Origin of the sequence: Kitasatospora sp. NPDC127121 (genome assembly GCF_042677305.1) — a bacterium.
In the GTDB taxonomy this organism is placed as follows: Bacteria; Actinomycetota; Actinomycetes; order Streptomycetales; family Streptomycetaceae; genus Kitasatospora.
In genome coordinates this window covers 1-49016 of sequence record NZ_JBHXTQ010000068.1, presented here as the reverse complement: position 1 = coordinate 49016, position 49016 = coordinate 1, and the positions used below count along the sequence as shown (strand labels likewise).

Genomic DNA, 49016 nt, shown 5'->3' with positions numbered 1-49016 from the left:
CGCCGTCACAAGGACGGCGCCCCCTTCGGCGGCGCTCCAGGTCAGTCCTGGGCGGCCGCGGCCTCGGCGAACGAGGCGGCCATCACCGGCGCCACCAGGTCGACCTGCCACTGCCGGGCGCCGAGCCGGCGCAGTGCGGCGGCCACGCCCGTGGCGGCCGGATCGGCCGGCGGCTCCCAGGAGACCCGGCGCACCAGGTCCGGGGTGATCAGGTTCTCGGCCGGCAGGTTGTGCCGCTCGGCGAGGTCCGCGACCGCGGCGCGCGCCCCGGACAGCCGGGCGGCGGCCACCGGGTCCTTCTCGGCCCAGGCCCGCGGCGGCGGCGGCCCGTCGTGCGGCGCGGAGGCCGGCGGCAGCTGGTTCTCCGGGACTTCCCGGCCCCGCTGGACGGCCGCCAGCCACTGCTCCAGCTGGCGCCGGTGGACCCGCGGCCCGAAGCCCTGGACGCCCTGCAGCGCGGCGATGTTCAGCGGCATGGCCAGCGCGGCGTTGACGATCGCGGCGTCCGAGAGCACCCGGCCCGGCGAGACGTCGCGCTCCTGCGCCAGCCGGTCCCGGGCCAGCCACAGCTCGCGCACCACGGCCAGCTGGCGGCGCCGGCGGACCTTGTGCAGCTGCGAGGTGCGGCGCCACGGGTCGGTGCGCGGTGCCGGGCGCGGTGCGGCGGCGATCGCCGCGAACTCCTCCAGCGCCCAGCCGAGCTTGCCCTGGGCGTCCAGCTCCTGTTCGAGTGCGTCGCGCAGCTCGACCAGCACCTCGACGTCCAGAGCGGCGTAGCGCAGCCACGGCTCGGGCAGCGGGCGGGTGGACCAGTCGACCGCGGAGTGCTCCTTGGCCAGGCTCAGCCCGAGCACGCTCTCGGTCATCGGCCCGAGGCCGACCCGGGCGAAGCCGGCGATCCGCCCGGCCAGCTCGGTGTCGAACAGCTGCCGGGGTCTCATACCGACCTCGGCCAGGCAGGGCAGGTCCTGGGTGGCCGCGTGCACCACCCATTCGGTGTCGGCGAGGGCATCGCCCAGGCCGCTGAGGTCGGGGCAGGCGATCGGGTCGATCAGCGCACTGCCGGCGCCCGCGCGGCGCAGCTGGATGAGGTACGCGCGCTGGCCGTAGCGGTAGCCGGAGGCCCGCTCGGCGTCGACGGCGACCGGTCCGGTGCCCCCGGCGAAGGCGGCGACGGTGGCGGCCAGCGCCTGCTCGTCCGCCACGACGGGCGGGATCCCCTCCTTCGGTTCGAGGAGCGGGACCGGGGCTGCTTCTTCTGGGATGGCTGCTACGGCGTCGGTCACCCACCAAGGGTACGACGGTCCTCGCGGCCGGGAGTGTTGTCGGACTGGTCAGACCGGGTCCGTGACTATGCCACGGGGCCCGGGCGGTGGCCGAGGGGCACGGCTACGGCGGCCGAGGAGGAAACGTTCCTCCTCGGCCGCCGTGGCGGGGCCGTCCGAGGACTCAGTGGATGATGCCGGTGCGCAGCGCGACCGCGACCATCCCGGCGCGGTCGCCGGTGCCCAGCTTGCGGGCGATCCGGGCGAGGTGGCTCTTGACGGTGAGTGCCGACAGGCCCATCGCCACCCCGATCGCCTTGTTCGACTGTCCTTCGGCGACCAGCCGCAGCACCTCGACCTCACGGCCCGACAGCTCGCGGTAGGCGGACTGCTGCGTGCCCGGCGCACCGGGCGCACCGGGGGCTCCGTGGGTTCCGTGGGCGCCCGGCGCACCCACGGCGCCCGGCATGCCCGGCATGCCGGGGCGGCGCATCCGCCCGGCCAGCCCGGCGGCGCCGAGCGGCAGGCCCGGGCGGCCGGGCATCGCCACGTTGGTGCGGGTGCCCGTGACGACGTATCCCTTGACGCCGCCGGCCAGCGCGCTGCGCACGGCGCCGATGTCGTCGGCGGCGGACAGGGCTAGGCCGTTGGGCCAGCCCGCGGCGCGGGTCTCGGCGAGGATGGTCAGGCCGGAGCCGTCCGGCAGGTGTACGTCGGCGACGCAGATGTCGCGCGGGGTGGAGACCCGGGGGCGGGCCTCGGCGATCGAGGACACTTCGATCACGTCTCGGACGCCGAGCGCCCACAGATGGCGGGTGACGGTGTTTCGGACACGGGGATCGGCGATGACCACCATGGCGGTGGGCTTGGTCGGCCGGTAGGCGACCACGTTTGCGGGGTGCTCAAGAAGGACCGACACCAGGCCTCCTGCGGGGAGTGGCGGACGGAACCCCGAGGGGGCGGTCGGAGTGTTCCGCGTTCGGAAAGGGTCACAGTCTGCTTCGGCAGCTACCGTGCCCGGCTTTAGCGAAAGATCACGATCTAGTGAGTAACAATACGGACAAATCGCGCATATGAGTGATGCGACCCGTCCTGAATTCGCACAAAATCGATCAGATCTGGTGCTGATCGGTCGGTTTCAACCGGTTAATTGACCCAGAGCGGGATCGAAGTCACACTCCGTCAGCCCTGGGGGTGGCATCGGGGCCGCCGGGGCCGCCCGGCCCGGGGCGCCACTCCTCAGTGCGAACGAGGACGCCGCCGCGCGGGCATCGGGACCACCCCACCGAGTGACGGCACATCGGCCGGCGCCTGCGGGGCCGGCGCGGCCGGCGGCAGGCCGGCGCTGATGCACAGCAGGTCCCCCCAGGCCGCCAGGTGCCGCTCGAACCGGCCGTCGGCCGGCGTCCAGGAGGCCCGGATCTCGATCTCGGTCGAGGACGGGCGGTCCGCCAGCCCGCCGAAGTACTGCGAGGCGCAGTGGCTCACCGTGCCGGACGGCTCCGCGTACCCGGCCCCGTGCGCCTGCAGCGAGTCCAGCAGCCAGGCCCAGCCGACCTCCGAGAGCATCGGGTCGCCGGCCATCTCCGGCTCCAGCTCCGCCCGGGTCATCGTCACCACCCGGAACTCCCCGTTCCAGGCCTCCTGCCCGGCCGGGTCGTACAGCAGCACCAGCCGGCCGTCCGCCAGCTCCTCGCCGTCCACCTCCACCGAGGCGGTCACCGCGAACGCGTACGGGGCCAGCCGGCGCGGGGCCGGCGCGGGGGAGAGCTGGATCTCGGGCCGCAGCCGGGCGCCGTCGAGGGCCTCCACGGCGGCCCGGAACTCGCTCGGAGCCCCCTCCCGACCTGTTCCGCCACCTGCTCCGCCACCCTGCGCGGGGTGCCCGCCGACCGCTGCCATGACCCGAAGACTAGGTCGAAAACCGCGGTTAAGGCCGCAACTTCCGTCCGAGCGGCGTGCCGGAACGGCAAACCCGGCCAGATCTTGGAGGAACCGACGAGACCGGCCGGGAAGAGCGCCCCGAGGCGCATGCGAAGATTTGGACCGTGAGCGAGACTACGGCAGACACCACGGCGGCCACCCCCGACGGCCGGCCCACCCCCGCGCGCCGCGGCGCCGCGCACGACTCCGCGTTCCTGCGCGCCTGCCGGCACGAGCCCGTGCCGCACACCCCGGTGTGGTTCATGCGCCAGGCCGGCCGCTCGCTGCCGGAGTACCTGAAGGTCCGCGAGGGCATCCCCATGCTGGAGTCCTGCATGCGGCCCGAGCTGGTCAAGGAGATCACCCTCCAGCCGGTCCGCCGGCACAAGGTGGACGCGGCGATCTTCTTCAGCGACATCGTGGTGCCGCTCAAGGCCGTCGGCATCGACGTCGAGATCAAGCCCAACGTCGGCCCGGTCATCGCCGACCCGATCCGCACCGCCGAGGACCTCAAGCGGCTGCGCCCGCTGGAGCCCGACGACGTCCCCTACATCACCGAGGCCGTCGGCCTGCTGGTGGACGAACTCGGCGAGACCCCGCTGATCGGCTTCGCCGGCGCCCCCTACACGCTGGCCAGCTACCTGGTCGAGGGCGGCCCGTCCAAGAACCACGAGCACACCAAGGCCATGATGTACGGGCAGCCCGAGCTGTGGGCCGCCCTGGTCGACCGGCTCGCCGACATCACCTCCACCTTCCTGAAGGTGCAGATCGAGGCCGGCGCCTCGGCCGTCCAGCTCTTCGACTCCTGGGTCGGCTCGCTCGCCCCCGACGACTACCGCCGCTCGGTCATGCCGTCCAGCACCAAGGTCTTCGACGCCGTCGCCTCCTACGGCGTGCCGCGGATCCACTTCGGCGTCGGCACCGGCGAACTCCTCGGCCTGATGGGCCAGGCCGGCGCGGACATCGTCGGCGTCGACTGGCGGGTGCCGCTGAACGTCGCGGCCGAGCGGGTCGGCCCCGGCAAGGGCCTCCAGGGCAACCTCGACCCGGCCGTGCTGTTCGCCCCCACCAAGGTCGTCGAGACCAAGGCCCGCGAGGTGCTGCACGCCGCCCAGGCCCTCGGCGCCAGCGGCCACATCTTCAACCTCGGCCACGGTGTCCTGCCGTCCATGGACCCGGACGCCCTCTCCCGTCTCGTCGCCTTCGTCCACGAGGCCAGCGCCCGCTGACCCCGGCGGCGGGCTCCCTCCCGACCGGGAGGGAGCCCGCCGTGCCCAGTCCTCGCTCAGTCCTCGTTCAGTCCTCCGCGGGCTCTTCCTGCGGGCCGGACTCCGGGGGCGGCGCGGCCGCCGGGCGGCGCCGGCGCCACAGCCGGTACAGCAGCGCCCCCGGGGCGCCCAGCACCAGCAGGAACGGCGCCACCGCCGCGAGCCCCACCGCCAGGGCGCGCACGATCGCCACCAGTACGTGCCAGCCGCCGCCCAGCGCGGAGCCGACCGACGCTCCGAAGCCCTCGCCGCCACCCTTCGGCGGTGCCGGGGTGGGCGTCGGCGAGGCGGCCGTACGGCGCACGTCCAGCGTGACGGTCGAGAGCGAGGTCTTGCCGGCCAGCTCCTTCTGCTGCTTCTGCAGCGACTCCAGATCGGCCTCCCGGCGGCTCAACTCGGCCTCCAGCGTGGTCACCTCGCTCAGCGACTTCGCCTGCCCCATCAGGGCCCGCACCCGCTCCACGCTCGCCTGCTGGGTCTGCACCCGGCTCGCCACGTCCGCGACCTGCTGGGTCAGGTCGTCCGCCTGGCTCCTACGGGACACCACCTGGCCCAGCGCGGCCAGCTGGTCCAGCGTCTGCTGGTACGCGGCGGAGGGGATCCTCAGCGTCAGCTGGCCGCCCGCCTCGCCCCCCGCCGTGCTCCCCGGCCCGCCCTCCACCGCGCCGGAGACCGACTCGGCGGCGACGTAGCCGCCCGCGGCCGCCGTCAACTCCCGGGCCTTCGCCAGCACCTGGGCGACGTCCCCGGTCCGCAGCGTCAACTGCGCGGTGTACGCGATCAGCCGGTTGTCCGCGACCGGCTGGGCACTCGCCCCCGCCGCCGGCGCCGTCCCGGCGGCGCTCGGTGCGGCCGCCGGTGCCGCAGGTGCCGCCGGGGCGACGGCGTCCGCCTTCGCCGCCTCCCCCGCCCGGCCCGCACCGCCTGCGCTGCACGCCCCGACCAGCAGCACGCCCGCGGTCGCTACCGCCAGCGCCCCCGCCCCTGCCCGTCTCCCCATTCCGAAGCCCTCCCCAAGTCCGTTGTGAGATCTCCCCATTGGACGAAGGAACGCCCCGGGCGGACCCCGCCGGAAGGTCGCGACTCGATCACAGCTCGGCAGCGGACCGGACAACCTCGATGCCCGCCCGTCGCAGCAGCGCCGCCGTCACCCCGTCCCCGGGGCGCAGCTCCCCGGTGAACGTCCCGTCGTACACCCGCCCGCAGCCGCACGACGGGCTGCGCGCCATCAGCACCGCCCGCCGCGCCCCCGCGGCCTCGGCCGCCGCCAGCGCCGCCCGGGCCCCGGCCACGAACTCCGCCGTACAGTCCGCGCCCGTCGCGTCCACCACCCGGGCCCGCCCGTCCAGCACGTCCGCCCCGTCCCCGCCCAGGATCTCCGCCGGCGGGCGCGGGGTCGGCAGCCCGCCCGCCCCCTCCGGGCACACCACCACCGCCCGCCCCGCCTCGACCAGCCCCACCACGTCCGGCGAGGTCTTCGCCCGCCCGTCGTACCGACACGGCACCCCGGCCAGACACGCACTCACCACGATCGGTTCCATGGACCGACCTTACGGGGTGTGCCCGATCCGCTACGTTGGGGCCATGGATGAGCTGCCGGAGTGGATGTACGCACCCCGAGTCGAAGGCTGGTTCGCCGAGGACCTCGACCACCTGCCCGATGCGCCCAAGCACACCGAACTCATCGACGGCGCCCTGGTGTTCCGCAGCAGGCCCCAGTCGTTCTGGCACAGCCATGTCGGGTCGCAGCTGACCGCAGCACTGGACGGGCTGGTGCCGGCCGGGCAGCGGGCGACCGGGGGCATGACGATCACGCTGGACCGGCGCAGCCGCCTGGATTCGGATGTGCTGGTCACCGACGCGGACTTCGACCCCGATCGGACCTGGTTCGCGCCCGGCGAGGTCCCGCTCGTGGTCGAGGTCGTCTCCCCGGAGTCCGCGCACCGCGACCGTACGGTCAAGGTCCGCAAGTACGCCGAGGCCGGGATCCCGCACTACTGGATCGTCGAGGAGGAGGACGGCCTGCCGGTCGTGCACGTCTTCGAGCTGGAGCCGGCGACGTCCTCCTACGTCCCGGCCGGGACCTTCCGCGGCAAACTCGAACGCCCGGTGCCGTTCCCGATCACGATCGATCTGGACGGGCTGGTGCCGAGCGGGCGGCGTGCAGCGGATTGAGGGCCCGGTGTAAAGACCTGCGAGAATGCGAGGCATGTCGGATGCACAGGTCGTCGTCGTCGGTGGTGGGATCGCGGGGCTGGCTGCGGCCGCTTTTCTGAGCGGGGCCGCCGGGGGGCCGGTGCGTGCGCGGGTGACGCTGCTGGAGGCGTCGGAGCGGGTCGGCGGGAAGCTGCGGGGCGGCGAGGTCGGCGGGGTCCGGGTGGACCTGGGGGCCGAGTCGATGCTCGCGCGGCGGCCGGAGGCGGTGGAGCTGGCCCGGGCGGTCGGGCTGGGCGAGGAGTTGGAGCCGCCGACCACCGCGAAGGCCTCGATCTGGACGCGGGGCGCGCTGCGCCCGCTGCCGGGCGGGCAGGTGATGGGCGTCCCGGGCGATCTGGACGCGCTGGCGGCCTCCGGGGTGCTCACCGCCGAGGGGCTGGAGCGGGCCCGGCACGAGGGCGCCACCGAGGTCGGGGACGACGTGGCGATCGGCCGCTACGTCGCCGACCGGCTGGGCCAGGAGGTGGTGGACCGGCTGGTCGAGCCGCTGCTGGGCGGCGTCTACGCCGGGCGGGCCGAGGAGATCTCGCTGCGCGCCGCCGTGCCGCAGCTGCTGGCGATCGCGCGGGGCGGCGGCTCGCTGGTCGACGGGGTGCACGAGCTGGCCTCGCGGCCGAAGGTGGTCGGCACGCCGGTGTTCCAGGGCCTGCGCGGCGGGCTCGGCACCCTGCCGGAGGCCGTCGCCGCCGCCTGCCGGAAGGCGGGCGTGGACCTGCGCACCGGCACGTCGGTGGACGGGCTGCACCGCACCCCCGGGGGCTGGCGGGTGGTGACCGGCGGCGGCGAGGTGTTGCACGCGGACGCCGTGGTGCTGGCCGTCCCGGCGCCGGCCGCGGCCCGGCTGCTGCGCGCGGACGCGCCGGCGGCGGCCGCCGAGCTGGACGCCGTCGAGTACGCGGGCATGGCGCTGGTGACCCTGGCGTTCCGCCGGGCCGACCTGGCGGAGCCGCCGGCCGGCAGCGGGTTCCTGGTGCCGCCGGTGGACGGGCGGCGGATCAAGGCGTCGACCTTCTCCTCCAACAAGTGGGGCTGGCTGGAGCGTTCCGCCCCGGACGCGTTCCTGCTGCGCACCTCGCTGGGCCGCTACCGGGAGGAGGAGGCGCTGGAGCTGCCGGACGAGGAGTTGGTGGCCCGCTCGCTGGCGGACCTCGGGGAGGCGATCGGCCTGACCGCCCGGCCGTACGACACCGCCGTCTCGCGCTTCCGGGCGGGTCTGCCGCAGTACCCGGTGGGCCACCTGGACCGGGTGGCCCGGATTCGGGCGGCGGCCGCCGGGGTGGGGGGACTGGCGCTGTGCGGCGCCGCGTACGACGGGGTCGGCATTCCGGCCTGCATCGGCTCGGCGGCCGCCGCGGTGGCGGCCCTCGACAAACTGTTGACCCCTGCAACCGGGGAAGGTTCCACGGAGAGGACAATGGGCGCATGACTGAGACCGTTGAGCGGCAGCCGGAGCAGCAGCCCGAGAAGAAGAAGGCGCGCGACCTGAACCAGGTCATCCGCTACACCATGTGGTCGGTGTTCAAGCTCAAGGGCACGCTGCCCGAGGACCGCACGGCGCTGGCCGCCGAGGTGGACGAGCTGTTCGCCCAGCTGGCCGCGAAGGACGTCACGGTGCGCGGCACGTACGACGTGTCCGGTCTGCGCGCGGACGCCGACCTCATGGTCTGGTGGCACGCCGAGGACTCGGACGATTTGCAGGAGGCGTACAACCGCTTCCGCCGCACGGGCCTCGGCCGCCAGCTGGAGCCGGTCTGGTCCAACATGGCGCTGCACCGCCCCGCCGAGTTCAACAAGTCGCACATCCCGGCGTTCCTCGCCGACGAGCGCGCGCGCGACTACGTCTGCGTGTACCCGTTCGTCCGCTCCTACGAGTGGTACCTGCTGCCGGACGCCGAGCGGCGCGCGATGCTCTCCGAGCACGGCCAGATGGCCCGCGGCTACCCGGACGTGCGGGCCAACACGGTGGCCTCGTTCGCGCTCGGCGACTACGAGTGGCTGCTCGCCTTCGAGGCGGACGAGCTGCACCGCATCGTCGACCTGATGCGCGACCTGCGCCCCTCCCGGGCCCGGCTGCACGTCCGCGAGGAGGTGCCGTTCTTCACCGGCCGCCGCAAGCCGGTCAGCGAGCTGCTCAACGGCCTGGCCTGAGTTCCGCGGGATCGGTGAACGGGGTCCGCTTCGGCGGGCCCCGTTTCGCGTGTCACGTCCGGTGGGGGCGGAGGGCGGCGCGCAGGCGGGGGTCGGGGAGGACGGCGGGGCCGTTCATGGCGACGGCGGTGAGCAGTTCGCGCTCCTCGTCGTCGGCGAGGCCGTGCTGGCGGGCCGGGCGGACCTCGCGCAGCACCTCCTGGCCGACCGGGGACGCCCAGCGGGTGTAGGGGTAGACGTCGACCCGGGCCATCAGCAGGGTGCCCGAGGTGAGCACCAGCGGCAGCGAGAACCAGGCGAGCGGGGCGACGGTGTCACCGCCGGTGAAGCCGGTGAGGGCCAGCGCGGCGGCCAGCAGGAGGAGCGTCAGCAGCAGCGCGTGCCGTACCTGCCGGACCACCAGGACGGTGCTGCGCTGGACCAGGGCCGGGGTGGCCAGGCCGGCCAGCGAGAGCCGGGCGCCGATCTCCAGGACGGTCGGGTGCTCGGCCATCGCCCGGCGCAGCCCGTCGGTGCGGCACTGGCCGTCGGGGCCGACGGCGACGATGACCGCGCGTTCCAGGCGGCTGCGGCCCCGGGGGTCGACCACCGTCGTCCAGCCGGTGTGCGCCAGGTGCAGCCGGCCCCGGCCGGCCATCAGGACGAGGGCGAGTTCGACCACCCGGTCCGGGCCGCCGGCCAGGTAGGCCGTCTCGTACAGCCCGATCCCGACGGCCTCGGGCGGGCGCAGGCCGTCCGCCTCGGCCAGGGCGTCGGCGGTGGCGGTCGTCCGGACCAGCCGGAGACACGAGAGGACCGCCGCGACGCACGCCGGTATCAGGAACAGCAACCACATGGGCTTGTTGTATGCCTGGGCCGACGGCGCGGGGAACGGCTTCCCGGACCGCGATACCGAACTGTGACGTCAGGAGCCGCAGCCACCGCCGCCACCGCAGCTCGACGAGGACGACCCGCAACTGGACGAGGACGACCCGCAGCTCGACGAGGAGGAGCCGCAACTGCTGGAGCCGGAGCCGCAGCTGGAGGACGAGGATCCGCAGCTGCTGCTGCTTCCCCCACAGCCGGAGGAGCCGGAGTGGGAGGAGCCGCACCAGGCCGTGGAGCCCCCGCAGGAGGACCCGGACGAGCTGCACGAGCTGGGGGGAAAGCTGCTGGAGGAGCCCGTCGAGGAGGAGGCGGCGTAGGAGCTCGCGGCGGCCGACTTCATCGCCTCGTCCTGGGCGGCCGCGGCCAGCATCGCGGACTGCAGCTCGTCGTCCTCCAGCCCGGCGGCGGCCAGCCCGCCGAGTGCGAGGGCGCCCAGCAGCACGCCGCCGGTCGTCTTCGGCGACAGGCCGGCGCTCGGCGTCCACGGCGTGCCGACCTTCATCAGGGAGAGCTGGCGCCGCCCGGCCGGGGTGATCCGGCCCTTGACCGGCCAGGTGACGAGCAGGCTCATCCCGCCGAAGACCAGGAGCACCACCGGGACCCACGGTGCGGGGCGGTCGGAGCCGGCGCCGCCGTCGTCCAGCACGTGGGCGAGGACGGTCGAGACGGCGACGCCGAGCAGCGCGAGCCAGAGCAGCCGCCGGGCGGTGCGGGCCCGCCGCAGCCGCTCGGGGCGGCGCATCAGGCCGCGGTCGGCGAGCCGGTTGCCGATCTCCTGCACGGCGGCGGAGCGCATCACGGCCCGGCGCAGCGGGGCGAGTTCACGGCTGCCGCCCGGGCCGACGGCGTCCAGGACGGCCTGGTCGACGGCGTCGTACGGCTTGTGCCCGGTGAGGGTGACCAGGCCGGCGCGGCTGATCACGGCCCGCTCGGAGAGGTGCATCCGGATCAGGGCGGTGTCGAAGACCCGGCCGGGGCCGCCGGACAGGAAGGCGGTGTCCATCAGCGGCAGGCCGCGGCCCGGCAGGCCCCGGACGTGTGCGACGTGGCCGACCCGATGCTTGGTCCGGGACGCGTACAGCGAGGCCGCCACCAGCAGGACGGCGGGGATGACGAAGTAGGTGTTGTGCCACATGGGCGGGTTCCCCCCGAAGGTGTGCGGTGAAGACGGGTGCTCAGCGCCTGCTCAGCGCCTGCTCAGCGCCTGCTCAGTGCCTGCTCAGTGCCGCAGGGCTCGGCGCAGGCGGGCGAACGCGCCGGGCGGCCGCTCGGCGGCCGGGTGGAGCCACTGCTCCAGGGCCCGGCGGTGGTCGGCGGCGAGCGGGCCGCCGTCGGCGAGTGCCCAGGCGGCGAAGGCCCGGGCGTCGGTGCGGTAGCCGCCGGTCTGCGGGTGCCGGCGGGCGTAGTCGAGGAACAGCGGCCCGTACGGCCGGCCGAGCAGGCGGGGCAGTTCGGGGGCCACCTTGGCGACGGTGTCCCGCCGTTTGGTGGCCAGGCCGGTGGACTGGGCGCGGACCTGGTCCGGGTCGAAGCCGGGCGGGACGGGCCCGCCGGCCACCAGGGCGGCGAGCAGGTCCTCCTGGCGCCGCGCCAGCCGGGCGCGGGTGCCGCTCGGGCACGCGCCCGCCGCGGTCTCCCGGGGCTCGGTGCGGGGGGCCGGTGGGGCCGTCCGCGGGGTGCTCCCCTCCAGCACCCGGCGGATGGCGTCCAGTTCGCCGGCCAGCTCGCTGGGCGGCGGGAAGGCGGCGTCCCGTTCCAGCAGGACGCCGGGTGGTGCGACCCGTGCGCAGAGTTCGGCCAGGACCTCCAGCACCGGTTCGGTGACGGGGTGGGCGTGGGTGTCGTGCCAGACGCCGTCGACCAGGGTGCCGCCGGCGATGTGGACGTAGGCGAGCGCCTCCAGCGGCAGGCGGTCCAGTTCGGCGGCCGGGTCGATGCCGAGGTTGACCCGGTTGGTGTGCAGGTTGGCGACGTCGATCAGCAGCCGGACGCCGGTCCGCTCGACCAGTTCGGCGAGGAACTGCCCCTCGGTCAGCTCGTCGTCGGGCCAGGCCAGCTGGGCGGCGATGTTCTCCAGCGCGAGCGGCACCGGGAGTTGGTCCTGGGCGATCCGGACGTTCTCGGCGATCACCCGCAGCGAGTCCCGGGTGCGGGGGACGGGCAGCAGGTGGCCGGCCTCCAGGCCGCCGGCCCGGACGAACGCCAGGTGCTCGGTGACCAGCGGGGAGCCGAGGGCGAGCGCCGCCCCGGCGAGCTTGGCGAGCCGGGCGGGGTCGGGCAGGTCGGCGCCGCCGAGGCCGAGCGCCACGCCGTGCGGGATGACGGTGACGCCGCGGGCGAGCAGGACCGTCAGGGACTCGGGCAGGTGGTCGGCGCAGATGTTCTCGGCGACCACCTCGACCCAGTCCAGGCCGGGTTGGCGTTCGACGACGGTGTCGATCTCGCTGCGCCAGCCGAGGCCGACGCCGAGGCGGGGTGCGCCGCCCCGCGCCGGGGTGGCGGAGCCGGGCAGGTCCAGGGCAGGGGAGGTCATCGGTTCGCCCCCTTTCGGAGGGCCGGGTGGGGAGGCCGTCGGGTGGTGCGGGCTTCGTCGCCAGGACCGCGCGGCCGTGTTGCTGAGGATGTCCCCGGGTGGGGCGGCTGCCAAGCCCCGCCCGGTCTTCTCAGAGCATTATTTGAGCTTGCCGCCGCGGGGGTGAGGGACTTTGGTCCCGAGCCGGGGCCGTTGCCGCAGGTGAGGCGCACCGGCGAGGGAAAATTCGCAGGCGCCGGACGGGCAGGCGGGGCTAGCGTGGGAACCCATGACTTCTTTGACGATCCGTGACTTCCGCCCCGACGACGCCGAGGCCGTGGCCGCCGCCCACCGGGCCGGGCGCGAGCACCTGGTGATGACCTCCGAGGCCCTGCTCTGGATGAACGGCCGGCAGAGCCCGGGCGAGCACTTCCGCACCTTCGTCGCCGAGCTGGACGGCCGGGTGGTCGGCGCGGTGCGCTGTGCGGCGGTGCTCGGGACGACGACCGCCGGCGTCGGATACGCCAACGGCAGCGTGCTGCCGCGGTTCCGGCGGCGCGGCGCGGCCACCGCGCTGCTGGCCGCGGCCGAACGGCACCTGGCCGGGCACGGGGTGAGCGAGCTGCACACCTGGCTGGACGACGAGCCCGCCTCGCTGGCCTTCGCCGCCGCCCGGGGCTACGAGCTCGGGCGCGCGGCGCAGTTCGGCGGACGGGACTTGGCGCTGCCGCTGCCGCAGGCGCCCGTACGGCCGGCCGGCGTCGAGCTGCGCCCGGCCGCCGACTGGGCGGCCGATCCGCGCCCGCTGTTCCTGGTCGAGGCGGACGCCGTCCGGGACGAGCCCGGCGAGGTGCCGATGGACGCCCTGGAGTACGAGGACTGGCTGCGGGGCGACTGGGCCCGGCCGGACCTGGACCGGGCACTGACCGTCGTCGCCGTGGTGGACGGCGAACCGGCCGCGTTCAGCATGGCGCAGACCGACGGGGTGGACCGCTACTGGTCCGCGTTCACCGCCTGCCGCCGGGAGTTCCGCGGGCGCGGGCTGAGCAAGCTGGCCAAGCTGGAGTCGCTGCGCCTGGCGGCCGGGGCGGGCTACCGGCGCGCGTACACCTCCAACGACGAGACCAATGCGCCGATGCTCGCGATCAACGCGTGGCTGGGGTACGAGCGGTGCGCCGGGGAGCGCAAGGGGATCAAGCGCTTGAAGTGACGCCGGGTGTGGCAATCCTGATGGTCGGAATTGCCGCGAGGGGGGTATTTCCGGCCACGGAGGGGACTTAACCAGGGCACACAGTTCGTGGTCGAGTCTTTCTCCGTGGGGATGATATGGAGATCCTGCTCCAGGTGTTCATCGCATCGGTTCCGGCCGTGATCGGCTTCCTCGCGGCCCGCTCCCTCGCCCGGACCAGACTGTTCCTGCGCTACGGCTTCCTGCGGGCGCTGCTGGCGCCGTACAGCCGGGTGCAGATCATCACGCCGAGCATCGAGGTCGCGGAGTTCGCCTTCACCACGGACGGCTGCCAGCTGACCAGCCGCGGGCCGAAGAACGTGCTGTTCATGCCGATGGCCGAGGCCAGGGCGATAGCGGGGCTCACCGACCTGCTGCGGAAGGTCAACCGGAAGGCGACGATCGAACTGGTGGTGGCCGGTGCGCAGGATCCGCGGATGCCGACGTTCTCGATCGGGGGCCCGAGCGTCAACTCCTATTCCGGCGGCGTGCTGGACGCGGTGTTCCCGGATTTCGCCATCGAGTACCCGGACGAGGCCCGTGCCCGGTGGGGCGCAATGACCTTCGAGGCGCTGTACAACCCGGCCGGGGAACTGATCCGCGACCACGGTTTCATCTTCGTGACCCGCACGCCCCGGCAGGCGCCCTGCGTTGTGCTCTGCGGGGTGTTCGCCTTCGGCTCCGCGATGGCGGTGGAGGCGTTGACCGCGGCGAGCCGCAACTCCCCGCTGGCGGCGCTCTTCCGCTCGGGGGAGAAAGGATTCGTCGCGGTGGAGGGGCGGGTGATAGGCCTGGACACCGTCGACGTCACGGTCGAGGTCTGCCGCACCCTGCCCGCGCCCCGGTCCGACGTCCCGTCGGGATTCCGGGGCGAGGTGTCCACGGGTCGTCCCGACGGTTGAGACGATTGGTCTCGACCACAGGGGGCGAAACCGGACAGCTCGGGAGAGTCTGGGGCAGTAACTCCTGGCGGCCGTACAGGTTTTGCCCCGCCCCTGACACGCTTTGGGCATAATCGCGCACATGACGATCAACCGTGCGAACGTGAGCGCGATTGCCGAGGACCTGTACGTGTGGCTCCCCCCGAAGCGGGGCTGGGGCCTGGCCAACTGCGGGCTGCTGGCCTCGGCGAAGACCGCGCTCTGGATCGACACCCCCTACGACCCCACCCTGGCCGGGGAGTTCCTCGCCGCCAGCCGCCGCCTGCTGCCGGCCGGGGTCGAGGTCGACCGGGTGATCGTCACCCACGCCAACGGCGACCACCTGTGGGGCGCCGGAGTCGTCCCGGACGCCGAGGTGATCTCCACCCGCGAGGCGCTGGAGCACATCCACTACGAGCCCACCCCGCAGCAGCAGCACGCCCTCGTCGTCGGCGGCGACCCGGACTCCCCGCTCGGCGGCTACCTCAGAGAGCACTTCGGACGGTTCGACTGGTCCGCCACCGACCCCGTGCACCCGGACACCGTCTTCACCGGCGAGCTGGAACTGCGGGTGGGGGAGTACCCGGTGCAGGTGACCGGCCTGCCCGCCGCCCACACCAGCGGCGACCTGATCGTCCACCTCCCGTACCAGCGCGCCGTCTTCACCGGCGACGTGATCTTCGGCTCGACCCCCGAGTACCCCGGCGACCACCCGGTGCACTGGGCCGGCCCGCTGGAGAACGTGATCACCGCCTGCGAGCGGATCCTGGCCACCGGCGCCGAGATCTTCGTCCCCGGCCACGGCCCCGTGCTCGACCGCGACGGCGTCCGCCACCACATCGCCTACCTGACGTACGTCCGGGAGCGCGCGCACGCCCTGCACACCGCCGGGATCCCCGCGCTGGACGCCGCCCGACGGGTGATCGCCGAGCAGCGCCACCCCGAACTCGGCCTGCCCGAGCGGCTGGTGCTCACCGTCGCCGCCGAGTACCGGCACCTGGACGGCACCGAGGTGCCGAACGTCCTGGAGGCCATGGGCCAGGTCGCCCAGGTGGCCCGCGAACTCTCCGAGGACGCCGCCCGCAGCCCGCGCCCGCGCGCCGCCGCCCGGGACTGACCGCCCGCCGCGCCCCGGCCGGACCACCACCGGCCCCCGGCCCGGCAGCAGCCGACCAGCCAGGACCCCCAGAGGACTCCCGAGGACTTCGATGACGCAGATCGCGCAGATTGCGCTGATCGCCCTGGCGCTGGTCGCCGCCGCGATGGCGGGCGTGCTCGCCCGCGGCCGGGCCCGGGCCCTCACCCGGGCGGTCGCCGCCGAGACCGCCCGCGGCCACGGCGAGGAACGCGCCCGCGCCGCCGAAGGCCGGCTGGCCCGCGCCGAGCAGCAACTGCGCGAGGCGCAGGAGGCCGCCCGGCGCGCCACCGAGGAGACCCACCACGCCGAGAGCCGCTACCGGGCCGCCGAGGAGCGCACCCGGGAGGCCGAGAGCCGAGCCCGCACCGCCGAGGACACCACCCGGGAGACCGACCAGCGGGCCGCCGCCGCGAGCACCCGGGCCGGGGAGGCCGAACGGCGGCTCACCGTCGCCGAGGAGCACACCGCCGCCCTGCTCGCCGAGATCGGCCACCTCGCCCAGGAACGGGTGGCCGCCACCGCCGTCCGGCTCAGCCACGCCAACGCCCCGCTGGTCGGCCCGCTGGACTCGCAGGCCGTCGGCCCCGAGGCCGTCCGGGCGCTGCAGTCCGTCCTGGACGCCGCCTCCGCCGCCCTCACCGACGAGCGCGAACGCGTCGACGCCGCCGCCCGCGCCGCCATGCGCGGCGCCACCTCCCGGATCCAGACGCTGCTCTACCAGATCCAGAGCCTGGTCCAGCAGCTCCAGCACGACAACGACGACCCCCGGCTGCTGGAGGTCGACTTCCGCAACGAGGTCGCGCTGCGCCGGATCCAGACCGTCGCCGTGCTCTGCGAAGCCTGGCCCGGCCTGGCCCGCACCGACTCGCCGCTCGCCGAAGTGGTGGTCGGCGCGCTCTCCCGGGTGCCCGGCTACGCCCGGATCAAGGTCGCCAACCACCTGCGCGAGCAGCGGCTCGCCGTGGTCGCCCGGGCCGCCGAGCCGCTGGCCATCACCGTCGCCGAACTCCTCGCCAACGCCTCCGCCTACTCGCACCCGGAGACCGACATCCCGGTCACCGTCCAGCAGGGCGGCCGCGGCGCGCTGGTGATCATCGACGACAGCGGCATCGGCATGGACGACGACCAGCTGCGCCGGGCCCGCCGACTGCTGGCCGGCCCGCCCGACGTCCTGCTCACCGAACTCGGCAACCCGCCCAAGACCGGCTTCGCGGTGATCGGCAAACTGGCCCGCCAGTACGGCTTCTCCTGCCACATCGAGCCCTCGCCGTACGGCGGGATGCGCACCATCCTGCGCATCCCGGCCGCGCTGGTGACCGTCGTCGACGACGAGCAGCCGCTGTCGGTGCTCACCCCGCTGCCGCTGCGGGCCGGCGCCGGCCCGGCCCCCGCGCCCACCGTCCAGGCCGTCCCGCCGATGCGCGACGCCGACGAGGGCGACGGGCCGCCCCCGCTCGCCGACCGGCACAACCAGCCGGGCCCGCACCCCGCGCCCGCCATCCACGCGGTGCCCGACGCGCCGGCCGGCCCCGCCGACCCGGTCGACGACGGCACCAGCCTGCCCAGCCGGCGGCGCCGCCGACCGGTCACCGCCGACGGCCCCGGCGCCCCCGAGCCCGCCGCCAGGCCGTCCGCCGTACCGGCCGAGCCGCCCGCCCGGGCCCCCGAGCGGACGCCCGAGCGCGCCGCCGCCCACTGGCAGGCGCTCCAGGAGGGCACCGACTCCGGCCGCGCCGCCGTGGCACAGGCCGCCCGCGGGACCAGCACGACCGGCGAGTCCAGCACGACCGGCGAGTCCAGCACGACCGGCGAGTCCAGCACGACCGCCGGGACCAGCCCGGCCGCCGGGACCAACACGACCGGCGAATCCAGCCCGACCGGCGGGAGCGGCCCGACCGCGGCCGCCCGCGACACCGGTGCCCGCACCACCGTCCGTCCGCCCGCCCCGACCCCCGAAGGAGCCGAGCAGTGACCAGCACGCCCAGCCCGACCACCACCGACGAGATCTCGTGGGTGCTGACCCCGCTGCTGGAGCTGCCGGGGGTGCTGCACGCGGTCATCGCCACCGGTGACGGCCTCGTCGAGGGAGCCTCCGACGGGCTCGACCGCGCCTCCGCCGAGCGGGTCGCCGCGATGACCGCCACCGTGCACGCCGCCGCCCGCGCGTTCACCAGCGCCTTCACCGACACCGAACGGCCCCGGCTGGCCCAGACCGTCGTCGAGTCCGACCTCGGCTACGCCGTCGTCGTCCCGGCCGGGGAGAACACCTCGCTCGCCGTGTTCACCTCCCCGGAGGCCCAACTCGGCAACGTGGCCTACCAGATGCAGGTGCAGGTCGCCGCCCTGGGCCGTGCCCTCGCGAGTCCGAGCCGGCAGCAGGACACCACCGTCCGATCATGACCGCCGTACCCCGCAGGCGGATGGTGCCCGCCTACCTGGCCACCGGCGGCCGCAGCCGCCCCGGCACCGCCGGCTTCGACCGGCTCACCGTGCTGTTCGCGGACCGCACCGAACCGCCCCGCGAGCTGGAACCCGAACACCAGCGGCTCTGGGAACTGCTGCGCCCCGGCGCGCTGACCGTGGTGGAGGCCGCCGCGCACCTGTGCCTGCCGGTCAGCGCCACCGTCTTCCTCGCGGCCGATCTGGTCGAGGCGGGCTGCCTGCGCGCCCGCGCGCCGATCCCGCGCGCCCAGCAGACCGACCGCTCCATCGTCGAGAGGCTCCTCGTTGGACTCCGTGCGCTCCGGTAGCCCGGCCGACCGGCCGAGCCGGGTGGGCTACCTGCCCGACCGGGACCAGACGCTGATGAAGCTGGTGGTGGCCGGCCCGTTCGGGGTCGGCAAGACGACGCTCATCCGCACCCTCTCCGAGATCGCCACCCTGCACACCGAGGAGGCGATGACCGAGACCGGACGGCCGGTGGACGACCTGGCCGGCCTGCCCGAGAAGGCCACCACCACGGTCGCCGTCGACTTCGGCCGGCTGACCCTGCCCGGCAACCTCGTGCTCTACATGTTCGGTACCCCCGGCCAGCGCCGCTTCTTCCCGCTCTGGCAGGACATCGCCCGCGGCGCCCTCGGCGCGCTGGTGCTCGCCGACACCCGCCGGCTCGCCGACTCCTTCGAGATCATGGACATGGTCGAGGAGCAGGGCCTGCCCTACGCCGTCGCCGTCAACTGCTTCCCGGACGCGCCGGTCCACTCGATCGAGGTGCTGCGCGCCCACCTGGACCTGCACCCCACCACCCCGCTGCTGCTCTGCGACGCCCGCGAGCGCGGCGCCAGCCTGGACGCGCTGATCGCGCTGGCCGAGCACGTCCTCGACGGCCTGCCCGCCGCCCCCGCGGACGCCCCCGACCCCGCAGACCAGGTAGCGACCGTCCCTGCCGCCTCCGCCGCCGAGGAGCGCCCGTGACCACCGACACCCGCCCCACCCCGATCTACGGCCCGGTCTTCGCCGCCGACCCGCAGCTGGTCTACGACCGGCTGCGCCGCTACGGGGCCGTCGCCCCGGTGGAGATCGCGCCCGGCGTCGAGGCCCTGCTGGTCACCGACTACCAGGCCGCCCTGGACCTGCTGCGCGACACCGACACCTTCTCCAAGGACTCCCGCGCCTGGCAGCGCACCGTCGCCCCCGACAACCCGCTGCTGCCGGTGCTCGGCTACCGCCCGACCGCCCTGTTCAGCGACGGCGAGGTGCACGCGCGCTACCGCGCGGTGATCACCGACGGCCTCGCCCTGCTCGAACCGCACCGGCTCCAGCGCCGGGTCGCCGAGGTCGCCCACCAACTGGTCGACCGCTTCGAGGCGGCCGGCACCGCCGACCTGATCGCCGAGTACGCCCGCCAGCTGCCGGCCTTCGTCCTCACCACCTGGTTCGGTGTGCCCGAGGAGCACAGCGCCCGGCTGGTCGCCGGGATCGCCGGGATGATCGAGTCCACCGAGAAGGCCGTCGTCGCGTACGGGGACCTCGTCGCGGTGGTCACCGCCATGGTCGCCGAGCGGCGCGAGCGGCCCCGGCACGACCTCACCTCCTGGTTCGTCACCCACCCGGCCGGGCTGGAGGACGACGAGGTGATCCGGCAGATCACCCTCACCATGATCGCCGGGCACGAGCCGACCACCAACCTGATCGGCAACGCCCTGCTGCGCCTGCTCACCGACGCCCGCTACGCCGGCTCCCTCATCGGCGGCGCGATGACCGCCTACCAGGCGATCGACGAGGTGCTCTGGCACGAGCCGCCGCTGGCCAACCTCTCCGCCCACTACCCGCGCTACGACATCACCTTCCACGGCCGGGAGATCCCAGCCGGCACCCTGGTGCTGGTCTCCTACGCGGCCGCCAACTCGCAGGCCGCGCCGCCCACCGACGGCACCGAGCTGCGCAGCGGCGAGAGCGCCCACCTGGCCTGGGCGGCCGGCCCGCACGGCTGCCCGGCCCGTGACCCGGCGCTGCTGATCGCGATCACCGCGATCGAGCAGCTGACCAGCCGGCTCAGCGACCTGGAACTGGCCACCCCGGCCGAGGACCTGCTCTGGCGCCCCGGCCCGTTCCACCGGGCCCTGGTCCACCTCCCGGTCCGCTTCGCCCCGACGGCCTGAGCCCCGGCGGTCCGAACCCTGCTGGTCCGAGTCCCGGCGGCCCGGGACGGACGAGGGCCCGGGTGTCCGTCCGTACGGAAACCCGGGCCCTCGCGGCGCGACCGGCCGGCGCTACTCGGCCGGCTTCAGCGTCAGCGAGACGCTGTTGATGCAGTACCGCTGGTCGGTCGGCGTGCCGTAGCCCTCGCCCTCGAAGACGTGGCCCAGGTGCCCGCCGCAGCGGGCGCAGCGCACCTCGACCCGGCGCATGCCGAGCGTGGTGTCCTCGATGTACTGGACCCGGTCCCCGGCCAGCGGCGCGTAGTACGACGGCCAGCCGCAGTGGCTGTCGAACTTGGTCTCGGAGCTGAACAGCTCCGCGCCGCAGGCCCGGCAGCCGTAGATGCCGACGGTCTTGGTGTCGGTGTACTCACCGGTGAACGGGCGCTCGGTGCCCGCCTCGCGGAGCACGTGGTACTCCTCGGGGCTCAGCTCGTCCCGCCACTCGGCCTCGGTCTTCTCGATCTCGTAGCTCATCACGGCTCCCGGTCGGGGTACGTCAGACGTTGGAGGCAACGTTCGAGAGGTGCTGCACGCTTCCCCGGATCTCCTCCAGGATGGCGGGGCCCAGGTTGGTGACGTCGCCGGCGCCCATGGTGAGCAGCAGGTCGCCGGGGCGGGCCAGGCCGGCCAGCACGGCGGGGGCGGCGGCGAAGGAGTGCTCGGCGGTGACGTCGGCGCCGGCCCGGTGGGCGGCGTCGATGATCAGCTCGCTGGTCACGCCGGGGATCGGGTCCTCGCGGGCCGGGTAGATGTCCAGCACCACCGAGGCGTCGGCCAGCGCCAGGGCCTGGCCCATCTCCTCGGCGAGCTGCTGGGTGCGGCTGAACAGGTGCGGCTGGAAGACCACCAGTACCCGGCCCTCGCCCTCCAGGCCCTCCCGGATCGCCTCCAGGTCGGCGGTCATCTCGGTGGGGTGGTGGGCGTAGGAGTCGATCACCTGGACGCCGCCGGCTGCGCCCTTGAGCTGGAGGCGGCGCCGCACGCCGGTGTAGGCGCCGAGGGCCTTGGCCAGGTCGGCGGCCGGGACGCCCAGCGCGACGCCGGCGGCCAGCGCGGAGACCGCGTTGTGCGCGTAGTGCCGGCCGGGCACCGAGACGGTGAAGGACAGCTCGGCGCCGTCCAGCTCGACGGTGACCTCGCTGGTCATGCCGCGGGCGACCACCGAGCGGACCCGGACGTCGGCGTCCTCGGCGGCGCCGACGGTCACCACGGTGAGGCCCTCGCGGCCGGCCACCCGGGCGGTCAGCTCGCGGGCGCCGTCGTGGTCGGCGGAGACCACCAGGGTGCCGCCGGGGGTGATCCGGCCGACGAAGGTCTCGAAGGACTCGTAGATCTCCTCGATCGAGGCGTAGTTGGCGTGGTGGTCCAGCTCCACGTTGAGCACGATCGCCACCTCGGGCGCGTACTTGTGGAAGCTGCGGTCGCTCTCGTCGGCCTCGGCGACGAAGATCTCGCCGGCGCCGTGGTGGGCGTTGGAGCCGGGCGCGTCGAGGTCGCCGCCGATCGCGTAGGACGGGTCCAGGCCCAGCTCGCCGAGGGCGACGGCGAGCATGCTGGTGGTGGTGGTCTTGCCGTGGGTGCCGGCCACCGCCAGCGCCCGGCGGCCGCCCATCAGGGCGGCCAGCGCGTCGGAGCGGTGCACCACCGGGATGCCGCGCTCGTGGGCGGCGGCCAGCTCCGGGTTGTCGGCGCGGATCGCGCTGGAGACCACCACGCTGCTGGTGCCGTCCGGCACGTGCTCGGCGGCGTGGCCGACGTGCACGGTCGCGCCGAGGGCGCGCAGCGCGAGGACGGTCTCGGACTCCTTGGAGTCGCTGCCGGAGACGCTGGCGCCGCGCACCGCGAGGATCTTCGCCAGGCCGGACATCCCGGCGCCGCCGATGCCGATGAAGTGCGGGGCGTGCAGGTCGTGCGCGGCGTCGTTCAAGGCGGGGCTCCGTAGGGCGGGGGCGGAATGGTCGGGCGGACGGGATGGGGAATCGTCCTCGCGGGCGGACCGCAAGGACGATTCTGCACCACCGGCCGGGATCCCTAGGAGTCGCTGGCGAACAGCCGCAGCACCGGGACCCCCACCTTGTGCCGGGCCTGGGAGGCCCAGTCGCGGTGGAAGAACTCCTCCACGAAGTGCGGTGAGGTGAGCACCACCACCTCGTCCGCGCGGTGCTCCTCGACCGCCGTCCGCAGCCGGTCCAGCGGCTTCTCCTCGACCAGCTCGCCGACCGCCTCGGCCCCGGCCGCGCGCAGGTGGCGCAGGCTGTGTTCGAGCGACTCGGTGGCCACGGTCGGCCCGGACTCGGACTCGTCGTGCTCGTGCACCACCTTGTCGAGGTGGCCGAGCGCCACGTCGTCCAGCGCCCGCAGCAGCTCGTCCTGCTTGCCGCGCGGCTGCATCAGGACGACGAAGGAGACCTTCTCGTCGCTGTGGAGCGTGGTGACGAGTTCCACGTCCGCGTCGGAGAGAGCCTTTTCGATCATCAGTACCGTCTTGAACACGTGAGTCCCTTCCAGTGGCCGGCCCCCGGGCCCCGGCATCGCATTAACGGGATCACGACCCGTCGGTCACGGGGTCGGCGGACGCAGGTAGCGGGTGAAGAGGAATCCTTTCTGCTCGATCAATGAGACCAGCCGCATCCGCTGCACGTCAGGCATTTGCGCATCGCGGATGATGCGCGGCGCGTCGCCGCCCGTGATCAGCGGAGCCAGCGACAGGCACAACTCGTCCAGCAGACCCGCCGCCGCCAGCTGTCCCAGCAGCCGCGGGCCGCCCTCGCTCAGCAACCGCGTCCAGCCCCGCTCCGCCAGCGCCGACACGCCCGCCTGCAGGTCCACCGACCCCTCCCCGGCGAGCACCAGGTCGGCCACCTCGGCGACCGCCCGGCGGCGCTCCTCGGGCGCGTCCGCGGTGGTGATCACCACCGTCCTGACCAGCGGGGCGGTGAACAGCGGCGCGGTCAGGTCCAGGGTCAGCGAGCGGCTCACGATCGCGATCGCCGGAGCCGGGGCCTGCCCGGCCGCCGCCCGCGCCGCCGCGAACTCGGCCCGGGCCCGGGCCGGCCGGTAGCCCTCCGCGCGGACCGTCTCCGCGCCCACCAGCACCACGTCCGACAGCGCGCGCAGCACACCGAAGATCCGCTTGTCGGCGTCCCCGGACAGGCCCTCCGAGAGGCCCTCCAGCCTCGCCCCGCCGTCCAGACCGGCCACCATGTTGGCGCGCAGCCAGGGCCGCCCCCGATTCACCTGGTCGGGGTACGCGTAGACGGCGGCGAGCGACTCCAGCGAGGCCGGGTCGGCGACCGGCTCGCCCAGCGGGCTGATCAACTGTTGCATGCCCTCAGTCTTCCACCGGCCGCCGTCCCGAGGCGCTCTGCACCAGGCGTACCCTCTACTAACGTGCCAGCAGCCCCCCGCCCCGACACCGCGACCGAGTCCATAGCCGCCGCGAGCGCGGCCGGCTCCCCGATCGCGCTCGCCGACCGCCGCCCCGTCGTGCCCGCCGAGCGGCTGGTCGCCGAGATGGTCCCGCCGCCCCGGTTCTCCGACGTGAGCTTCGGGACGTACATTCCGGACCCGAACCAGCCCAGCCAGTACGAGGCCGTCCAGGTCCTGGAGCAGTTCGCCACCACCCTCGGCGGGGGAAACGGTTCCGCGCCCAAGCGCAGCTGGTTCCGCCGCTCAGCCCCGGCGCCCACCGGCCCGGCCGGCGTGTACCTCGACGGCGGCTACGGCGTCGGCAAGACCCACCTGCTCGCCTCGCTCTGGCACGCCGCCCCCGGCCCCAAGGCCTTCGGCACCTTCGTCGAGCTGACCAACCTGGTCGGTGCGCTCGGCTTCCAGCAGGCCGTCCGGACCCTCTCCGAGCACACGCTGCTGTGCATCGACGAGTTCGAGCTCGACGACCCGGGCGACACCGTCCTGGTCTCCACGCTGCTCACCCGCCTCGTCGACAACGGCGTCAAGCTCTGCGCCACCTCGAACACCCTGCCGGAGAAGCTCGGCGAGGGCCGCTTCGCCGCCGCCGACTTCCTGCGCGAGATCCAGGGCCTGTCCGCGCACTTCCGCCCGATGCGGATCGACGGCCAGGACTACCGCCACCGCGGCCTCCCGGACGCCCCGCCGCCCTACCCCGACGCGGCCGTCGACGCCGTCGCCGCCCGCACCCCCGGCGCCTCCCTGGACGACTTCGACACCCTCCTCGCCCACCTCTCCGCCGTCCACCCCAGCCGCTACGGCGCGCTGCTCGACGACGTCACCGCCGTCTGCCTGCGCGGCGTCCGCCAGGTCGACGACCAGTCCACCGCCCTGCGCCTGGTCGTCCTCGCCGACCGCATGTACGACCGCGAGCTCCCCATCACCGCCTCCGGCCTCCCCTTCGACCAGGTCTTCCCCGACGACATGCTCCGCGGCGGCTACCGCAAGAAGTACCTCCGCGCCATCTCCCGCCTGGTCGCCCTCGCCCGCGACAGCGCGAAGACCTGACCCCGTAACCCCCGCCCCGGCCGGGCGTTGCTCCCTAGCGGAGCAGAGGGGGGACGCATGGCCGGTGGCGGGTGAGGCCGAGCATCTGCCCGCCGCCGACCACGACGTCTACGACCGGGAGGAGCAGCGGTGAGCAGCGGTTATCACACGCGGTGGGTCGTGCCGCCGGAGCATCGGGAGAGCGAGCAGTACCGGGCGGCCGGGCGGCGGATGGCGTTGGCCGAGGCCGTGTACGCCCGCCGATCCGCTCTCGGCTGGACGCTCGCCGAACTCGCGGAGCGGGCCGGGCTGGACGAGGCGACGGTCGAGAGCATCGAGGAGAGCGGTGTCGATCCGACCCTGCCGCTGATCGAACGCCTCGCCGCCGCGTTCGACTCGGTCGTCCGCATCGACCCGGCCCGCGAGCCCGCCATGAGGTTCGAGGGGCACGCGGCCTGAGGAAGCCGCACCGCTTGTCGGTGGTGGGTCGTACGGTGGACTCGTGCGACCCATCACGAGTATTGAGCGGTCAGTGACGCCCTTCGAGGTCGTCAGTCCCTTCCAGCCGAACGGGGACCAGCCGGCGGCGATCGCCGAGTTGGAGCGGCGGATCAAGGGCGGGGAGAAGGACGTCGTCCTGCTCGGTGCCACCGGTACCGGGAAGTCGGCCACCACGGCCTGGATGATCGAGCGGCTGCAGCGGCCCACCCTGGTGATGGCGCCGAACAAGACGCTGGCCGCCCAGCTGGCGAACGAGTTCCGCGAGCTGCTGCCGAACAACGCGGTCGAGTACTTCGTCTCGTACTACGACTACTACCAGCCCGAGGCGTACGTCCCGCAGACGGACACCTACATCGAGAAGGACTCCTCGATCAACGAGGAGGTCGAGCGGCTGCGGCACTCGGCGACCAACTCGCTGCTGACCAGGCGGGACGTGATCGTGGTCGCCTCCGTCTCCTGCATCTACGGCCTCGGCACCCCGCAGGAGTACGTGGACCGGATGGTCCCGCTCAAGGTCGGCGAGGAGATCGACCGGGACGTCCTGCTGCGCCGTTTCGTGGACATCCAGTACGCCCGCAACGACGTGGCGTTCACCCGTGGCACCTTCCGGGTCCGCGGCGACACCATCGAGATCTTCCCGGTCTACGAGGAGCTGGCCGTCCGGATCGAGATGTTCGGCGACGAGATCGAGGCGCTGTACACCCTGCACCCGCTCACCGGCGAGATCATCAGCCAGGACGAGTCGGTGTACGTCTTCCCCGCCTCGCACTACGTGGCCGGTCCGGAGCGCATGGAGCGGGCGATCACCGGCATCGAGAAGGAGCTGGAGGAGACGCTCGCCCGGCAGGAGAAGCAGGGCAAGCTACTGGAGGCCCAGCGGCTGCGCATGCGCACCACCTACGACATCGAGATGCTGCGCCAGATCGGCACCTGCTCGGGCGTCGAGAACTACTCGATGCACTTCGACGGCCGCGAGCCCGGCTCCCCGCCGAACACCCTGCTCGACTACTTCCCGGAGGACTTCCTCCTGGTCATCGACGAGTCGCACGTCACCGTCCCGCAGATCGGCGCGATGTACGAGGGTGACGCCTCGCGCAAGCGCACCCTGGTGGAGCACGGCTTCCGGCTGCCCTCCGCGATGGACAACCGCCCGCTGAAGTGGGAGGAGTTCCTGGGGCGGATCGACCAGACGGTGTACCTGTCGGCGACGCCCGGCCCGTACGAGCTGTCCCGCGGCGACGGCCAGGTCGAGCAGATCATCCGCCCGACCGGTCTGATCGACCCGGAGGTGATCGTCAAGCCGACCGAGGGCCAGATCGACGACCTGGTGCACGAGGTCCGCACGCGGGTGGAGCGGGACGAGCGCGTCCTGGTGACCACGCTGACCAAGAAGATGGCCGAGGACCTCACCGACTACATGCTCGGCCTGGACATCCGGGTCCGGTACCTGCACAGCGACGTGGACACCCTGCGCCGGGTGGAGCTGCTGCGCGAGCTGCGCGCGGGCAGGTACGACGTGCTGGTCGGCATCAACCTGCTGCGCGAGGGCCTGGACCTGCCCGAGGTGTCGCTGGTGGCGATCCTGGACGCGGACAAGGAGGGCTTCCTGCGCTCCGGCACCTCGCTGATCCAGACGATCGGGCGGGCCGCCCGAAACGTCTCGGGCCAGGTGCACATGTACGCGGACCGGATCACCCCGTCGATGGAGAAGGCGATCGACGAGACCAACCGCCGCCGGGTCGTGCAGCAGGCGTACAACAAGAAGCACGGGATCGACCCGCAGCCGCTGCGGAAGAAGATCGGCGACATCCTGGACACCCTCGCCCGCGAGGACGTGGACACCGACGAGCTGCTCTCCACCGGCTACCGCGGGGCCGCCGGGAAGGGCAAGGCCCCGGTGCCGGCCCTGGGCATGGAGCGCAAGCAGGGCGAGAGCCTGCCGGCCGCCGAGCTGGCGGAGCTGATCCAGTCGATGACGGACCGGATGCACGCGGCCGCCGCCGACCTCCAGTTCGAGGTCGCGGCCCGGCTGCGCGACGAGGTGAAGGAGCTGAAGCGGGAGCTGCGCCAGATGCGGGAGGCCGGCGTGGCCTGAGCGGGGGCCGAGGGGGCCGAGGGGGCTGAGGGGGGCTGAGGGGGCCGACGGGGGTCTGAGGCGGGTCGAGGCGGCCGCCGGGCCGGGCCGGTGTGACACCGGTCAAGCCCGGCGGTGTCTCAGCCTTGCCACAATGCGGCGACCGCCGGGAGGTGCGGGGTGCCGCAGGCCCTAGGCTGGCCTGCGGCATCGACCTCGGGACGGGGTGGTGCGACAGCAACAGGGGGCCTCAGCCGGGGGACGGCACGGGGTGTTCCACCGTGGCGCCGCGCGGGGAGCGACCGCGTGGCCGGGTAGAGAGGACAACGCCGTGTCGGTGAACCTTGCCAAGGGACAGCGGGTCAGTCTCCAGAAGGGGCCGGGCGGCGCGTTGACCGTGGTCCGGATGGGCCTCGGCTGGCAGGCCGCGCCGAAGCGGGGCCTGTTCGGCAGCCGCACCAGGACGATCGACCTGGACGCGTCGGCGCTCCTGTACGCCGAGAAGACCCCGTCCGACGTGGTGTTCTTCCAGCACCTGGAGAGCACGGACGGTTCCGTCCGGCACACCGGGGACAACCTGGAGGGCGGCTCCGGCACGGAGGACGACGAGGCGATCCTGGTGGACCTGCTGCACGTGCCGGCGCACATCACCCAGGTGGTGTTCACGGTGAGCTCGTACACCGGGCAGACCTTCGCGGAGGTGCAGGGCGCCCACTGCCGGCTGGTGGACGAGACCACGGGCGAGGAGCTGGCCCGGTACGAGCTGGCCGGGGGAGGGCCGCACACCGGGCAGATCATGGCGAAGGTGTTCCGTGACGGGGCCGGCGGCTGGGAGATGCAGGCGATCGGCGCGCCGGCCAAGGGGCGGACCTTCCGGGACCTGCTGCCGGCGATCGAGCCGTACCTCTGACGGCATCCCGGACGGCATCCCGGACGGGCGCCCCGGACGTCATCTCTGACGGTTCTTTACCTTCTTTACCTTTACTTGGGCTTCCTGTTACTCTCGATGGCAGCGGAGGGGAGTATTCCCCCGCAGTTGTCCCCGTCATCACGGGCGCCCACGAGTGGCGCCCCGGGGCGCTGGTCCGTGCGGATGCCCCGAGAGCGGGCCCGACGGGCGGAAGAGACCTCCGGCAGTGACGATGACTGTCTCGCCTACCTGCCGGAGGAGCAGTAGTGGACGTTTCCGTAACCATGTGGGTCACCACGATCGGTGTGCTGATCGCACTGATCGTGGCGGACTTCTTCATCGGAGGGCGCAAGCCGCACGAGGTCTCGATCAAGGAGGCCGGGATCTGGACCGCGGTCTGGATCGTGCTGGCGCTGATCTTCGGCGGGTTCCTCTGGTGGCACTCCGGCGCGCAGCCGGCCGGTGAGTTCTTCGCCGGTTACATCACCGAGAAGTCGCTCAGTGTCGACAACCTGTTCGTCTTCATCCTGATCATGGGCAAGTTCGCGGTGCCGAGGATCTACCAGCAGCGCGTGCTGATGTTCGGTGTGATCATCGCGCTGGTGCTGCGGGCGGTCTTCATCGCCGGCGGCGCGGCGCTGGTCACCCAGTTCTCCTGGGTGTTCTTCATCTTCGGCGCCTTCCTGATCTGGACCGCCTGGAAGCTGATCAAGGAGGCCCGGGCCGGCGAGGAGGAGGACGAGTTCGAGGAGAACCGCCTGCTCAAGTCGATCGAGCGGCGCTTCCCGTCCACCGACACGTACCACGGTACGAAGTTGTTCATCCGGGAGAACGGCCGCCGGCTGATGACCCCGATGCTGATCGTGATGCTGGCGATCGGCACCACGGACGTGCTGTTCGCGCTGGACTCCATCCCGGCGATCTTCGGCCTGACCCAGGACCCGTACATCGTCTTCACCGCCAACGCCTTCGCCCTGATGGGCCTGCGTCAGCTGTACTTCCTGATCGGCGGCCTGCTGAAGAAGCTGGTCCACCTGTCGTACGGCCTGTCGGTGATCCTCGGCTTCATCGGCGTGAAGCTGGTGCTGCACGCGGCGCACGAGGCGGGCGCGAACGTGCCGGAGATCGGCATCCCGCTCTCGCTGGGCGTCATCGTGGTCGTGCTGGCCGTCACCACGGTGACCAGCCTGATCGCCTCGAAGAAGCAGGAACGGGCCGAGCGCGAGGCCCAGAAGCTGGACGCCTGATCCCCGCGTGACGGCCGAGGCCCCCGCGACCCGGAAGGGGTCGCGGGGGCCTCGTCGTGCCCGGTGCCCGGTGCCCGGTGCCCGGTGCCCGAAGGCCGAGGTCACCAGCCGCGCTCGCGCCACTCGTCGAGGTGCGGGCGCTCGGCGCCGAGGGTGGTGTCGCTGCCGTGGCCGGGGTAGACCCAGGCCTCGTCCGGCAGGACGTCGAAGATCTTCGCGTTGACGTCCCGGAAGAGGCTCGTGAAGGCCTCCGCATCGCCCCAGGTGTTGCCGACGCCGCCGGGGAAGAGGCAGTCGCCGGTGAAGACGTGCGGGTGGCCCTGCGGGTCGTCGTAGATCAGCACGATCGCGCCCGGGGTGTGCCCGACCAGGTGCCGGACGGTGAGTTCCACGTCGCCGACCCGCAGCTTGTCGCCGTCCGCGAGCAGCAGCTCGGTGGGCACGTCGACGCCCTCGGCGTCGTGCGCGCCGGCGGCGGTGCGAGCCCCCGTCACGGCGACCACCTCGGCGAGCGCGGCCCAGTGGTCGTGGTGCCGGTGGGTGGTGACGACGGTGGCGAGCTCGTCACCGACGGTCTCCAGCAGCACCGGGGCGTCGGCGGCCGCGTCGATCAGCAGCTGCTCGTCGGTGGCCCGGCAGCGCAGCAGGTAGGCGTTGTTGTCGTACGGGCCGACGGCCACCTTGGTGATGATCAGGTGCGCCAGCTCCCGCACGTCAGGCGGCCCGCCGACCTTGACCGCTCCGTGGTACGTCATGCGTCCGCTCCTCGTCCGGTGAAGGGGTTCAGGATCATCTTCGCGCCGTCAGCCCAGCGGGGGAAGCTGGGGGAGGGCGGTGTCGGGGGTGGTCCGCAGGCCGGCGCCGTCGGAGCGGCCGGAGAGCCAGGCGAGCAGGGAGCGGAGGGGGCCCTGGACGGTGAGGACGGGCTCGCCGGTGCCGATCAGGCCGATGTCCCCGGTGTCCTCGGCGACCAGCTCGACGCCGGGCAGGGCGGTGCCGTGCAGCTTGTTGGCGATCTTGTGGAACTCGGTGACGGCGAAGACCTCCGGCCAGTGCGCGGGGGTGTGGCCGGCGTCCAGGTCGACGTGGTGGTACTCGACCTCGGCGAGGCGCTTCCACGGGAGGTCGTGGGCGGGGAAGACGTAGCCGGTGCGGTGGCGGACCTCGACCGTCCAGGCTTCGGCGGGCAGCAGAGCGGCGGCCGCGGCGAAGCGCTCGCGGGAGTCGCGCAGGTCGGCGAGCTGGACGTCCACCGGGCGGGGCGCGCCCTCCTCGATCTGCCGGTCGCGGGCCTCGGTGCTGGCGTACTGCGGGATGTCGGTGCCGGTGCGGGCGCCGTCCAGCAGGTTGACCAGGGAGTCGGCGTTGCGGGCGAGGTGGGCCAGCACGTGACCGCGGGTCCAGCCGGGCAGGGCGGAGGGCTCGGCGACGGCCTCGGGCTTCAGCTCGGCGACGGTGTGCAGCAGGTGCCGGGTGCTCTCCTCGACCAGGGCCAGGTACTGCGCGGCGGCCTCGGCGGCGGTCTGCGGGTCGGTCATCGGATCGGCCTTCTGTGGGAGACGGCGCGTTGCCCGCGGGGGGCTCCGCTCGTTGACCAGCTGACGCTATCGCCGAATCCGACCGCTGAGCAGGGCCTTTTTCGGTCCGGGTACGGAGGGTTCGAGGGGCGCTCTCACTCGTTCGGGTGGACTCCGCTGGACACGGTCGATATTCGAACGTCTGAGCTAGTAGGCTGGCTGCCGCATCCTGGAAGAAGCACACATCTCCCCGCAAGTCCTCTCGCCCCGGAGAAAGGCGCCAGAAGCAGTGGCCGACCGCCTCATCGTCCGCGGTGCTCGCGAGCACAACCTCAAGAACGTCTCGCTCGACCTGCCCCGCGACTCCCTCATCGTCTTCACGGGCCTCTCCGGCTCCGGCAAGTCCTCGCTCGCCTTCGACACGATCTTCGCCGAGGGCCAGCGCCGCTACGTCGAGTCGCTGTCCTCCTACGCCCGCCAGTTCCTCGGGCAGATGGACAAGCCCGATGTGGACTTCATCGAAGGCCTCTCCCCGGCCGTCTCGATCGATCAGAAGTCCACCAACCGCAACCCCCGTTCGACCGTCGGCACGATCACCGAGGTCTACGACTACCTGCGCCTGCTGTTCGCCCGGATCGGCAAGCCGCACTGCCCGCACTGCGGCCGCCCGATCGCCAAGCAGTCGCCGCAGGCGATCGTCGACAAGGTGCTGGAGCTCGCCGAGGGCACCCGGTTCCAGGTGCTCAGCCCGGTGGTGCGCGAGCGCAAGGGCGAGTTCGTCGACCTCTTCGCCGACCTCCAGTCCAAGGGCTACTCGCGCGCCCGGGTGGACGGCGGGACGATCCAGCTCGCCGAGCCGCCGAAGCTCAAGAAGCAGGAGAAGCACACCGTCGAGGTGGTCATCGACCGCCTGACCGTCAAGGAGAGCGCCAAGCGGCGGCTCACCGACTCGGTGGAGACGGCCCTGCGGCTGTCCGGCGGCATGGTCGTGCTCGACTTCGTCGACCTCGCGGAGGACGACCCGGAGCGCGAGCGGATGTACTCCGAGCACCTCTACTGCCTGTACGACGACGTGTCGTTCGAGGAGCTGGAGCCGCGCTCGTTCTCCTTCAACTCGCCGTTCGGCGCCTGCCCGGACTGCTCGGGCCTGGGCAACCGGATGGAGGTCGACCCGGAGCTGGTCATCCCGGACCCGGAGCGCTCGCTGGAGGAGGGCGCGATCCACCCGTGGTCGGCGGGCCACGCCAAGGAGTACTTCCAGCGCCTGATCGACGCGCTCGCCGGGGAGCTGGGCTTCCGCACCGACATCCCGTGGGCCGGGTTGCCGGCCCGCGCCAAGAAGGCGCTGCTGTACGGGCACAAGCACCAGGTGCAGGTCAGCTACCGCAACCGCTTCGGGCGCGAGCGCTCGTACAGCACCGGCTTCGAGGGCGCCGTCCCGTTCATCCAGCGCCGGCACACCGAGGCGGAGAGCGACAGTAGCCGCGAGCGCTTCGAGGGCTACATGCGCGAGGTGCCCTGCCCGACGTGCGAGGGCACCCGGCTCAAGCCGGTGGTGCTCGCGGTCACCGTCGAGGAGAAGTCGATCGCCGACGTCTCGGCGATGTCGATCAGCGACTGCGCCGAGTTCCTGGGCGCGATGAAGCTGAACGACCGGGACAAGCAGATCGCCGAGCGCGTCCTCAAGGAGGTCAACGAGCGGCTGCGCTTCCTGGTCGACGTCGGCCTGGACTACCTCTCGCTGAACCGCGCGGCCGGCACCCTGTCCGGCGGCGAGGCCCAGCGCATCCGGCTGGCCACCCAGATCGGCTCCGGCCTGGTCGGCGTGCTGTACGTGCTGGACGAGCCGTCCATCGGCCTGCACCAGCGGGACAACCACCGGCTGATCGAGACGCTGGTGCGGCTGCGCGACATCGGCAACACGCTGATCGTGGTCGAGCACGACGAGGACACCATCAAGACGGCGGACTGGGTGGTCGACATCGGCCCGGGCGCCGGCGAGCACGGCGGCAAGGTGGTGCACTCCGGCTCGTTGAAGGGGCTGCTGTCCAACAAGGAGTCGCTGACCGGCCAGTACCTCTCCGGCAAGCGGTCCATCCCGATCCCGGCGGGCCGCCGCGACCGGGACAAGAAGCGCCAGCTGACCGTCCACGGTGCCCGCGAGCACAACCTCAAGGACGTCACGGTCGGCTTCCCGCTCGGCACCTTCACCGCGATCACCGGCGTCTCCGGCTCCGGCAAGTCGACGCTGGTCAACGACATCCTCTACACCCACCTCGCCCGGGAGCTGAACGGCGCCCGCAGCGTGCCCGGCCGGCACACCCGGATCACCGGCACCGACCTGGTGGACAAGGTGGTGCACGTCGACCAGTCGCCGATCGGGCGCACCCCGCGCTCCAACCCGGCGACCTACACCGGGGTGTTCGACCACGTGCGCCGGCTCTTCGCGGAGACGCAGGAGGCGAAGGTCCGCGGCTACCTGCCCGGCCGGTTCTCCTTCAACGTCAAGGGCGGCCGCTGCGAGAACTGCTCGGGCGACGGCACCATCAAGATCGAGATGAACTTCCTGCCGGACGTCTACGTGCCGTGCGAGGTCTGCCACGGCGCCCGGTACAACCGGGAGACGCTGGAGGTCCACTACAAGGGCAAGTCCATCTCCGAGGTGCTGGACATGCCGATCGAGGAGGCGCTGGCCTTCTTCGAGGCCGTCCCGGCGATCGCCCGGCACCTCAGGACGCTCAACGACGTCGGCCTCGGCTACGTCCGGCTCGGCCAGTCCGCGCCGACGCTGTCCGGCGGCGAGGCGCAGCGCGTCAAGCTCGCCTCCGAGCTGCAGAAGCGCTCCACCGGGCGGACGGTCTACGTGCTGGACGAGCCCACCACCGGCCTGCACTTCGAGGACATCAGCAAGCTGATCAAGGTGCTCAGCGGGCTGGTGGAGAAGGGCAACACGGTGATCGTCATCGAGCACAACCTCGATGTGATCAAGACCGCCGACTGGGTCGTCGACATGGGCCCCGAAGGCGGTTCCGGCGGCGGCATGGTGGTCGCCGAGGGCACCCCGGAGCAGATCGCCGCCGTCCCGGAGAGCCACACCGGCAAGTTCCTCCGGGACATCCTTCCGGGCGAGTTCGCGGACGCCCCGGTCGCCCCGGTGAAGAAGGCGCCGCGCAAGCGCGCCGCCGCGGCGAAGAAGTAGCGAAGAGGGAGCAGCGCCCCGCTCCGCCGCCCCACCCACGGGGGCGGCGGAGCGGGCGCCGCATAGACTTCCGAGGTCCCTCGTAGGAAGCCGAACCGCAGGAGCGCACCGATGTCAGAGGCCCCCGAGACCAGCCCCGCCACCTCCCGCCGCACCGTGCTCTGCGGCGCCGCCGCCGTACTGGCGGCCGGCGGCACCGTGGCGATCGCCGGCTGCGGTCCCTCCTCGGGTTCCTCGGGCTCCTCCGGCGCCGGCAGCGCGGCCAAGACCCCGGTGGACCTCGGCCCGGCCTCGGAGGTGCCGGAGGGCGGCGGCAAGGTCTTCCGCAACCAGAAGATCGTCGTGACCCAGCCGACCGCGGGGGAGTACAAGGCCTTCAGCGCCGTCTGCACCCACGCCGGCTGCGTCGTCGACCAGGTGAAGAGCCAGCAGATCCAGTGCCCCTGCCACGGCAGCCGGTTCGCCATCGCCGACGGCGCCGTCCAGGACGGCCCGGCCCCCAGGCCGCTGCCCGCCTACGCCGTCACGGTCGACGGCGGGAACCTCAAGGTGACCCCGAGCTGAAGCAGTTGATCTCCACCCAGTCGATCTCGGCCCAGCCGGTCCCCGCCCGGTTGATCTCCCCTTCGCGGCCCCGGCTCCACTCGGTACGGTGGACCCATGGCTGACCCGAGCACCTACCGCCCGGCGCCGGGCGCGATCCCGACCTCACCGGGCGTCTACAAGTTCCGTGACGCCCACGGGCGGGTCATCTACGTCGGCAAGGCCAAGAGCCTGCGGCCGCGCCTGTCGTCCTACTTCCAGGACCTGGCCGGCCTGCACCCGCGCACCGCGACCATGGTCACCACCGCGGCCTCGGTGGAGTGGACGGTGGTGGCCACCGAGGTCGAGGCGCTCCAGCTGGAGTACTCCTGGATCAAGGAGTTCGACCCGCGGTTCAACGTCAAGTACCGCGACGACAAGAGCTATCCGGAACTCGCCGTCACCCTCGACGAGGAGTACCCGCGGGTCCAGGTGATGCGCGGGGCGCACAAGAAGGGCGTGCGCTACTTCGGCCCGTACGGGCACGCCTGGGCGATCCGCGAGACGGTCGACCTGCTGCTGCGGGTCTTCCCCGTCCGCACCTGCTCCAACGGCGTGTTCAAGCGCGCCCGGCAGGTCGGCCGGCCCTGCCTGCTCGGCTACATCGGCAAGTGCGCCGCGCCCTGCGTCGGCAAGGTCTCGCCGGACGAACACCGGGCGCTGGCCGAGGACTTCTGCGACTTCATGGCCGGGCGCACCGGCAACTACCTGCGCCGGCTGGAAGAGCAGATGCGGGAGGCCGCCGAGGAGATGGAGTACGAGAAGGCGGCCCGGCTGCGGGACGACATCGGCGCCCTCAAGCGCGCGATGGAGAAGAACGCCATCGTGCTCGCCGACGCCACCGACGCCGACCTGCTGGCCGTCGCCGAGGACGAACTGGAGGCCGCCGTCCAGATCTTCCACGTCCGCGGCGGCCGGGTGCGCGGCCAGCGCGGCTGGGTCACCGACAAGGTCGAGGACGTCGACACCGCCGGCCTGGTCGAGCACGCCCTCCAGCAGCTCTACGGCGGCGCCGGCCCGGACGAGCGCAACGAGACCGTCCCGCGCGAGGTGCTCGTCCCCGCGCTGCCCGAGCCGTCCGGTCCGGTCCGGGACTGGCTGAGCGGCCTGCGCGGCAGCCAGGTCGACCTGCGGATCCCGCAACGCGGCGACAAGAAGGACCTGATGGCCACCGTGCAGCGCAACGCCCAGCAGGCGCTGGCACTGCACAAGACCAAGCGCGCCTCCGACCTCACCACCCGCAGCCGCGCCCTGCAGGAGATCGCCGACGCGCTGGAGCTGGACTCGGTGCCGCTGCGCATCGAGTGCTTCGACATCTCCCACCTCCAAGGCGAGGACGTGGTCGCCTCGATGGTCGTCTTCGAGGACGGCCTGGCCCGCAAGAGCGAGTACCGGCGCTTCCAGATCAAGGGCTTCGAGGGCCAGGACGACGTCCGCTCGATGCACGAGGTGATCGGCCGGCGCTTCCGCCGCTACCTCCAGGAACGCGAGCAGACCGGCGAGTGGGTCGTCCCCGAGGCCGACGACCCGGGCGCCGCCGCCGACGGCACCGGGGCCCCGGCCGGCCCGATCGACCCGGAGACGGGTCGCCCGCGCCGCTTCGCCTACCCGCCCCAACTGCTGGTCGTGGACGGCGGCCAGCCGCAGGTCGCCGCCGCCAAGCGCGCCCTGGACGAACTCGGCATCGACGACGTCGCGCTGTGCGGCCTGGCCAAGCGGCTGGAGGAGGTCTGGCTGCCCGGCGAGGACGACCCGGTCGTGCTGCCGCGCTCCAGCGAGGGCCTCTACCTGCTCCAGCGGGTCCGCGACGAGGCCCACCGCTTCGCGATCACCTACCAGCGCAGCAAGCGTTCCAAGCGACTCACCGCCGGGGAACTGGACTCCGTCCCGGGCCTCGGCGAGACTCGCCGCCAGGCGCTGCTCAAGCACTTCGGCTCGCTGAAGAGGCTCCGGGCCGCCACCGTCGACGAACTCTGCGCCGTACCCGGCATCGGACGCCGCACGGCGGAGACTGTTGCGGCGGCGTTGTCCTCCCGTACACCCGTCGCACCAGCGGTGAACACCGCCACCGGCGAGATCATCGAGGACGGGGCCGAACCGGCCGCCGAGCCGGTGGCCGCAGCATCCCAGACCGCACCATCCCAGGAGACGCCATGACGGCCGACGCCGACCGTCAGACGACGCGCCCAGCCCCCGCCCGCCTGTCCGGGCAGGGGAAGGGTGGTCGCGCCGTGCGCGTTCTCCCCAGCAGAAAGACCGAGAGCGGGGAACCGAAGTGACCGTGTCAGACGTGGCCGAGAACGCGCCGGAGCTGGTGATCATCTCCGGCATGTCCGGAGCCGGCCGCTCCACCGCCGCGAAGTGCCTGGAGGACCTGGGCTGGTTCGTGGTGGACAACCTGCCACCGGCCCTGATCCCGACCATGGTCGACCTGGGCGCCCGCTCCCAGGGCAACGTCGCCCGGATCGGCGTGGTCGTGGACGTCCGGGGCCGCCAGTTCTTCGACGACCTGCTCACCTCCCTCGACGAGTTGGAGAAGCGCGGCGTCCGGCTCAGCGTGGTCTTCCTGGACTCCTCCGACGACGCGTTGGTCCGCCGCTTCGAGAGCGTGCGCCGCCCGCACCCGCTGCAGGCCGACGGCCGGATCGTCGACGGCATCGCCCAGGAGCGCGACCTGCTGCGCGACCTGCGCGGCGAGGCCGACCTGGTGATCGACACCTCCAACCTCAACGTGCACCAGCTGCGCGCCAAGCTGGACGCCCAGTTCGCCGACCACGACGAGCCCGAGCTGCGCGCCACCGTGATGTCCTTCGGCTTCAAGTACGGCCTGCCGGTCGACGCCGACCTGGTGGTGGACTGCCGCTTCCTGCCCAACCCGCACTGGGTGCCCGAGCTGCGCGCCCGTACCGGCACCGACGCGGACGTCGCCGACTACGTGTTCCAGCAGCCCGGCGCCAACGAGTTCCTGGACGGCTACGCCGATCTCCTGCGCATCATCACCGAGGGGTACCGCCGCGAGGGGAAGCGCTACATGACGCTTGCCGTAGGCTGCACCGGTGGCAAGCACCGCAGCGTCGCGATGTCCGAGCGCCTGACCAAGCGTCTCATCGCCGACGGAGTGGAGACGGTGCTCGTCCACCGTGACATGGGACGGGAGTGACCGCCGCCTCCTAGCCGGGCCGCCGGCGGGGCCGGTGGCCGCGGCGAGGAACGCGAGGTGAGTGTGGCGGGATATGTGCCCGGGCGGCAGCCGCAGAACAGGAGTGCCGACCGGGCGGGTGGCCCGGCCCGGCCGCCGGTCCCGAGCCGGCCGCGCAGCAGCCCCGCCCGGGCCAACCCGGCCCCCCGGATCACCGCGCTCGGCGGCGGCCAGGGCCTGTCCGCCTCGCTCTCCGCGCTGCGCCGGCTCACCAGCGACCTGACCGCCGTGGTCACCGTCGCCGACGACGGCGGCTCCAGCGGCCGGCTCCGCACCGAGTTGGGCGTGCTGCCCCCCGGCGACCTGCGCAAGGCGCTGGCCGCGCTGTGCGGGGACGACGACTGGGGGCGCACCTGGTCCGAGGTGATCCAGCAGCGCTTCACCGGCACCGGTGAGCTGGGCGGCCACGCGGTCGGCAACCTGCTGATCGTCGCGCTCTGGGAGAAGCTCGGCGACCCGGTGGCCGCCCTGGACTGGGTCGGCCGGCTGCTGAACGTCCAGGGTCGGGTGCTGCCGATGTCGGCGGTGCCGCTGGACATCGAGGCGACCGTGCGCGGCCACGACCCGGAGCGCCCCGGCGAGCTGTCGGCCGTCCGCGGCCAGGCCGACGTCGCGGTCACGCCCGGCACCGTGCAGTCGATCCGGCTGCTGCCGGACGGGCCGCCGGCCGTCCCGGAGGCGGTCACCGCCGTCCGGGAGGCGGACTGGGTGGTGCTCGGGCCCGGCTCCTGGTTCACCAGCGTGCTGCCGCACCTGCTGGTGCCGGAGCTGGCCAAGGCGCTCACCGAGACCCGCGCCCGCCGCCTGCTCACCCTGAACCTGGCCCCGCAGCCCGGCGAGACCGAGGGCTTCACCCCGCAGCGCCACCTGGAGGTCATCGCCGACCACGCCCCGGGCCTCGCGGTGGATGCGATCCTGGTGGACGAGCGGGCCGTCACCGGCGGCGCCTTCGGCCAGGCGGACCTGGCCGGTCTGGAGAAGGCCGCCGAGCGGATGGGCGCCGCCCTGGTCCTCGGCAGGGTGGCCCGCACCGACGGCACCCCGCGACACGACCCGGAGCTGTTGGCCGCCGCGTACGACCGGATTTTCCGGACACATGGAAGGATCGGGCCATGGCGATGACTCCAGCGGTGAAGGACGAGATCAGCCGGCTCCCGGTCACCAGGGCCTGCTGCCGCAAGGCGGAGGTGTCGGCGATCCTGCGGTTCGCGGGCGGGCTGCACATCGTGAGCGGCCGGATCGTGATCGAGGCGGAGCTGGACACCGGCGCGGCGGCGCGGCGGCTGCGCAAGGACCTGCTGGAGATCTTCGGACACTCCTCCGACCTCGTGGTGATGGCCCCCGGCGGACTGCGGCGCGGCAGCCGCTTCGTCGTCCGGGTGGTCAAGGACGGCGAACTGCTCGCGCGCCAGACCGGCCTCGTGGACGGCCGGGGCCGGCCGATCCGGGGGCTGCCCCCGGCGGTCGTCTCCGGGGCCACCTGCGACGCCGAGGCGGCCTGGCGCGGGGCCTTCCTGGCGCACGGCTCGCTCACCGAGCCGGGCCGCTCCTCCTCGCTGGAGATCACCTGCCCCGGCTCCGAGGCCGCCCTCGCCCTGGTCGGCGCGGCCCGCCGGCTCGGCATCCCGGCCAAGGCCCGTGAGGTGCGCGGCGTGGACCGGGTGGTGATCCGCGACGGCGACGCGATCGGCGCGCTGCTGACCCGGCTCGGCGCGCACGAGTCGGTGCTCGCCTGGGAGGAGCGCCGGATGCGGCGCGAGGTCCGGGCCACCGCCAACCGCCTGGCCAACTTCGACGACGCCAACCTGCGCCGCTCGGCCCGCGCCGCGGTGGCGGCCGGCGCCCGGGTGGCGCGGGCGCTGGAGATCCTCGGCGAGGAGGTGCCCGAGCACCTGGCCGCGGCCGGCCAGCTGCGGATGCAGCACAAGCAGGCCTCGCTGGAGGAGCTGGGCGCGCTCGCCGACCCGCCGCTGACCAAGGACGCGGTGGCCGGCCGGATCCGCCGCCTGCTGGCGATGGCCGACAAGCGCGCCTCCGAGCTCGGCCTGCCGAGCACCGAGGCCAACCTCACCGACGAGATGGCGATGAACTGACCGCACCAAGTGGCTGTTCCGCGGCCGGTGTCCGGATTCCGGGCACCGGCCGCCGCCGTGTCCGGACGGGATACCCGGACGCGCCCGGTGTGCGCAAATTGGTAGAGACCACTGACCGGGACCAACTGCCCTGACCGCCAAGGACGGTCGGCCTGATTTCGCGCCACGCCAGGTCGTCGCACGTGGCGCGATGTGCCCTCCCAGGCCTGGGAGGGGTAGGGTCATAGGCGGTCGGGGACTTCCCAAATCTCACCCCCGTCGGCTTAGCTCCGGCGTACCTAACGAGGAGATCGGTTCGTGACGATCCGGGTAGGCATCAACGGATTCGGCCGCATCGGCCGCAACTTCTTCCGCGCGGTCAAGGCGCAGGGCGCGGACATCGAGATCGTCGGTGTCAACGACCTCACTGACACGAAGACCCTGGCTCACCTGCTCAAGTACGACACCACCCTGGGCACCTTCCCGGGCGAGGTCTCGCACACCGAGGACAGCATCACCGTCGACGGCAAGACCTTCCAGGTCAGCGCCGAGCGTGACCCCGCCAACCTGCCGTGGGCCGCCCTGGGCGCCGACATCGTCGTCGAGTCCACCGGCATCTTCACCAAGGCCGAGGCCGCGAAGAAGCACCTCGCCGCCGGCGCGAAGAAGGTCATCATCTCGGCGCCCGCGAGCGACGAGGACGTCACCATCGTCCTGGGCGTCAACGAGGACAAGTACGACGCCGCCAACCACTCGATCATCTCCAACGCCTCCTGCACCACCAACTGCGTGGCGCCGATGGCCAAGGTGCTGCACGAGAACTTCGGCATCGTCAAGGGCCTGATGACGACCGTCCACGCGTTCACCAACGACCAGGTGACCCTGGACTTCCCGCACAAGGACCTGCGCCGCGCCCGTGCCGCGTCGCAGAACATCATCCCGACCTCGACCGGTGCCGCCAAGGCGACCGCCCTGGTCCTGCCGGAGCTGAAGGGCAAGCTGGACGGCACCTCGCTGCGCGTCCCGGTCCCGACCGGCTCCATCACCGACCTGGTCGTCACCCTGGAGCGCGAGGTGACCAAGGACGAGGTCAACGCCGCCTTCCAGAAGGCCTCGCAGGAGGGCCCGCTCAAGGGCATCCTGACCTACACCGAGGACCCGATCGTCTCCTCGGACATCGTCAACGACCCGGCCTCCTGCATCTTCGACTCCCAGCTCACCATGGTCCAGGGCAACCAGGTCAAGGTGCTCGGCTGGTACGACAACGAGTGGGGCTACTCGAACCGCCTCGTCAACCTGACCTCCCTCGTCGGCGGCCAGCTCTGACGCAGCGGGAGCTGACGTGATGTAGGGGCGAGGGCCCGGCTGGCGCACTGTGCCGACCGGGCCCTCGCTCTGCGCACCAGGACTTTCCCAGGCGGCCCCTGCGCCGTGCCGCCTCTGCGCATCAACCATCTCCCCAGGAGAGCCAATCCCCGTGAAGACCATCGAAGACCTCGACGTCGCCGGCAAGCGCGTGTTCGTCCGTGCCGACCTGAACGTCCCGCTGGACGGCACCACGATCACCGACGACGGCCGGATCCGTGCCGTCGCCCCGACCATCGCCAAGCTCGTCGCGCGCGGCGCCCGGGTCGTCGTCGCCTCCCACCTCGGCCGCCCGAAGGGTGCGCCGGACCCGACGTTCTCGCTGGCCCCGGCGGCCGTGCGCCTCGGCGAGATCCTCGGCAAGAACGTCGCCTTCGCCACCGACACCGTGGGCGAGAGCGCCGCGTCCACCGTGGCTGCGCTGGGCGACGGCGAGGTCGCGCTGCTGGAGAACCTGCGCTTCAACGCCGGCGAGACCAGCAAGGACGACGCCGAGCGCAAGGCCTTCGCCGAGCAGCTGGCCGCCCTCGCGGACCTGTACGTCGGCGACGGCTTCGGCGCCGTGCACCGCAAGCACGCCTCGGTCTACGACCTGCCCGGCCTGCTGCCGCACGCGGCCGGCGACCTGATCGCCACCGAGGTCGGTGTGCTCAAGAAGCTCACCGAGGAGGTCGCGCGCCCGTACGTGGTCGTGCTCGGCGGTGCCAAGGTCTCCGACAAGCTCGGCGTGATCGACAACCTGCTGAAGAAGGCCGACCGGATCCTGATCGGCGGCGGCATGGCGTACACCTTCCTCAAGGCCAAGGGCCACGAGGTCGGCATCTCGCTGCTGCAGGAGGACCAGATCCCGGTCGTCCTGGACTACCTGAAGCGCGCCGAGGCGACGGGCGTCGAGTTCGTCCTGCCGGTGGACGTCCTGGTGTCGGCGGAGTTCCCCGACCTCAAGACCAAGGCCCCGGCCAACCCCTCGCTCGTCGCCGCGGACGCGATCCCGGCCGACCAGGAGGGCCTGGACATCGGCCCGAAGACCCGCGAGCTGTACGCGGCGAAGCTGGCCGACGCGGGCACCGTGTTCTGGAACGGCCCGATGGGTGTCTTCGAGCACCCGGACTACGCGAACGGCACCAAGGCCGTGGCCCAGGCGCTGCTCGACAGCGACGCGTTCACCGTGGTCGGTGGCGGCGACTCCGCCGCGGCCGTCCGCATCCTGGGCTTCGACGAGAACGCATTCGGACACATCTCGACCGGCGGTGGCGCCAGCCTCGAGTACCTGGAGGGCAAGACCCTCCCCGGTCTCGCCGCCCTGGAAGGCTGAAAGCAATGACTGAGCGTCTCCCGCTGATGGCGGGCAACTGGAAGATGAACCTCAACCACCTTGAGGCCATCCAGCACACCCAGAAGCTGGCCTTCGCGCTGGCCGACAAGGACTACGCGGCCGTCGAGGTCGCCGTCCTGGTGCCGTTCACCGACCTGCGTTCGGTGCAGACCCTGGTCGACGGCGACAAGCTGAAGATCAAGTACGGCTCGCAGGACATCTCTCAGCACGACTCCGGTGCCTACACCGGCGAGGTCTCCGGCCCGATGCTGGCCAAGCTGAAGTGCACCTTCGCGGTGATCGGCCACTCGGAGCGCCGCCAGTACCACGGTGAGGACGAGGCGATCGTCAACACCAAGGTCAAGGCCGCCTACCGGGCCGGGATCACCCCGATCCTGTGCATCGGCGAGCCGCTGGACGTCCGCAAGGCCGGCACCCACGTCGAGCACACCCTCGCCCAGCTGGACGGCGCCCTGGCGGACATCCCGGCCCACCAGGCCGAGTCCATCGTGGTCGCCTACGAGCCGGTCTGGGCGATCGGCACCGGCGAGGTGGCCACCCCGGAGGACGCGCAGGAGGTCTGCGCCGCCATCCGCAGGCGGATCGCCGAGCTGTACGACGCCGAGCTGGCCGACAAGGTCCGCGTGCTGTACGGCGGTTCGGTGAAGTCGTCGAGCGCGGCCGGTCTGATGGCCAAGCCCGACATCGACGGCGGCCTGATCGGCGGTGCCTCGCTGGACGCCGACGAGTTCGTCAAGATCGTGCGCTACCGTGAGCAGGCAGTAGGCTAACGCCGCTGCAGCAACGTAGGCTTTGGGGCCGGACCGCCGTCAGCGGTCCGGCCCCGTCGCCGAAGATACGAGAGAGTTGGTCCCGTCGTGGTTCTCGGGTTCTCGATTGCCCTGATCATCTTCAGTCTGCTGATGATCCTGCTGGTGCTGCTGCACAAGGGGAAGGGCGGCGGCCTGTCGGACATGTTCGGTGGCGGCGCGATGTCCACCGGCGGCGGCTCGGCGGTGGCCGAGCGCAACCTGGACCGCATCACGATCGTGGTCGGTCTCGCCTGGTTCGCCTGCATCATCGTGCTGGGCCTGGTGCTGAAGTACAAGAGCTGACGTAACCCTGACGCCCCGTCGCCCGAGCGCCTATCCTGGGACGGTCGGGGGCGGAGGCGATGGCGGTGGACGCTTAACTCCTGCTTACACTAGGACGACTTTCGCCACCGACGCGCACCGCGGAGGGTCGGCGCACCAGCACGCAGGGAGTCAGACCGTGGCAAGTGGCAACGCCATCCGTGGCAGCAGGGTCGGAGCGGGCCCGATGGGCGAGGCGGAGCGCGGCGAGTCCGCCCCGCGCAACCGGATCACCTTCTGGTGTGCCAACAAGCACGAGACCCGGCCGAGCTTCGCCGCCGAGGCCGTCATCCCGGACACCTGGGACTGCCCGCGGTGCGGATTCCCGGCCGGTCAGGACGAGCACAACCCGCCCGCGCCCTCGCGCAACGAGCCGTACAAGACCCACCTCGCCTACGTCCGCGAGCGGCGCACCGACGCCGACGGCGAGGCGATCCTCGCCGAGGCGCTGGCCAAGCTGCGCGGCGAGATCTGACCCGGACGACAGACAGCGAAGGGCGCCACCGTCGAGGACGGTGGCGCCCTTGTGCGTTGCCGAGCCCGTTACGCCGAGGCCGGCGGGTACAGCTGGGGCGGGATCTGCTCCGCCGCGGCCCGGTCCAGCAGCCACAGGGTGCGGCTACGGCCGTACGCGCCGGAGGCGGGCGCCTGGAGCTCGCCGGGGCCGGACAGGGCCATCGCGACCGCGTCCGCCTTGTCCGCGCCGGCCGCCAGCAGCCAGACCTCGCGGGCCGCCCGGATCGCCGGGAGGGTGAGCGAGACCCGGGTCGGCGGGGGCTTGGGGGCCCCGCGCACGCCGATCACGGTCAGCTCCGTCTCCCGCACGCCCGGGTGCTCGGGGAAGAGCGAGGCGACGTGGGTGTCCGGGCCGACGCCGAGCAGCAGCACGTCGAAGGCCGGGACGCCGAGCCGGTCGCCCGGGCCGGACGCCTTCGCCAGCTCCTCCGCGTAGCGGGCGGCGGCGGCCTCCACGTCGGAGCCGTCCGCACCGTCCGAGGCGGGCATCTCGTGCACCCGCGCCGGGTCGAGCGGGACGGAGTCCAGCAGTTCGGCGCGGGCCTGGACGGCGTTGCGATCCGGGTCCCCGGCGGGGACGAAGCGCTCGTCGCCCCACCAGAGGTCCAGCCGCGCCCAGTCGACCGCGTCGCGCGCCGGGGAGGCGGCGATCGCGGCCAGCAGGGCGTTGCCGTTGCGCCCGCCGGTGAGCACCACCGAGGCGGTGCCGCGGGCGGCCTGGGCGTCCACGATCCGGGTGATCAGCCGGGCCGCGGCCGCCTGGGCCATCAGCTCCTTGTCCCGGTGGACGACCAGCTGCGGGGTCGCGTTGGTCATGCGCTCCCCTTGGCGGCGCGCTTGGCGGGCTTCTTGGCGGGAGCCTTCTCGGCGTCCTCGGGCACGTCCTCGGACGAGGCCTCGGACGCGACCTTGGCGGTCACCCGGGCGGGGTTGGCCACCGCGGCCTCGGCGACCGCCGCGCGGGCGACCCGCTCGGCCGCCGCCGTCTCGGCGGTGTCCGGCTCGCGCAGCCGGTCGACGGGCGTGCGCACGGCCGTCGCGTAGATGTCGTCCGGGTCGAGCCGGCGCAGCTCCTCGGCGATCAGCTCCGAGGTCTCGCGCCGCTTGAGCGCCACCTGGCGGTCCGGGGAGCCGGCCATGGAGAGCGTGCCCATCAGGCCGTCCGGGCGGTCCAGGGTGATGTCGCCGTCCTTGGTGCGCAGGTGCACCGCGGTGATGCCGGGGCCGCCGGTGACGACCCGCTCGACCGGCACGTGCAGCCGGTTGTGCAGCCAGAGGCCGAGCAGCTCGACGCTGGGGTTGTAGGACTCGCCCTCGACCACCGCGGAGGTGATCGTGACCGGCCGCTGGTCCAGCGCGGCGGCCAGCATCGAGCGCCAGCCGGTGATCCGGGTCCAGGCCAGGTCGGTGTCGCCCGGGGTGTAGCTCTGGGCCCGCTGGGCGAGCTGGCCGACCGGGGACTCGGCGGTGACGGCGTCGGTGATCCGGCGCTGGGCGAGCGCGCCCAGCGGATCCTGCGCCGGGTGCAGCGGCGCGTTGTCGGGCCACCAGACGACGACCGGGGCGTCCGGGAGCAGCAGCGGCAGGACCACCGACTGGGCGTGCGCGGCGAGTTCGCCGTGCATGCGCAGGATGACCGTCTCTCCCGAGCCGGCATCGGTGCCGACCAGGATCTCGGCGTCCAGCCGGGTCTCGGCGCGGGCCCGGGGCGAGCGCCCGGCGCGCTTGATCACCGCGAGGGTGCGCGAGGGGTGCTCGCGGGAGGCGTCGTTGGCGGCCTTGAGGGCGTCGTACGCGCTGCCCTCGTCGGTCACGATCACCAGGGTGAGCACCATGCCGGCGGCGGTGGAGCCACTGGCCCGGCGCGCCTCCATCAGCGAGGCGTTGATCTTGCTGGACGTCGTGTTGGTGAGGTCGATCTTCATGGCCGGCGCCAGCTCCTGCCGTCTCGTGCGAGCATCTCGTCCGCCTCGGCCGGGCCCCAGGTCCCCGCGGAGTACTGGGCGGGCTTGCCGTGGGTGTCCCAGTACTTCTCGATCGGGTCGAGGATCTGCCAGGAGAGCTCGACCTCCTGGTGACGCGGGAACAGGTTGGCGTCGCCGAGCAGCACATCGAGGATGAGCCGCTCGTACGCCTCCGGGCTGGACTCGGTGAAGGACTCGCCGTAGGCGAAGTCCATCGTGACGTCCCGGACCTCGAAGGAGGTGCCCGGCACCTTGGAGCCGAACCGCACCGTCACGCCCTCGTCCGGCTGGACCCGGATGACCAGGGCGTTCTGCCCCAGCTCCTCGGTCGCGTAGGAGTCGAACGGCAGGTACGGGGCGCGCTGGAAGACCACCGCGATCTCGGTGACCCGGCGGCCCAGCCGCTTGCCGGTGCGCAGGTAGAACGGGACGCCCGCCCAGCGGCGGTTGTTGATCTCCAGCTTGATCGCCGCGTAGGTGTCGGTCTTGGAGTCCGGGTCGATGCCGTCCTCGTCCAGGTAGCCGACCACCTCCTCGCCGCCCTGCCAGCCGGCCGCGTACTGGCCGCGCACGGTGTGCCGGCCGAGGTCGGCCGGGAGCTTGACGGCGCTGAGCACCTTGAGCTTCTCGGCGACCAGCGCCTTCGGGTGGAAGGACGCCGGCTCCTCGATGGCGGTGAGCGCCATCAGCTGGAGCAGGTGGTTCTGGATGACGTCGCGGGCGGAGCCGATGCCGTCGTAGTAGCCGGCCCGGCCGCCGATGCCGATGTCCTCGGCCATGGTGATCTGCACGTGGTCGACGTACGACCGGTTCCAGATCGGCTCGAACATCTGGTTGGCGAAGCGCAGCGCCAGGATGTTCTGGACCGTCTCCTTGCCCAGGTAGTGGTCGATCCGGAAGACCTCGTCCCGGGGGAAGACCTCGTGGACGATCCGGTTCAGCTCCTGGGCGCTCTCCAGGTCGTGGCCGAAGGGCTTCTCGATGACCGCGCGGCGCCACGAGCCCTGCGGGGGGTCGGCCAGACCGTGCTTCTTGAGCTGCTGGACGACGGTCGGGAAGAACTTCGGCGGGACGGACAGGTAGAAGGCGAAGTTGCCGCCGGTGCCCTGCGCCTTGTCCAGCTCGATGATGGTCTCGCGGAGCTTGTCGAAGGCGTCGTCGTCGTCGAAGGTGCCGTGGACGAAGCGCATGCCCTTGGCGAGCTGCTGCCAGACCTCCTCCCGGAACGGGGTGCGGGCGTGCTCCTTGACCGCGTCGTGGACCTCCTTGGCGAAGTCCTCGTCGTCCCACTCGCGCCGGGCGAAGCCGACGAGAGAGAAGCCCGGCGGCAGCAGACCGCGGTTGGCCAGGTCGTAGATGGCCGGCATGAGCTTCTTGCGGGACAGGTCGCCGGTGACTCCGAAGATGACCAGACCGGACGGCCCCGCGATGCGCGGGAGCCGTCGGTCGGCCGGGTCACGAAGCGGGTTGACGGGGGCCGGCGGGAGATCGTCCGCGTCCGACTCCGAGGTCAACTCGGGAAAATCAGTGCTCACTTGTTGGGCTCCGCTTTCGTGCGCTGGCTGTGTGAGCGAACGGTCACTTCTCGCCGGCGAAGGAGGCGAGCGAGGCGGTGACGGTGTCGAGCAGCTCGTTCCAGGACTGCTCGAACTTCTCCACGCCCTCGTCCTCCAGCACCTGGACCACGTCGTCGTAGTCCACGCCGGCGGCGGCGATGGCGTCCATCACGGCCTTGGCGTCGGCGTAGTTGGGGACGATGGTGCCGCCGGTGACCACACCGTGGTCGGCGGTGGCCTCCAGGGTGGCCTCGGGCATGGTGTTGACCGTGCCGGGGGCGACCAGCTCGGTGACGTACAGGGTGTCCGGCAGGGCCGGGTCCTTGACACCGGTGGAGGCCCACAGCGGGCGCTGCGGCTTGGCGCCGGCGGCCTCCAGCGAACGCCAGCGGGCGCTGCCGGCGGACTTGCCGTCGACCGAGCCGAAGACCTCCTCGTACGCCTGGTAGGCGAGGCGGGCGTTGGCCAGGGCGGCCTTGGAACGCAGGTCCCGGGCGTCGCCGCCGATCTTCTCCAGGCGCTTGTCGATCTCGGTGTCCACGCGGGAGACGAAGAAGGAGGCGACCGACTCGATCTGGGAGAGGTCCAGGCCCTTGGCCTTGGCGGCCTCCAGGCCGGTCAGGTAGGCGTCGATGACGGCCTTGTAGCGCTCCAGCGAGAAGATCAGCGTGACGTTGACGCTGATGCCCCGGCCGATCACCTCGGCGATCGCGGGCAGGCCGGCCTTGGTGGCGGGGATCTTGATGAAGACGTTCGGGCGGTCGACCAGCCACCACAGCTGCTTGGCCTCGGCCACGGTGGCCGCGGTCTCGTGCGCCAGGCGCGGGTCGACCTCGATGGACACCCGGCCGTCGCGGCCGTTGGAGGCGTCGTAGACCGGGCGCAGCACGTCGGCCGCGTCACGCACGTCCGAGGTGGTGATCATGCGGACGGCCTCGTCGGTGGTGACCTTGCGGACGGCGAGGTCGCGCAGCTGGCCGTCGTAGGAGTCGTCGCCGCCGCCGATGGCCTTCTGGAAGATGGTCGGGTTGGTGGTCACACCCACCACGTGCTTGTTCTGCACCAGCTCGGCGAGGTTGCCGGTGTTCAGCCGCTTGCGGCTGAGGTCGTCCAGCCAGATCGCCACGCCTTCGTCGCTGAGGCGCTTCAGTGCGTCAGTCATGGTGCTTCAGTCCTTTTTTCTTCTGCTTCGTGGGGTAGTCAGAGGGGGCGGTGGGGGGGGCGGGGGGCGGGGGCCGAGGCGAGCGCCGCGGCGGAGCAATCAAAAAAAAACAAAACAACA

The 49016-nt window shown here is 72.7% G+C and carries 46 protein-coding genes; 28 read left to right on the top strand and 18 right to left on the bottom strand.

Features of this window, described 5'->3' with window-relative positions; translation table 11 throughout:
- Positions 1–41 precede the first annotated feature (41 nt).
- From ACFVHI_RS27910 to ACFVHI_RS27900, 3 genes are all read right to left on the bottom strand, one after another.
- Positions 42–1286 carry a ribonuclease D gene (locus ACFVHI_RS27910; protein ID WP_380343887.1) on the bottom strand — a complete coding sequence of 415 codons (1245 nt, stop codon included), beginning with the start codon at positions 1284–1286 and terminating at the stop codon, positions 42–44.
- A gap of 163 nt (positions 1287–1449) precedes the next feature.
- Positions 1450–2184, bottom strand: a complete 735-nt coding sequence (locus tag ACFVHI_RS27905) for a response regulator transcription factor (RefSeq protein WP_063349472.1) — start codon at positions 2182–2184, stop codon at positions 1450–1452.
- Positions 2185–2504: 320 nt separating this feature from the next.
- Entirely contained in the window at positions 2505–3167 is a 663-nt protein-coding gene (locus ACFVHI_RS27900) for a DUF3000 domain-containing protein (protein WP_363368843.1), read from the bottom strand.
- 146 nt (positions 3168–3313) lie between these two features.
- Between ACFVHI_RS27900 and hemE the strand changes: the two genes are divergently transcribed.
- Complete coding sequence (gene hemE / locus ACFVHI_RS27895; RefSeq protein ID WP_380343884.1) at positions 3314–4417, top strand: uroporphyrinogen decarboxylase; 1104 nt, start codon at positions 3314–3316, stop codon at positions 4415–4417.
- A 67-nt stretch (positions 4418–4484) separates the two neighbouring features.
- Here the strand turns inward: hemE and ACFVHI_RS27890 are convergent, their stop codons facing one another.
- Positions 4485–5456, bottom strand: a complete 972-nt coding sequence (locus tag ACFVHI_RS27890; RefSeq protein ID WP_380343881.1) for a DUF4349 domain-containing protein — start codon at positions 5454–5456, stop codon at positions 4485–4487.
- A gap of 88 nt (positions 5457–5544) precedes the next feature.
- Entirely contained in the window at positions 5545–5997 is a 453-nt protein-coding gene (locus ACFVHI_RS27885; RefSeq protein WP_380343878.1) for a DUF523 domain-containing protein, read from the bottom strand.
- A 43-nt stretch (positions 5998–6040) separates the two neighbouring features.
- On the opposite strand from ACFVHI_RS27885, the gene ACFVHI_RS27880 reads away from it, so the two are divergent.
- From ACFVHI_RS27880 to hemQ, 3 genes are read left to right on the top strand one after another with little or no spacing between them, the layout of a single operon-like run.
- A complete protein-coding gene (locus ACFVHI_RS27880) occupies positions 6041–6631 on the top strand; it encodes a Uma2 family endonuclease (RefSeq protein WP_380343875.1) in 591 nt (196 codons plus the stop codon).
- A 34-nt stretch (positions 6632–6665) separates the two neighbouring features.
- A complete protein-coding gene (gene hemG / locus ACFVHI_RS27875) occupies positions 6666–8099 on the top strand; it encodes a protoporphyrinogen oxidase (RefSeq protein ID WP_380343872.1) in 1434 nt (477 codons plus the stop codon).
- On the top strand, positions 8096–8821 hold the full coding sequence (gene hemQ / locus ACFVHI_RS27870; protein WP_063349479.1) for a hydrogen peroxide-dependent heme synthase: 726 nt from the start codon (positions 8096–8098) through the stop codon (positions 8819–8821). Before hemG ends, hemQ begins: the two co-directional genes overlap by 4 nt.
- A 52-nt stretch (positions 8822–8873) precedes the next feature.
- Here the strand turns inward: hemQ and ACFVHI_RS27865 are convergent, their stop codons facing one another.
- From ACFVHI_RS27865 to ACFVHI_RS27855, 3 genes are all read right to left on the bottom strand, one after another.
- Positions 8874–9656 carry a TIGR04222 domain-containing membrane protein gene (locus ACFVHI_RS27865; protein ID WP_380343869.1) on the bottom strand — a complete coding sequence of 261 codons (783 nt, stop codon included), beginning with the start codon at positions 9654–9656 and terminating at the stop codon, positions 8874–8876.
- A gap of 69 nt (positions 9657–9725) precedes the next feature.
- Positions 9726–10823: a TIGR04222 domain-containing membrane protein gene (locus ACFVHI_RS27860; RefSeq protein WP_380343866.1), complete on the bottom strand. Its 1098-nt coding sequence runs from the start codon at positions 10821–10823 to the stop codon at positions 9726–9728.
- Between the two features lie 84 nt (positions 10824–10907).
- Positions 10908–12221, bottom strand: coding sequence for a DUF692 domain-containing protein (locus tag ACFVHI_RS27855; protein ID WP_380343863.1), 1314 nt, complete (start codon positions 12219–12221; stop codon positions 10908–10910).
- A 268-nt stretch (positions 12222–12489) separates the two neighbouring features.
- On the opposite strand from ACFVHI_RS27855, the gene ACFVHI_RS27850 reads away from it, so the two are divergent.
- The 8 genes from ACFVHI_RS27850 (at position 12490) to ACFVHI_RS27815 (ending at position 20087) form a co-directional block, all read left to right on the top strand.
- Positions 12490–13410, top strand: a complete 921-nt coding sequence (locus ACFVHI_RS27850) for a GNAT family N-acetyltransferase (protein WP_380343861.1) — start codon at positions 12490–12492, stop codon at positions 13408–13410.
- Between the two features lie 116 nt (positions 13411–13526).
- Complete coding sequence (locus tag ACFVHI_RS27845) at positions 13527–14330, top strand: hypothetical protein (RefSeq protein ID WP_063349484.1); 804 nt, start codon at positions 13527–13529, stop codon at positions 14328–14330.
- Between the two features lie 121 nt (positions 14331–14451).
- Complete coding sequence (locus tag ACFVHI_RS27840) at positions 14452–15465, top strand: MBL fold metallo-hydrolase (RefSeq protein WP_063349485.1); 1014 nt, start codon at positions 14452–14454, stop codon at positions 15463–15465.
- Between the two features lie 91 nt (positions 15466–15556).
- The gene (locus ACFVHI_RS27835) at positions 15557–17458 is read left to right on the top strand and encodes an ATP-binding protein (RefSeq protein WP_380343856.1); all 1902 of its coding nucleotides are present in this window, start codon (positions 15557–15559) and stop codon (positions 17456–17458) included.
- Complete coding sequence (locus ACFVHI_RS27830; protein WP_363368868.1) at positions 17455–17886, top strand: roadblock/LC7 domain-containing protein; 432 nt, start codon at positions 17455–17457, stop codon at positions 17884–17886. The genes ACFVHI_RS27835 and ACFVHI_RS27830 overlap by 4 nt, the downstream gene beginning before the upstream one ends.
- A complete protein-coding gene (locus ACFVHI_RS27825; protein ID WP_063349488.1) occupies positions 17883–18236 on the top strand; it encodes a DUF742 domain-containing protein in 354 nt (117 codons plus the stop codon). Before ACFVHI_RS27830 ends, ACFVHI_RS27825 begins: the two co-directional genes overlap by 4 nt.
- A 55-nt stretch (positions 18237–18291) precedes the next feature.
- Complete coding sequence (locus tag ACFVHI_RS27820; RefSeq protein WP_380343892.1) at positions 18292–18900, top strand: ATP/GTP-binding protein; 609 nt, start codon at positions 18292–18294, stop codon at positions 18898–18900.
- The gene (locus tag ACFVHI_RS27815) at positions 18897–20087 is read left to right on the top strand and encodes a cytochrome P450 (protein WP_063349490.1); all 1191 of its coding nucleotides are present in this window, start codon (positions 18897–18899) and stop codon (positions 20085–20087) included. Before ACFVHI_RS27820 ends, ACFVHI_RS27815 begins: the two co-directional genes overlap by 4 nt.
- 111 nt (positions 20088–20198) lie before the next feature.
- Here ACFVHI_RS27815 and msrB read toward each other — a convergent pair whose 3' ends face one another.
- The 4 genes from msrB to ACFVHI_RS27795 form a co-directional block, all read right to left on the bottom strand.
- A complete protein-coding gene (gene msrB, locus ACFVHI_RS27810) occupies positions 20199–20603 on the bottom strand; it encodes a peptide-methionine (R)-S-oxide reductase MsrB (RefSeq protein ID WP_380343852.1) in 405 nt (134 codons plus the stop codon).
- A gap of 22 nt (positions 20604–20625) precedes the next feature.
- Complete coding sequence (murC, locus tag ACFVHI_RS27805; RefSeq protein ID WP_380343849.1) at positions 20626–22056, bottom strand: UDP-N-acetylmuramate--L-alanine ligase; 1431 nt, start codon at positions 22054–22056, stop codon at positions 20626–20628.
- A 104-nt stretch (positions 22057–22160) separates the two neighbouring features.
- Positions 22161–22622, bottom strand: coding sequence for an indole-3-glycerol phosphate synthase (locus tag ACFVHI_RS27800; RefSeq protein ID WP_107452931.1), 462 nt, complete (start codon positions 22620–22622; stop codon positions 22161–22163).
- A 66-nt stretch (positions 22623–22688) separates the two neighbouring features.
- Positions 22689–23456, bottom strand: a complete 768-nt coding sequence (locus ACFVHI_RS27795; RefSeq protein WP_380343846.1) for a pyrimidine reductase family protein — start codon at positions 23454–23456, stop codon at positions 22689–22691.
- Between the two features lie 102 nt (positions 23457–23558).
- Here ACFVHI_RS27795 and zapE point away from each other — a divergent pair, with 102 nt between their 5' ends.
- From zapE to ACFVHI_RS27770, 5 genes are all read left to right on the top strand, one after another.
- The gene (gene zapE / locus ACFVHI_RS27790) at positions 23559–24605 is read left to right on the top strand and encodes a cell division protein ZapE (protein ID WP_063351439.1); all 1047 of its coding nucleotides are present in this window, start codon (positions 23559–23561) and stop codon (positions 24603–24605) included.
- Positions 24606–24734: 129 nt separating this feature from the next.
- The gene (locus ACFVHI_RS27785) at positions 24735–25043 is read left to right on the top strand and encodes a helix-turn-helix domain-containing protein (RefSeq protein WP_380343844.1); all 309 of its coding nucleotides are present in this window, start codon (positions 24735–24737) and stop codon (positions 25041–25043) included.
- A gap of 43 nt (positions 25044–25086) precedes the next feature.
- Positions 25087–27180: an excinuclease ABC subunit UvrB gene (gene uvrB / locus ACFVHI_RS27780; RefSeq protein ID WP_063349496.1), complete on the top strand. Its 2094-nt coding sequence runs from the start codon at positions 25087–25089 to the stop codon at positions 27178–27180.
- 310 nt (positions 27181–27490) lie between these two features.
- On the top strand, positions 27491–28069 hold the full coding sequence (locus tag ACFVHI_RS27775; protein WP_380343841.1) for a TerD family protein: 579 nt from the start codon (positions 27491–27493) through the stop codon (positions 28067–28069).
- Positions 28070–28335: 266 nt separating this feature from the next.
- Positions 28336–29316 carry a TerC family protein gene (locus ACFVHI_RS27770; protein ID WP_063349498.1) on the top strand — a complete coding sequence of 327 codons (981 nt, stop codon included), beginning with the start codon at positions 28336–28338 and terminating at the stop codon, positions 29314–29316.
- A 101-nt stretch (positions 29317–29417) separates the two neighbouring features.
- On the opposite strand, the gene ACFVHI_RS27765 is transcribed toward ACFVHI_RS27770, so the two are convergent.
- Together ACFVHI_RS27765 and ACFVHI_RS27760 are read right to left on the bottom strand one after the other, a co-directional pair.
- Positions 29418–30071 (bottom strand): MBL fold metallo-hydrolase, encoded by a 654-nt coding sequence (locus ACFVHI_RS27765; protein WP_063349499.1) that lies wholly within the window; start codon positions 30069–30071, stop codon positions 29418–29420.
- 48 nt (positions 30072–30119) lie between these two features.
- Positions 30120–30854, bottom strand: coding sequence for a maleylpyruvate isomerase family mycothiol-dependent enzyme (locus tag ACFVHI_RS27760; protein WP_063349500.1), 735 nt, complete (start codon positions 30852–30854; stop codon positions 30120–30122).
- Between the two features lie 268 nt (positions 30855–31122).
- Between ACFVHI_RS27760 and uvrA the strand changes: the two genes are divergently transcribed.
- The 11 genes from uvrA to ACFVHI_RS27705 all read left to right on the top strand — a co-directional run bounded on the left by uvrA (position 31123) and on the right by ACFVHI_RS27705 (position 44173).
- Positions 31123–34032 carry an excinuclease ABC subunit UvrA gene (gene uvrA / locus ACFVHI_RS27755; RefSeq protein ID WP_380343836.1) on the top strand — a complete coding sequence of 970 codons (2910 nt, stop codon included), beginning with the start codon at positions 31123–31125 and terminating at the stop codon, positions 34030–34032.
- A gap of 111 nt (positions 34033–34143) precedes the next feature.
- Positions 34144–34596 (top strand): Rieske (2Fe-2S) protein, encoded by a 453-nt coding sequence (locus tag ACFVHI_RS27750; RefSeq protein ID WP_063349502.1) that lies wholly within the window; start codon positions 34144–34146, stop codon positions 34594–34596.
- Between the two features lie 96 nt (positions 34597–34692).
- On the top strand, positions 34693–36771 hold the full coding sequence (gene uvrC / locus ACFVHI_RS27745) for an excinuclease ABC subunit UvrC (RefSeq protein ID WP_363368886.1): 2079 nt from the start codon (positions 34693–34695) through the stop codon (positions 36769–36771).
- Positions 36772–36889: 118 nt separating this feature from the next.
- The gene (gene rapZ / locus ACFVHI_RS27740; RefSeq protein WP_380343832.1) at positions 36890–37774 is read left to right on the top strand and encodes an RNase adapter RapZ; all 885 of its coding nucleotides are present in this window, start codon (positions 36890–36892) and stop codon (positions 37772–37774) included.
- Between the two features lie 63 nt (positions 37775–37837).
- Positions 37838–38935, top strand: a complete 1098-nt coding sequence (yvcK, locus tag ACFVHI_RS27735) for a uridine diphosphate-N-acetylglucosamine-binding protein YvcK (protein WP_079136331.1) — start codon at positions 37838–37840, stop codon at positions 38933–38935.
- A complete protein-coding gene (whiA, locus tag ACFVHI_RS27730; protein WP_063349505.1) occupies positions 38926–39906 on the top strand; it encodes a DNA-binding protein WhiA in 981 nt (326 codons plus the stop codon). The genes yvcK and whiA overlap by 10 nt, the downstream gene beginning before the upstream one ends.
- Positions 39907–40203: 297 nt before the next feature.
- Positions 40204–41211 carry a type I glyceraldehyde-3-phosphate dehydrogenase gene (gene gap, locus ACFVHI_RS27725; protein WP_063349506.1) on the top strand — a complete coding sequence of 336 codons (1008 nt, stop codon included), beginning with the start codon at positions 40204–40206 and terminating at the stop codon, positions 41209–41211.
- A gap of 151 nt (positions 41212–41362) precedes the next feature.
- Entirely contained in the window at positions 41363–42565 is a 1203-nt protein-coding gene (locus ACFVHI_RS27720; protein ID WP_380343829.1) for a phosphoglycerate kinase, read from the top strand.
- Positions 42566–42570: 5 nt separating this feature from the next.
- Positions 42571–43356: a triose-phosphate isomerase gene (tpiA, locus tag ACFVHI_RS27715; RefSeq protein ID WP_063349508.1), complete on the top strand. Its 786-nt coding sequence runs from the start codon at positions 42571–42573 to the stop codon at positions 43354–43356.
- Positions 43357–43443: 87 nt separating this feature from the next.
- Complete coding sequence (gene secG, locus ACFVHI_RS27710; RefSeq protein WP_063349509.1) at positions 43444–43680, top strand: preprotein translocase subunit SecG; 237 nt, start codon at positions 43444–43446, stop codon at positions 43678–43680.
- Positions 43681–43885: 205 nt separating this feature from the next.
- Entirely contained in the window at positions 43886–44173 is a 288-nt protein-coding gene (locus ACFVHI_RS27705; protein WP_063349510.1) for an RNA polymerase-binding protein RbpA, read from the top strand.
- Between the two features lie 68 nt (positions 44174–44241).
- On the opposite strand, the gene pgl is transcribed toward ACFVHI_RS27705, so the two are convergent.
- From pgl to tal, 4 genes are all read right to left on the bottom strand, one after another.
- Positions 44242–45030: a 6-phosphogluconolactonase gene (gene pgl / locus ACFVHI_RS27700; RefSeq protein WP_363368896.1), complete on the bottom strand. Its 789-nt coding sequence runs from the start codon at positions 45028–45030 to the stop codon at positions 44242–44244.
- Positions 45027–46139, bottom strand: a complete 1113-nt coding sequence (gene opcA / locus ACFVHI_RS27695; RefSeq protein ID WP_380343824.1) for a glucose-6-phosphate dehydrogenase assembly protein OpcA — start codon at positions 46137–46139, stop codon at positions 45027–45029. Before opcA ends, pgl begins: the two co-directional genes overlap by 4 nt.
- Complete coding sequence (zwf, locus tag ACFVHI_RS27690) at positions 46136–47692, bottom strand: glucose-6-phosphate dehydrogenase (RefSeq protein WP_063349513.1); 1557 nt, start codon at positions 47690–47692, stop codon at positions 46136–46138. The genes opcA and zwf overlap by 4 nt, the downstream gene beginning before the upstream one ends.
- A gap of 64 nt (positions 47693–47756) precedes the next feature.
- Positions 47757–48896 (bottom strand): transaldolase, encoded by a 1140-nt coding sequence (gene tal / locus ACFVHI_RS27685; RefSeq protein WP_063349514.1) that lies wholly within the window; start codon positions 48894–48896, stop codon positions 47757–47759.
- Positions 48897–49016: the final 120 nt, after the last annotated feature.

What these genes read in the sequence shown, in the direction of transcription:
- ACFVHI_RS27900 (WP_363368843.1), bottom strand. Translation starts at nt 3,167, where the DNA reads ATGGCAGCGGTCGGCGGGCACCCCGCGCAGGGTGGCGGAGCAGGTGGC.
- ACFVHI_RS27890 (WP_380343881.1), bottom strand. Translation starts at nt 5,456, where the DNA reads ATGGGGAGACGGGCAGGGGCGGGGGCGCTGGCGGTAGCGACCGCGGGC.
- ACFVHI_RS27885 (WP_380343878.1), bottom strand. Translation starts at nt 5,997, where the DNA reads ATGGAACCGATCGTGGTGAGTGCGTGTCTGGCCGGGGTGCCGTGTCGG.
- ACFVHI_RS27880 (WP_380343875.1), top strand. Translation starts at nt 6,041, where the DNA reads ATGGATGAGCTGCCGGAGTGGATGTACGCACCCCGAGTCGAAGGCTGG.
- hemG (WP_380343872.1), top strand. Translation starts at nt 6,666, where the DNA reads ATGTCGGATGCACAGGTCGTCGTCGTCGGTGGTGGGATCGCGGGGCTG.
- hemQ (WP_063349479.1), top strand. Translation starts at nt 8,096, where the DNA reads ATGACTGAGACCGTTGAGCGGCAGCCGGAGCAGCAGCCCGAGAAGAAG.
- ACFVHI_RS27865 (WP_380343869.1), bottom strand. Translation starts at nt 9,656, where the DNA reads ATGTGGTTGCTGTTCCTGATACCGGCGTGCGTCGCGGCGGTCCTCTCG.
- ACFVHI_RS27860 (WP_380343866.1), bottom strand. Translation starts at nt 10,823, where the DNA reads ATGTGGCACAACACCTACTTCGTCATCCCCGCCGTCCTGCTGGTGGCG.
- ACFVHI_RS27855 (WP_380343863.1), bottom strand. Translation starts at nt 12,221, where the DNA reads ATGACCTCCCCTGCCCTGGACCTGCCCGGCTCCGCCACCCCGGCGCGG.
- ACFVHI_RS27850 (WP_380343861.1), top strand. Translation starts at nt 12,490, where the DNA reads ATGACTTCTTTGACGATCCGTGACTTCCGCCCCGACGACGCCGAGGCC.
- ACFVHI_RS27845 (WP_063349484.1), top strand. Translation starts at nt 13,527, where the DNA reads ATGGAGATCCTGCTCCAGGTGTTCATCGCATCGGTTCCGGCCGTGATC.
- ACFVHI_RS27840 (WP_063349485.1), top strand. Translation starts at nt 14,452, where the DNA reads ATGACGATCAACCGTGCGAACGTGAGCGCGATTGCCGAGGACCTGTAC.
- ACFVHI_RS27835 (WP_380343856.1), top strand. Translation starts at nt 15,557, where the DNA reads ATGACGCAGATCGCGCAGATTGCGCTGATCGCCCTGGCGCTGGTCGCC.
- ACFVHI_RS27825 (WP_063349488.1), top strand. Translation starts at nt 17,883, where the DNA reads ATGACCGCCGTACCCCGCAGGCGGATGGTGCCCGCCTACCTGGCCACC.
- ACFVHI_RS27820 (WP_380343892.1), top strand. Translation starts at nt 18,292, where the DNA reads ATGAAGCTGGTGGTGGCCGGCCCGTTCGGGGTCGGCAAGACGACGCTC.
- msrB (WP_380343852.1), bottom strand. Translation starts at nt 20,603, where the DNA reads ATGAGCTACGAGATCGAGAAGACCGAGGCCGAGTGGCGGGACGAGCTG.
- ACFVHI_RS27795 (WP_380343846.1), bottom strand. Translation starts at nt 23,456, where the DNA reads ATGCAACAGTTGATCAGCCCGCTGGGCGAGCCGGTCGCCGACCCGGCC.
- ACFVHI_RS27765 (WP_063349499.1), bottom strand. Translation starts at nt 30,071, where the DNA reads ATGACGTACCACGGAGCGGTCAAGGTCGGCGGGCCGCCTGACGTGCGG.
- ACFVHI_RS27760 (WP_063349500.1), bottom strand. Translation starts at nt 30,854, where the DNA reads ATGACCGACCCGCAGACCGCCGCCGAGGCCGCCGCGCAGTACCTGGCC.
- ACFVHI_RS27750 (WP_063349502.1), top strand. Translation starts at nt 34,144, where the DNA reads ATGTCAGAGGCCCCCGAGACCAGCCCCGCCACCTCCCGCCGCACCGTG.
- uvrC (WP_363368886.1), top strand. Translation starts at nt 34,693, where the DNA reads ATGGCTGACCCGAGCACCTACCGCCCGGCGCCGGGCGCGATCCCGACC.
- whiA (WP_063349505.1), top strand. Translation starts at nt 38,926, where the DNA reads ATGGCGATGACTCCAGCGGTGAAGGACGAGATCAGCCGGCTCCCGGTC.
- tpiA (WP_063349508.1), top strand. Translation starts at nt 42,571, where the DNA reads ATGACTGAGCGTCTCCCGCTGATGGCGGGCAACTGGAAGATGAACCTC.
- ACFVHI_RS27705 (WP_063349510.1), top strand. Translation starts at nt 43,886, where the DNA reads ATGGGCGAGGCGGAGCGCGGCGAGTCCGCCCCGCGCAACCGGATCACC.
- pgl (WP_363368896.1), bottom strand. Translation starts at nt 45,030, where the DNA reads ATGACCAACGCGACCCCGCAGCTGGTCGTCCACCGGGACAAGGAGCTG.
- opcA (WP_380343824.1), bottom strand. Translation starts at nt 46,139, where the DNA reads ATGAAGATCGACCTCACCAACACGACGTCCAGCAAGATCAACGCCTCG.
- tal (WP_063349514.1), bottom strand. Translation starts at nt 48,896, where the DNA reads ATGACTGACGCACTGAAGCGCCTCAGCGACGAAGGCGTGGCGATCTGG.